The sequence below is a fragment of the Peterkaempfera bronchialis genome, assembly GCF_003258605.2.
Taxonomy (GTDB): domain Bacteria; phylum Actinomycetota; class Actinomycetes; order Streptomycetales; family Streptomycetaceae; genus Peterkaempfera; species Peterkaempfera bronchialis.
In genome coordinates, this window is the sequence record NZ_CP031264.1 from 5,009,119 (window position 1) to 5,066,789 (window position 57,671).

The window sequence follows — 57,671 nt, forward strand, 5'->3', positions numbered from 1 at the left end:
GCTCGGCGGCGGGGTCGCCGACAGCCTGCGCGGCGGCGGCTACAACGACCCGGACGCGGACTCCTCGTACGCCACCACCGTGCTCGACCGCGAGTTCCCCGGCTCCCGCCCCGACCTGGTGCTGCTGGCCGACGCTCCGCACGGCGTGGACGACCCGGCCGCCGCCCGCGACGGCCGGGCGTTCGCCGCCCGGCTCGCCCGGGAACCCGGCGTCATCGGCGTCACCTCCTACTGGGACACCCGCAGCCCGGCGCTGCGCGCCCGCGACGGCCATCAGGCGCTGGTGGTCGCCCGGCTGGCCGGCGACGAGACCGACTCCGACCGCACCCTGGCCCGGATCGCCCCCCACTACCGAGGTCCGCAGGGCTCCCTGGACGTCCGGGTCGGCGGCTCCACCGCCATCCGGCACGAACTCCAGGACTACATCAGCGAGGACCTGGTCCGTGCCGAGGCCGTGGCGCTGCCGATCACCCTGGTGATCCTGGTGCTGGTCTTCGGCAGCGCGGTCGCCGCCCTGCTGCCCATCGGCATCGGCATCATCGCCATCCTCGGTACCAATGCCGTGCTGCGCGCCCTCGCCGCCACCACCGATGTCTCCGTCTTCGCCCTCAACCTCACCACGGCGCTCGGCCTCGGCCTCGCCATCGACTACGCGCTGCTGATCGTCCGCCGCTACCGGGAGGAACTCGCGGCCGGCCGGGACACCCGCGACGCCATCGCCGCCACCCTGGACACCGCCGGGCGCACCGTGCTCTTCTCCGCCGCGACCGTGGCCGTCTCGCTGGCCGCGATGCTGGTCTTCCCGCTCTACTTCCTGCGGTCGATGGCCTATGCGGGCATCAGCGTGGTGGTGCTGGCCTGCGCCGCCGCCCTGGTGGTGCTTCCGGCGCTGCTGGCCGTGCTCGGGCGGCGGGTCGACGCCCTGGACGTACGGCGGCTGCTGCGACGCCGCCGCCCTGGAGCCGTCTCGGCGCGGCAGTCCGGTCGGCAGTCCGGTCGGGAGGCCGGTCGGGAGCCGGGCGCCGGCTGGGCCCGGCTGGCCGGGCTGGCGATGCGCCGCGCCCCGTTCTTCGCCGCCGGCACCCTGGCGGTGCTGGTGCTGGTCGGCACACCCTTCCTGCGGGTCCACTTCGGCTCCGGCGACGACCGCCAGCTGCCCGCCTCCTCGGAGGCCCACGCCGTCCAGCAGCACATCCGGGACGGCTTCGCCGGCAGCCCGGCCGGGGTGATCGAGGTGATCGCCGAGCAGCCGCAGGCGGCGGCGCTGGACCGGTATGCGCAGCAGCTCTCGGCCCTGCCCGGTGTCCTGCGGGTGGACGCCCCCGCCGGCCAGTACGCCGAAGGCCGCCGCACCGGCCCCGCACAGCCCGTACGCACCGCCGGACCGACCTCCCACCTCACCGTGGTGCCCTCGGTGGAGGACGTCTCGCGGGAGAGCGAGGACCTGGTCCGGGCCGTGCGCGGCGTCCCGGCCCCCTTCGCCACCCACACGGCGGGCACCGCCGCAGCGCTGGTCGACACCCAGTCCGCCATCGGGCGCGGCCTGCCCTGGGCGATCGGCATCATCGTGCTGGCCACCCTGGTCCTGGTCTTCCTGCTCACCGGCAGCGTCCTGGTACCGGTGCAGGCCGTGCTGCTCAACGCGCTCAGCCTCACCGCGATGCTCGGCGCCGTGGTCTGGGTCTTCCAGGACGGGCACCTCTCCGGGCTGCTCGGCTTCACCCCCACCGGCACCATCGAGACCGCCCTGCCGGTGCTGATGTTCTGCCTGGCCTTCGGCCTCTCCATGGACTACGGCGTCTTCCTGCTCTCCCGGATCAAGGAGGAGCTGCACCACGGCGGTGACCACCGGGCCGCCGTGGTGCAGGGCATCCGGCACACCGGGGGCGTGATCACCGCCGCCGCCGTCATCCTGGCCGTGGTGATGGTCGCCATCGGGACCTCGCGGATCGCCAACACCAAGATGCTGGGCCTCGGGGTGGCGCTGGCGGTGGTGATGGACGCCATGGTGGTCCGCACCCTGCTGGTGCCCGCCGTGCTGGCGCTCACCGGCCGCGCCGCCTGGTGGGCACCCGGGCCGCTGCGGCGGCTGCACCAGCGGTTCGGCCTCAGCGAGGGACCGTCCCCGGCGTATGGCTCCCCGGCGGCGGGTGGGCCGTACGCGGGGAGGGCGAGCCGCCCGCCGGGCAGGGCGAGCCGGTCGCGGCGGGCGGCCGGACCGGCTGAGCCCGGCAGACCGCGTCGGCGGGGAGGGGCACCCGGCAACTCCCCGCCGACCGGCGGACCGGCCGACCGACCGGCCGACCGGCCGACCGGTGGAACGGTGGAACGGCGGAACGGCGGGGGAGGCAGGATGGCGGTATGGCCGAGGAGACCGCCCGCTACTGGACCCACCCCGCGCTGCCCGGCGTCGACCTGCTCACCGCCCGCTACATCCGGCACTCCTTCGGGCGTCACACCCACGACACCTATGTCATCGCCGCGATCACCGAAGGGGTGGAGGAGTTCCACCACCGGGGCAGCACCGAACGCGCCGGGGCGGGCAGCGTCGCCCTGGTCAACCCCGACGTCGTACACACCGGCCACTCCGGCGCCCCCGACGGCTGGAGCTACCGGGTGCTCTACCCCGAGGCCGGGCTGGTGGCCGCCGTCGCCGAGGAGATCGGCACCCCGGGCCGGGGACTGCCGGGGTTCACCGAAGTCGTCATCCCCGACGCACGGCTCGCCGGGATGGTCGCCGAGATCCACCGCGCCGCCGAGCGCGACGACGGACTGGCCGCCGACACCCTGCTGCGCCTCACCGTCGCCCGGCTGCTGCGCGCCCACGCCGGCCCCGCCCCGACCGGCCCCGGTCCGGCCACCGGGCGGCGGACCGTACGGCAGGCCCGCGACATCCTGGAGACCCGGCTGGCGGAGCCGCCCACCCTGGAGGAGCTCGCCGCCGCCGTCGGCACCCGGCCCTTCCCGCTGCTCCGGGCCTTCCGCGACGCCCATGGGCTGCCCCCGCACACCTGGCTCAACCAGCAGCGGGTCCGCCGCGCCCGGCTGCTGCTGGACGCCGGGGTGCCGCCCGCCCACGCCGCCGCCGAGGTCGGCTTTGTCGACCAGGCCCACCTCACCCGCCACTTCCGCCGGATCGTCGGCGTCCCCCCGGGCGCCTACCGCCGCGAACGCGGCCGGGGGTAGCGGCCGGGGTGCTGGTGCTGTCGACCAGTCGCCCGTCCCCGTCGTGCCGGCGTCCGTGCCTGCCCCACTCCGCCCGTGCTCGTTCCCAGCCTGTCCAGGGCCCCGTGCGTGCCTCGTCCCTGCGCCGCCCGAGTCCCGCTCGCGCCCACCTGACCTGGCACTTCCGGGGGCGCCCACCACCGCGAGCGCGGCCGAGGCGGGCCGGCGGGGGCGTGCAGGAATGTACAAGACCCGCCCCCCGGCCTTCGGCGAGCATCGCCGCATGACCGCAGCGACACGACCACCAGCAGCCACCGCCGAGCCGCCCGCCCGCTCCGACGCCGCCGTCGTCCGGGACGCGCTGGGGGTGGGGATCGCGGTGGGCATCTCCGGGGTGGCGTTCGGTGTGGCCGGGGCGACGGCGCAGCTGACCGTCTGGCAGACCTGCGCCCTCAGCCTGCTGGTCTTCACCGGCGCCTCGCAGTTCGCCCTGGTCGGCGCGCTGGCCGCCGGGGCGGCACCGGCGGCGGCGGTCGTCGGGGCGCTCTTCCTCGGGGTGCGCAACACCTTCTACGGCCTGCGGCTCTCCGAGCGGCTGGCGCTGCCCCGGGCGGTGCGCCCGTTCGCCGCGCAGCTGATGATCGATGAGACCGCTGCGGTGACCCTGGCTCAGCCGGACCGGCGCTCGGCCCGCCTGGGGTTCACCGTCACCGGGCTCTGCCTCTTCGTCCTGTGGAACCTCACCACCCTGGCCGGAGCGCTCGGCGCCGACGCGCTGGGCGACCCCGCCGCCTACGGCCTGGACGCGGCCGGTCCGGCCGTCTTCCTGGCGCTGCTGGCACCCCGGCTGCGGGAGGGCGGCGCCGAGCGCGCGGTCGCCGTCATCGGGGCGGCGCTGGCGCTGGGCGCGACCTTTGTGGTGCCGTCCGGGGTCCCGGTGCTGCTGGCGCTGGCGGCCGTGCCGCTGGTGGCGGGGGCGCTCCGGCTCCGGGCCCGCCGCGCGGGGAGGCCCCCCGATGACCGTCTGGCTCGCGATCGGCGCCACCGCCGCCGGCTGCTACCTGATGAAGCTGCTGGGCCTGAATGTGCCGACCGGGCTGCTGGACCGCCCCGCCGTACGGCGCTTCGCCGCGCTGGCCCCGGTGGCGCTGCTGGCGGCGCTGACCGTACTCCAGACCTTCGGGGCGCAGCACGGGCACGGCCTGGTCCTGGACGCCCAGGCGGCCGGACTGGCGGCGGCGGGCACCGCGGTGCTGCTCCGGGCGCCGTTCCTGCTGGTGGTCGGGGCGGCGGTGCTGGTCACCGCGCTGGTGCGGATGGCGACCGGGTGAGCGGGTGGGCGGGCGGTCGGCTGGGCGCGGGATACTGGGTGCCATGCGGCTGACAGAGTTCTGGCGGAGGATGAACGCCCACTTCGGTGAGGCGTACGCGGACAGCTTCGCCCGCGACCATGTGATGACCGAACTCGGCGGGCGCACCGTGTACCAGGCGCTGGACGCCGGCTGGGAGGCCAAGGACGTCTGGCGCGCGGTGTGCGCGGCGATGGAGGTGCCCGCCGCGCACCGCTGAGCCGAGCCGGCGGGGCCGTACCGGGCCGGGCCCCTGCGTGACCGCATCGCGCCATCGGCGACACTGGGCCGGTGGCTCGCAGTGAAATACCCCAGCAGACCCCGACCCCGGACCCCGCCGTTCCCCCCGTTCCCCCCGCTCCCGCCGCTCCCGCGCCGGAGCGGCCCTCGCGGTGGGGCGACACCATGCCGCGCTGGCTGCCCAGGGCGCTGCTGCTGCTCTTTCTCTTCGCCGGGCTCTTCCAGTTCGCGACCTGGGCCTTCCACCAGCTGATCGGCCTCTTCACGATGGTGCTGGTCTCCTTCTTCCTGTCGCTGGCGATGGAGCCCGCGGTGGACCGGATGGCCGCCCGTGGGGTGCGGCGCGGGGTAGGCACCTTCATCGTCTTCCTGGCCGTGCTGGTCTGCATGGGCGGGTTCCTGACCGCGCTGGGCACGCTGCTGGTCGACCAGGTCGGCCAGGTGGCGCGGCAGCTGCCGCATCTGCTGAACGACCTGATCGGCTGGGTCAACAGCACCTTCCACAGCGACCTGACCCTGGACCAGTTGCAGAAGCGGGTGCTCCAGGACTCCGGCAATGCGGAGAAGTACGCGCAGCAGGCCGCCGACAACATCTGGGGGCTGTCCAGCACCCTGCTCGGCGGGCTCTTCCAGCTCTTCACCATCGCGCTGTTCACCTTCTACCTCACGGCGGACGGGCCCCGGGTGCGGCGTACGGTCTGCTCGCTGCTGCCGCCGGCCAAGCAGGCCGAGGTGCTGCGGGCCTGGGAGATCGCGCTGGCCAAGACCGGCGGTTACCTCTACTCCCGGGCGCTGCTCGCGGTCTTCTCGGCGGCCGGCCACTGGGTGGCCTTCACCCTGATCGGCATCCCCTACGCGGCGGCGCTGGCGATCTGGGTGGGGGTGGTCTCCCAGTTCGTACCGACCATCGGCACCTATCTCGCGGGGGCGCTGCCGATGCTGGTGGCGCTCACCGTGGAGCCGGTGGACGCGCTCTGGGTGCTGGCCTTCGTGGTCGTCTACCAGCAGGTGGAGAACTACCTGCTCCAGCCGAGGATCACGGCGCGGACCGTCGAGGTGCACCCGGCGGTGGCGTTCGGTTCGGTGATCGCGGGGGCCGCGCTGCTGGGCGCGGTGGGCGCGGTGATCGCCATCCCGGCGGCGGCGACCCTCCAGGGGTTCGTCTCCACCTATGTGAAGCGCTACGAGGTGGCGCAGGACCCCCGGATCGACCGGGGGGAGGCCCGGCGGCTGCGGCTCCGGCTGCGGCGGCTGGTCTCCCGGGGTGCCAGGGGCGCCCGGGACGGCGAGGACGGCTGACTTTCCGGGGCCGCGTTTCCGGGCCGCGTTTCCGAGGCGCGCGCCTGGCGGGGTGCCGTCTTCCCGCTTAATCGAACTTGTGTTCTGTATGCTGGTTCACGGCGGGTTATCCACAGGCTGGGCCCTCCCGGGGCCGATTGTCAGTGGTACGCGCTAGCGTCGATGACGATGAAGCGCACAGCACAAACCAGCAGGGTGGAATCCATGGCAGGTACCGATCGCGAGCGGGCCCTAGAGACCGCGCTCGCACAGATCGAGCGACAGTTCGGCAAGGGATCGGTGATGCGCCTCGGTGACGAGGCACGCGCACCGATCGAGGTCATCCCGACCGGCTCCATCGCCCTGGACGTCGCCCTCGGCGTCGGGGGCCTTCCACGCGGCCGCGTGGTGGAGGTCTACGGACCGGAGTCCTCCGGCAAGACGACCATCGCCCTCCATGCGGTGGCCAACGCACAGAAGGCCGGCGGCATCGTGGCGTTCGTGGACGCCGAGCACGCCCTCGACCCCGACTACGCGAAGAAGCTGGGCGTCGACACCGACGCCCTCCTGGTCTCCCAGCCGGACACCGGCGAGCAGGCCCTGGAGATCACGGACATGCTCATCCGGTCCGGGGCGATCGACCTCATCGTCATCGACTCGGTGGCGGCCCTGGTGCCGCGCGCCGAGATCGAGGGCGAGATGGGCGACTCCCACGTGGGCCTCCAGGCCCGGCTGATGAGCCAGGCGCTGCGGAAGATCACCGGTGCGCTCAACCAGTCCAAGACCACCGCGATCTTCATCAACCAGCTCCGCGAGAAGGTCGGCGTGATGTTCGGCTCCCCGGAGACCACCACCGGTGGCCGGGCGCTGAAGTTCTATGCCTCGGTCCGGCTCGACATCCGCCGTATCGAGACCCTCAAGGACGGCACCGAGGCGGTCGGCAACCGCACCCGCGTCAAGGTCGTCAAGAACAAGGTGGCCTCGCCGTTCAAGCAGGCCGAGTTCGACATCCTCTACGGCGTGGGCATCAGCCGCGAGGGCGGCCTGATCGACATGGGGGTGGAGCACGGCTTCATCCGCAAGTCGGGCGCCTGGTACACCTACGAGGGCGACCAGCTCGGCCAGGGCAAGGAGAACGCGCGGAACTTCCTGCGCGACAACCCCGACCTCGCCGACGAGATCGAGAAGAAGATCAAGGAGAAGCTGGGCGTCGGCCCGCGCGTCGACGCCCCCGCCGATGCTGCGGACCCGGCCGCTGCCGGTGCGGCGCCGGCCGCTTCGGCCGCCGCTGCGGACGGGGCCAAGCCGATCACGGCCACCACCGCAGCCAAGACGACCGCCGCCAAGAAGACCGCCAAGGCCTGAGCCGCCGATGCGGAGCAACGCAGAGTCGCCCGTCCCCGGCGGACCGCCGGAGACGGGCGACTGGGGTCCACTGGACTGGTGCGCCAGCGGCGCCGTGGGGTCCTCGTACCAGCAGCATCCGGGCGCCGGGGTGCCCCCTGCCCCTGCCCCTGCCCCGGAACCGCAGCCCGAGCCGGAGCCCGAGCCGTCACGGCCACGCCGGTCCGGCAGATGGGCCCGTGCCGACCGGCCGGGGCCGCAGCCGGAAGCAGAACCCCAGGACCCCGCAGCCCAGGCACGGGCGATCTGCCTCCGGCTGCTCACCGGCTCGCCGCGCACCCGCAAGCAGCTCGCCGACGCCCTGCGCAAGCGGTCCATCCCCGACGAGACCGCGGAGGAGGTGCTCTCCCGCTTCGAGGACGTGGGCCTGATCGACGACGCGGCCTTCGCCGACGCCTGGGTGGACTCCCGCCACACCGGCCGTGGCCTGGCCCGCCGCGCCCTCGCCCGGGAGCTGCGCTCCCGAGGGGTCTCCGGCGCGGTCGTCGACGAAGCCGTCGCCCGTCTCGACCCGGAGCAGGAGGCCGACACCGCCCGCACCCTGGTCGACCGCAAGCTCCGCTCCACCCGAGGTCTCGACCGCCAGGTACGCATCCGCCGCCTCGCCGGAATGCTCGCCCGCCGGGGCTACCCGGAGGGCCTGGCACTGCGCGTCGTCCGAGAAGCCCTCGCCGCCGAAGGCGCCCCCACCGAAGACCTGGACCACTGGCTCCCCGACACCTGACCGGGCGCTGCTTTCAGACTCCGGCCCGCCCGGTTTCAGCGACCAGGTCGCAAAGTACCCAAAGACCGAGGCACAGCGTGGAGTGCTCCTGCGGGAGGTACCGCGCGGTTGAGGTCGGCGACCGTGTGACCGTGCGCGAGGATCCGGGCGGCCGGGTGGAGCCCGGCTCGCCGCGCAGGTGCGCCCGGGCGGCGGGGATACCGCACCGGACGGTCCCCACGAGCGCGCCCGGCCTTGTGACTGCTCGGCCGGTTCAGCACGGTTCGGGGTCTGACGGCCGCAGTGGGCGTCCGGTTGCCCCGCCCAACGGCTTACGTCGGCGGGGTGACCGGGAGTCCGGCGGCGGACCATGCCTGGAAGCCGCCCTCCAGGTCGGTTGCCCGGTGCAGGCCGAGTTCCTGGAGGGAGACGGCGGCCAGTGAGGAGGCGTAGCCCTCGTTGCAGAGCACGATGATCCGCAGGTCGTGGTGGACGGCCTCCGGCAGTCGGTGGTCGCACTGCGGGTCGAGCCGCCATTCCAGCTCATTGCGTTCGACCACCAGGGCACCGGGGATGGTGCCGTCGCGGTCGCGCAGCGCGGCATAGCGGGTGTCGACCAGCAGCGCGCCCTGCCGGACGGCTTCGGCCGCCTGAGGTGGCGTCAGCCGGTCGAGGCGGGCGCGGGCCTCTGCCAGGGCCTGGTCGATGCTGCGTGGTGCGGCGGTCACGGCGCCCACTCCTCGGGTCCCTCGACAAGCTCCAGCCGGAGCACCCGGCCATGGCGGCTGTAGCGGCGCAGCAGGGGCAGCGGCGGATGGTAGACGTGCACCGACACCGCGTGCTCCTCCTGGGAGGCGTTGACCACCTGGTGGACGTGGCGGGGTCCGAAGGCCCGGCCCCGGCCCGCCGGCAGGTCGCGCTCGCGGTCGACTCCGTCCACCAGTTCCAGGGTGCGCCAGCCCTCGGTGGGCAGTTCCACGGCGATGGACTGCTCGGCCAGCCGTCCGGTCGCGGTGACGAAGGCGCCCCGGGAACCGCCGTGGTCGTGCCAGCCGGTCTCGGCGCCGGGTGGCCAGCCGATGATCCATGCCTCGCTGCCGCCCGGACCCTCCAGGGCGATCCAGGTCCGCTCCGCCGGGTCGAGCGGCAGCAGCGCCAGGGTGTCGGGGTCGGCGGCGGTGCGGTGGGCGAAGTCCAGCAGTTCGCTGAGGCCGGGGCCGTCGGGGGCCGGGTGGCCGGGGCGCGGCGGTGCGTCGGGGGTGGCCGGCGGCACGGGGGCCTCCGGGGTGGACGCGGGCGCGTCGGTGCGGGGCAAGGGGACCGTCCTGGGTGCGGCGGCGCCCGGTGGTGGGCGGCTGCGGCTGCGGGGATGCCCGGGGCCGGTCGGCTGTACCGGCGGGGCGGCGGCGCGGGGCGCGGTGGCGCGGACCGGATGCGTCGGGCGGCCGTACGGGGCCGGAGGGGTCCGCTAGCGGGGTGCTTCAGACGGCGCAGCGACAACACAGGCAGCCGACGTACCGGACCGTGTCCAGGTGCGTGCGGCGGAAGAGCCTGAGGCCGAGGTGTCCCACGGGCGGAGTGAATCATGCGGGCTGCGGCTGGTCAAGCAGGCCGCCTCCGGGCACCGGGCCACCCGCCGCCGGGGCGAGGAGCAGGGCCGGAAAGCCGCTGGTGGGAGGGGTGTGGGGGGTGTGGGGGCGCGTACTGCTGTGGGGGCGCAGGGCCGGCGGCGGGCGCGGTCTGGGCGGGTGGTGTCCGGTGGGAGGCGCGCGGGTGGGGGTGTTGAGGCACGTACTGCTGGGGTGCGCAGGGGCGGCGAGGGCCGGGCTGGGACGCCGCTGGTGGTGGGTGGCGTGCGGATGGGGCGGGGTTCAGGCGGTGGGTTCGGCGGTGGGGAGGGCGGCCGGGCCGCCTCGGGCGCGGTCGGCGAGGGCGTGCAGCTCCTCCGGTCGGCAGCCCTGCATGGTGCCGACCAGGTGCCCGTCCGGCCGGACCAGCAGCACGGTGTGGGCGGTCGCCCCGGCGTACACCTCGGCCACCACCACCTCGGCCGGTACCGGCAGCGCGGCGGCGGTCTCGGCGAGCCGGGGCATCAGCCCGGCGCCGAGCCAGTGCTCGCTGGCCCACACCCCGGTGCCCGGGGCCACCAGGACCAGCAGGAAGCCGCGCCCCAGCCGTTCGTGCAGCCGGTGGTGCGAGCCGTCGGCGGCGATCACCGGTACGTCGGGGACGAGGACCCCGGGGGCGGTGGAGTCCATGCCCTGGGAGAGCGCGGTGCCGCGCCGCTCGCCCCGGGGTCCGGACGGCCCGCCCGGGTAGGCCGGCGGGCTGCCGAACCGTCCGGTGCCCAGCGCACCGTCGGCCAGCAGCGGGGCGTGCTTGCGGAAGGAGCCCGACAGCAGGTTGCGGCGGGCCTGCTCCCACCCCTTGACCGGCCGCAGCAGCGGCATGGCCTGGTCGACGGCGCGCAGCCGGGCGCCGACCGCGCCGCGCCGCTCGGCCTGGTAGGAGTCCAGCAGGGCGTCGTCGGCGTGGCGGTGCCAGACCAGGGCGAGCTTCCAGGCGAGGTTGGCGGCGTCGCGCAGCCCGTCGTCGAGGTTCTGCATGCCGAGCGCGCCGTGCAGGTGGGCGGCGTCCCCGGCGAGGAAGCAGCGTCCGGCGCGGAACCGTCCGGCCAGCCGCTGCTGGACGGTGTGGTCGGCGGCGGCCAGCAGGTCGTAGCGGGGGACCTCGCCGCACCAGCCGGCCAGGGTGGCCCGTACCCGGGAGACCAGGGTGTCGCCGGTGACGATGCCGGGCCAGGTGGCGTGCGGATCGACGGGTGCGGCGGGCGTGGGCCGCCCGGGCGGCAGCCGCCAGTCCAGCCGCCAGAGGCCGTCCGGCAGCGGGCGGGCGAGGGCTTCGCGGTCGCCGCGCCACGGGGGGTCGCGGTGCAGCCGGGCCTCGCCGGGGAAGGGCAGGTCGACCCGGAGGGTGGCGACCGCGTAGCGGTCCACGGCGGTGCGGCCGGGGAAGCGGATCCGCAGCAGCTTGCGGACGGTGGACCGGGCGCCGTCGCAGCCCACCAGGTGGCTGCCGCGCCACCAGGTGGAGTGGCCGTTCTCGGTCTGCCGGGTGCGTACGCTCACCCCGTCGCCGTCCTGCTCCAGCTCCTCGACCCGCTGCCGGGCTACCAGCTCGATCAGCGGTTCGGCGCCGGCGGCGTCCCGCAGCCCGCGTTGCAGCCGGTGCTGGGGGAGGTGCAGCACGGGGGTGGCGGACAGGTCGAGGTGGAGCACCTCCTGGCGGCGGCGGAGTATGCGCCAGCTGTCCCAGGTGGCGCCGTCGGCGGTGGCCCGGGTGTAGCCGAGGCGGATCAGCTGGGCGGCGGTGTCGGGGCGCAGCACGGTGGTGCGGGGCGATTCGGGGGAGAGGCCGGGCCCGTCGTCCAGGACGATGCTGGGCACCTCGTGGCGGGCGAGGTCGAGCGCCAGGGCGAGGCCGACCGGGCCTGCCCCGACGATGATCACCGGGTCCACGGTGCGGCTCCGGGGAGTGCGGGGCGGGGGCGCGGAAGGCCCAGCCGACGGCGTGCCGGTCCGGTCGGTCGGGCGCTTCGCCTGCGTGCCCCGCATCGTGTCACGAAGAGCAATGCAACAGATCACCGGGGGGCGCGTCAAGCAGCGCCGGGTGTACGCCGGATCGCGTTGCACCGCCCCCGGAGCGGCGGGCGCTCCGGGGGCGGTTGACCAGGTGTCGGCTGGGCCGCCGTCACTCCTTGGTGGCGGGCGGTTCCGGCCGGGCGTCGCGCGGTACGGCGCCCAGGTCGTGCTCCGGCGCAGCCGGCGCGGGGACGGCGGCGGCGAGCGCGGCGCCCGCCGGGCCCAGCGGGTCGGCGCCCGCTGCGCCGGGGGTGCCGGCGGCCGGGGTCGGCGGGGTGCCCTTGCGGCTGCGCCGCCCGCGCGCCTCGATCCACTTGGCGAGTCCGGAGAGGGCCAGGCAGAGCCCGATGTAGACCGGCGCGATCACCATGACCACGGGCACATAAGGGTAGCCCTCGGGGGTGCTGGTGGTGCCGGCGATCAGCTTGCCGACGTACAGCAGCTCCTCATAGGTGATGATGTAGCCGAGCGAGGTGTCCTTGAGGGTCACCACCAGCTGGCTGAGCACCGAGGGCAGCATCGCGCGGAACGCCTGCGGGACCAGGACGGTGCCCATCACCTGCGTCTTGCGCATGCCGAGCGCATACGCGGCCTCGCTCTGGCCGCGCGGTACGGCGTTGATCCCGGCGCGGAAGATCTCCGCCTGCACCGAGCCGTTGTAGAGGGTCAGGCCGATCACCAGCGCCCACATCGGGGCGTCGCTGAAGAGTCCCTGGTAGAGCGCGAAGATCATGATGACCAGCGGCATCGCCCGGAAGAACTCGACGAACGCGGTGCTGAACCAGCGCACCGGCCGGTGGTCGGAGAGCCGTCCGGCCGCCAGCAGGGTGCCGAGTGCCAGCGACAGCACGGCGGCGAAGGCGAACGCCAGCAGGGTGTCCTGCAGGCCGTGCAGCAGCCGTTCCTGGGTGCGGGTGTACTGGAACGGCTCCCACATGGCGGCGGAGAACTGCCCATGGCCGGCCAGCCGGTCGATGACCAGCCAGATCAGGGCGGCGATGCCGATGGTGGCGGCCACGCCGATGACGCGGTTGCGGAGCCGGGCGCGGGGGCCGGGGGCGTCGTACAGGACGCTGACGCTGCTCATCGGGCCACCGCCAGCCGGTTCTCCAGCAGGCGGAAGAGCCCGCTGATGGCAAAGCTGACGACCAGATAGCCGAGGGCCACCCAGAAGAAGATCGCGGTGATGTCGTAGCCCCGCTCGTTCCAGGTCCGCATCACGTCATAGAGGCCGGCGACATTGAACGCCCCGGCGATGGCCGAGTTCTTGGCCAGCGCGATCAGCACCGAGCCGATCGGTGCGATGACGGTGCGTCCGGCCTGCGGCAGCACCACCAGGCGCAGCGTCTGGCCGAAGGTCATGCCCAGGCTGCGGGCGGCCTCCGCCTGCCCGAGCGGCACCGTGTTGATGCCGGAGCGCACCGCCTCGCAGACAAAGCTGGCGGTGTAGCAGCCGAGGGCCAGCACGGCGAAGGTGAAGTAGTCCAGCGAGATGCCGATCTTCGGCAGTCCGAAGACGACCGCGAAGAAGAGCAGCACCAGCGGGGTGTTGCGGAGCACATTCACCCACACGGTGCCGAAGACGCGCAGCGGCGGCACGGGCGACACCCGGAAGGCGGCCAGCAGCACCCCCAGCAGCACGGCCAGCAGGCCGCTGAGCACGGTCAGCTCGACCGTGCCCAGAAAGCCGTCACGGAAGAGCGCGAAGTTGTCGTCGCGGAACAGGAAGTTCACGGCGGCCGTCCCCCTCCCAGGTGGAGATCGGGCATGGCCGGGGCGGCGGCGTCCGCACGCCGCCGCCCCGGAGGGTCGGTCAGTAGCGGGCGAGCTGCGGCGGGGTGGCGTCGGCGCCGGACTTGCCCAGCGTGGCGTCGTACGCCTTCTTCCAGTCGCCGTTCTTCTCGTGCGCCTCAAGGGCGTTGTTGATCGCGTCGCGCAGCGCCTTGTCGTCCTTGTTGAGGCCGACGCCGTACGGCTCCTCGGAGAACGGCTTGCCGACGACCTTGAGCTTGCCCTCGTACTTGGCGCCGTAGCCCTTGAGGATGGCGTCGTCGGTGGTCACCGCGTCGACCGACTTGTCGAGCAGCTTGTCGACGCACTGCGAGTAGGTGTCGAAGGCGACGATCTCGGCGCCGTACGTCTTGATCCGGTCGATGGAGGTGGAGCCGCTCGCCGAGCAGACCTTCTTGCCCTTGGTGGACTCCGGGCCGGTGATGTCGCTGTTGTCCTGGCCCACCAGCAGGTCCTGGCCGGCCACGTAGTACGGGCCCGCGAAGGAGATGCTCTTCTTGCGCTCGTCGTTGATGGTGTAGGTGCCGACGTAGTAGTCGACCTCGCCGCCGGAGATCGCGGTCTCGCGGTTGGTGGAGGGGATCGTCTTGAACTCGATCTTGTCCGGGGAGAAGCCCAGGTCGGCGGCGACCATCTTGGCGATCTCGATGTCGAAGCCGGAGCGGGTGCCGCTGGTGACGTCCTCGAAGCCCAGGTTGGGCTGGTCGGCCTTGGCACCGACGATCAGCTTGCCGCGCTTCTTGGCGGCGTCGAAGGTGGCCGAGCCGGAGATCGAGACATCCTTCTTCACCTCGTACGAGGTGCTGGAGCCGGCGCTGTCGTCGTTCGGCGAACCGTCCTTGCCGCAGGCGGCGACGGCGGTCAGGGCGAGCACGGCCAGTACGGCTGCGGCGGTGCGACGAGTCCTCATACGGGTTCTCTCCTTGGCGGGGTTGCACCCGGTCCGGACCAGGCGGAGTCGGGCGTCGGTCTGCTCGGCGGCGGCGCCGGGGTCTCAGTGGTGCAGGATCTTCGACAGGAAGTCCTTGGCCCGGTCGCTGCGGGGCGCGGTGAAGAACGCCTCGGGCGTGTTCTGCTCGACGATGCGGCCGTCCGCCATGAAGATCACCCGGTTGGCGGCGGAGCGGGCGAAGCCCATCTCATGGGTGACCACGACCATGGTCATGCCGTCGGCGGCGAGCTGCCGCATCACCTCCAGGACCTCGTTGATCATCTCGGGGTCCAGGGCGGAGGTCGGCTCGTCGAAGAGCATCACCTTGGGGTCCATGGCCAGCGCCCGGGCGATGGCCACGCGCTGCTGCTGGCCGCCGGAGAGCTGCGCCGGGTACTTGTCGGCCTGGGCGGCCACCCCGACCCGGTCGAGCAGCGCCCGGGCCTTGGCCTCGGCCTGGTCGCGCGCCACCCGGCGCACCTTGACCTGGCCCAGCACCACGTTCTCCAGCACCGTCTTGTGCGCGAAGAGGTTGAACGACTGGAACACCATGCCGACCTCGGCGCGCAGCCGGGCCAGCTCCCTGCCCTCGGCGGGCAGCGGGCGGCCGTCCACGGTGATGGTGCCGGAGTCGACGGTCTCCAGCCGGTTGATCGTCCGGCAGAGGGTCGACTTGCCGGAGCCCGAAGGGCCGATCACCACGACCACCTCGCCGGCGGCGATGGAGAGGTCCACGTCCTGGAGCACATGCAGCGCACCGAAGTGCTTGTTGACGCCCTTCAGCACCACCAGGCCGTCGGTCCCGGCGGTGGTCTCGGTGGCGGTGGCGGCCTCGGTCATCGCACGCTGCTCCCTCATACCGGCCTGCCGGCTGCTCGTCCGGGCGGTTGCTCTCTCGGGCGGTTGCTCTCTCGGGCGGGTGCCCGTCCGGGGCGCGGACCGGTGGGGTCCGCAGCCTCGGTGGGGCGACCATAGGAGCGCCGGAGACACACCGTCAGCAGATCTGAGCGGAACTTGAGGGTCACGATCGGGACACAGCCGCGCCCCGCGCAGGTGGCGCCGGGCGTATCCGGTGCGAAGGGCCATGTTCCAGGTCAATAACGGTACGCAGAGGTTCACCTGATCGGGGTTGACCTGGGCGGGCGGCGTGGGCATGGATGCAGAGGACCGCGCAGGGCTGCCGAAGCGAGACGGGCAGGACGACCACGCACATCGGCCACAGGCCACGCACATCGGCCACAGGCCACGCACATCGGCGGCCACAGGCCACGCACACCGCGCAGAGACGACGCACATCGGGCAGAAGGGGGAGACCGGGATGCGCCTGCTCCTCGTCGAGGACGACGACCATGTGGCGACCGCCCTGGTGGCGGTGCTCAGCCGGCACGGCTTCCGGGTCCGCCATGCGCGCAGCGGCAGCGAGGCGCTGGACGCGCTGGTCCCGGACGGCGCCGAGCCCTACCGGGTGGTGCTGCTCGACCTCGGCCTGCCGGACCGGGACGGCTTCGAGGTGTGCAGCCGGATCCGGGACCGCAGCGGCGTACCGGTGATCATGGTGACCGCGCGGGCCGACACCCGTTCCCGCATCCACGGCCTCAACCTGGGCGCCGACGACTACGTCACCAAGCCGTACGACATGGGCGAGCTGCTGGCCCGTATCCATGCCGTCGCCCGCCGGGGCGCCGCCCCGACGGCGGACCGCGCCGGCGAGCCCGCCCCCGCCGGCTGGGTCGCCGAGGGCGGCCCGCTGGCCGCGCGCGGGGTCGCCCTCGACCGGGAGGGGCGCCGGGTGACCGTGGAGGGCCGCGAAGTGCCGCTCACCCGCAAGGAGTTCGACCTGCTGGCGCTGCTCGCCCAGCACCCGGGCGTGGTCTACCGGCGGGAGCAGATCTTCAGCGAGGTCTGGCGCAGCGGCTGGGAGGGCAACGGCCGCACCCTGGAGGTCCATATCGCCTCGCTGCGGGCCAAGCTGGCGCTGCCCGCCCTGGTGGAGACGGTCCGAGGCGTCGGCTACCGGCTGGTCACCGAGACCCCTGCCGAGACCCCCGCCGAGACCCCTGTCGGGCCTCCCGCCGGGCCTCCGGCCGTGTCCCCAGTCGTGCCTCCCCATGAGCCCGCCACACAGCCCCCCGCGCAGCCCGCCACGCAGCCCCCGGCGGCCGGAAGCGACCGCTGACCCGCGATGCGCACCCGCCTCCTCGGCATCCTGCTCTCCCTGATGGCCTGCGTGCTGGCCGCGCTCGGCGTACCGCTGGCCGCCGCCGAGGCCGCCGCCGAGCAGCAGCATGTGATCATCGACCGGATCGACGACGCCGCCCGCTTCGCCGGCCTCGCCCAGTACGCCCCGGCCGACGGCGACGACGTCACCCAGCTGCGCGCGCTCCGCGCCGAGGTGGTCCGCTACCACCAGGTGTACGGCATCCGGGCCGGGGTCTTCTCCCGCAGCGGCGGCACCCTCGCGGTCTCGCCCGGCGGCTGGTGGAGCCCAGCGGCCGGGCCGCACGAGGAGGCGTTCCAGGAGGCGCTGGACGGCCGCCGCAGCCACAACCCGCCGCAGGTGTGGCCATGGACCACCGACCGCACCCTGGCGGTGGCCTCCCCGGTGGTCCGGGACGGCGATGTGGTCGCCGTGGTGCTCACCGAGTCGCCCACCGGGGCGCTGCGCGCCCGCATCCTGCACCGCTGGCTGCTGCTGGGCGCCGGCGAGGCCGCCGCCATGATCGTCGCGGTGGTGGCCGCCGTCCGGCTCACCGGCTGGGTGCTGCGGCCGGTACGGGTGCTCGACAAGGCCACCCATGAGATCGCCACCGGGCGGATGAACGCCCGGGTGGCCGCCGCCGGCGGGCCGCCGGAGCTGCGCCGGCTGGCCGGGTCCTTCAATGAGATGGCCGACCATGTGGAGCTCTCCATGGAGCGCCAGCGGGCCTTTGTCGCGGACGCCTCGCACCAGCTGCGCAACCCGCTGGCCGCGCTGATGCTGCGGGTCGAGCTGCTGGGCCTGGAGCTGCCCGAGGGCCATGAGGAGGAGCTGTCCGGGGTGCGCGAGGAGGGGCGGCGGCTGGCCCGGGTGCTGGACGACCTGCTGGGGCTGGCCACCGCCGAGCACGCCCGTCCGGAGGCCCAGCACACCGACCTGGTCCGGCTGGCCCTGGAGCGGGTGCACGCCTGGCGGCCGGTCGCCGAGCAGCGCGGGGTGGCGCTGGGCTGGGAGGGGCCGCCGATGGCGCTGGGCTGGACCGACCCGGTGGGGTTCGGCAGCGCGCTGGACGCGGTGGTCGACAACGCCCTGAAGTTCACCCCCGAGGGGGAGGCGGTGCGGGTGGCGGTGGCGCTGCGCGCGGACGAGGTCGCGGTCACCGTGGCGGACGGCGGACCCGGCCTCACCGACGAGGAGCTGGAGCGGATCGGCGACCGCTTCTGGCGCTCCCCCCGCCACCAGAACGTGGACGGCTCCGGCCTCGGGCTCTCCATCGCCCGCACCCTGCTCTCCGCCACCGGCGGCGGGCTGGAGTTCGGCGCGGGGGAGTCGGCCGGGCTGCGGGTCACCCTCACCGCGCCGCGCCACATCGAGGTCTGACAATCCGTCAGCCGAGGTGCTGCCAGTCCGTGTTGGAGCAGGTGCCGGGGCTGGGACGGAGCAGGCCCAGCGGTTGCAGCCACCGCTGCCAGGAGCGGTACCACGCCCCGCTGTCCACATAGCGGTCTATCGATGCGCAGACCTGCCTCCGCAGCGCCTCCTCGCCCAGCGCCATCCCCACCCCGTACGCCTCCGACTGGAAGGGGATGCCCAGCAGCCGCAGCCGGTCCTGGTGCTGCTTCTGGTAGCCGGCCAGGATGATGTCGTCGGTGGAGACCGCGTCGACCCGGTGCTCCAGCAGATCGGTGACGCACTCGCCGTAGCTGGAACGGAAGGTGAGCTTCACCCCGTGGAACTTGGCCGGCAGATGCTCGGCCGGTGTCGACCCCCGGGCGGTGCACACCTTGCGCCCGATCAGGTCCTCCGGGCCGACCACGTCCTTCTCGTCGGTGCGCAGCAGGAAGTCCTGCCCGGCCAGGTAGTAGGGGCCCGCGAAGGTCACCCGCCGGGACCGCTCCGGGGTCATGCTGTAGCTCGCCACCACCAGGTCCACCGTGCGGTTCTGGAGCACCAGCTCCCGGCTGAACGTCTGCACGGTGGTGAACTGCACCTCGTCCGGCGCGAACCCCAGGTCCTTGGCGATATACGAGGCCAGATCCACGTCGAAGCCCTGGTAGCGGTGGGCCTGCGGGTCGGTGAGCACGCTCAGCCCCGGTTGGTCGGCCTTCACCCCGACCATCAGCGCGCCGCGTTGGTGGGCCTGCTCCAGCGTCTGCGAGACCCCCGGCCCGGTCGGCTCCGACCACCGCCGGTAGCCCAACCAGCTCCCCGCGGCGACCAGGACCAGGCTGAGCGCCAGCGCGGGCAGCCGCAGCCGGCGGTCCCGCCACCACGGCCGCCCCGGGCCCACCGGCGAGGGCGGCGAGGGCGGTTCCGCGCCGCCGCCGTCGTCGTCCCGGGTGGCACCGGTGGTGGACTCGGTCAGCGGCCAGGTCCGCAGATCCAGCCGGGAGGGCGTCACCGGGGTCTCCTGCACCACATGGCGCAGCAGTTCCTCGGCGCGGCCGGCCTCCATCCGGCGGGCCGGGTCCTTGGTCAGCAGCCCGGCCAGCACCGGCCCCAGCGGACCGGCGTGCCCCGGCGGGTCCGGTTCCTCCTCGCGCACCGCCAGCAGCACCTCGTACGGCGCCGGGCCCCGGAACGGCGGCCGTCCCTCCACCATCTCGTACAGGGTCACCCCCAGCGACCAGAGGTCACTGGCCGGGCTCGGCGGCCGTCGCCGGGCCGGGTCGCACAGCTCGGGCGCCAGATAGCTCGGCGTGCCGACCGTCTCGTGCAGCCGGGTCACCTGCGCGGCGCCCTCGAAGGTGGCGATGCCGAAGTCCATCAGCACCGCCCGGCCGTCCCGGCGGAAGAGCACATTGTGCGGCTTGACGTCCCGGTGCAGCACCCCGGCGGCGTGCACCGCGCGCAGCCCGCGCAGCACCTCCAGGCAGATCCGGGCGGCGTCCTGCACCGGCAGCCGGCCGTGGGTGCGCAGCAGGTCCGCCAGCGAGCGCGGATTGACCTCCTCCATCACGATCCACACCTGGCCGTCGGCCTCGGTGACGTCGTACACCGTCACCACATGCTCATGGCCGATCCGGGCGATGGCCTGCGCCTCGCGGCGGGCCCGCTCCACCCACTGGGCCTGCGTCTCCGGGTCCACCGCGCCCCGGAAGAGCAGCTCCTTGACCGCCACCCGGCGGTGCAGCCGGGTGTCCCGGGCCTCCCAGACGACACCCATCCCGCCGCGCCCCAGCCGGGTCCGCAGCTCATAGCGGTTGTCGATCAGCCGCCCCGGCGCGGGCTCCTCGCCCGGACCCGGGACGCCGGCCTGCGCCCGCCCCGGGGGCACGCCCCGCGCACGCGCCTCGCCGTCAGGTCCACCCCCGCTGTGCATGCCCGCCCCCTGGCTCGTATGCCCCTGGCTCGTATGCCCCTGGCTTGTCTCCCGGTCAGGGATCAGGTTAGGGATCAGGTTAGGGCGCCCGGCCGGGCGGGACCATCACCCCTCCGCACCGGCCGCCTCCGCAGTCGGGAGGAATCCGCTGAATCCGCCGCATCAGGTGGCACCGGTGCATCGCGGCCCGGCCCGCAGGTCAGGGTTTCACCGAGGCGTAGTAGCGGCGGGCGCCCTCGTGCAGCGGCAGCGGATCGGTGTAGATCGCGGTCCGCAGGTCCACCAGCTGGGCGGCGTGCACCTGCGCCCCGATCGCGTCCCGGCTGTCGATCACGGCCCGGGTCATGCCCTGCACCAGCCCGGTGTCGGTGTCGTCCCGGGTGACCATCAGATTGGCGACCGCCACCGTGGCCACCGGGGTGTCCTCGGGCAGCGCCTCCGGATAGGAGTCGGCGGGCATCACCGCGGCCCGGTACGCGTCCGCGCCGTCGCCGCCGCCCCGGTGCAGCGACTCGGCCAGCTGCCCCAGCGGCACCAGCCGGATCCGCAGCTCCCGGGAGAGCTCGTCCACGGCCGCCGTCGGCAGGCCGCCGGACCAGAAGAGCGCGTCGATCCGGCCGTCGCGCAGCGCGTCCACCGCCTCGCCGATGCCCAGCGGCGCCGGGTCGATGTCCTGCACCGGGTCAAGACCGGCCGCCGCCAGCAGCCGCCGGGTCACCAGGTTCACCCCGGACAGCGGCTGGCCCACGCTGACCCGCAGCCCCTTGAGGTCCTTGACCTGGTGGACCCGGGAGTCGGCCGGTACCACCAGCTGCATGTAGTCGTCGTAGAGCCGCCCGATGGCCCGCAGCCGCTCCTTGCCGGGCCCGGAGTAGGTGGCGACCGCGTCGGCGGTGGCGATGGCGAAGGAGTCCCGGCCGGACGCCACCCGCTGGAGGTTGTCCGGCGACCCCTCGGACGGGTCCAGCCGCAGCTCCACCCCGGGCATCGCGGTGCGCACATACGCCTGGAGCATCTGCCCGTACCGCTCGTACACCCCGCGCGGCACCCCGGTGGCGAAGCCCACCCTGCCCTTGGGGTACGGCATCGCGACGGGCGCCGACAGCCACCAGCCCAGCAGCATCGCGGCCACCAGCACCAGCGCCGTCCCGGCCCGCCAGAGCCGGGAGGAGGCACGGGCGCGCACCGCCGCCGCGAGGCGGGGGAGCGGGCGTGCGGAGGAGTCGGCCATGGCGGGATCCTGCCATCCGGAGGCTGGGAAGGGGAGGGGCGCCCGGCGCGCGGGGGCGCGTACCCTGGGCGCTGAGATGAGCGCGCGAACCTACCAAGTGGTCACCTACGGGTGTCAGATGAATGTCCACGACTCCGAGCGGCTGTCCGGGCTGCTGGAGGACGCCGGCTATGTCAAGGCCGACCAGGACGGCAGCCCGGATGTCGTCGTCTTCAACACCTGCGCGGTGCGGGAGAACGCCGACAACCGGCTCTACGGCAACCTGGGACGGCTCGCCCCGGTCAAGGCCCGGCAGGCGGGGATGCAGATCGCCGTCGGCGGCTGCCTGGCCCAGAAGGACCGGGACACCATCGTCCGCAAGGCCCCCTGGGTCGATGTGGTCTTCGGCACCCACAACATCGGGCACCTTCCGGCGCTGCTGGAGCGGGCCCGGGTGGAGTCCGAGGCCCAGGTGGAGATCCTGGAGTCGCTGGAGACCTTCCCGTCCACGCTGCCGACCCGCCGCGAGTCCGCGTACGCCGCCTGGGTCGCCATCTCGGTGGGCTGCAACAACACCTGCACCTTCTGCATCGTCCCGGCGCTGCGCGGCAAGGAGAAGGACCGGCGGCCCGGCGACATCCTCGCCGAGGTGGAGGCGCTGGTCGCCGAGGGCGTCATCGAGGTCACCCTGCTCGGCCAGAACGTCAACGCCTACGGCTCCGACATCGGCGACCGCGAGGCGTTCTCCAAGCTGCTGCGCGCCAGCGGGCGGATCGACGGCCTGGAGCGGGTCCGCTTCACCTCGCCGCACCCGCGCGACTTCACCGACGACGTGATCGCCGCCATGGCGGAGACGCCTACCGTGATGCACCAGCTGCACATGCCGCTGCAGTCCGGTTCGGACACCGTGCTCAGGGCGATGCGCCGCTCCTACCGGCAGGACCGCTACCTCGGCATCATCGAGAAGGTCCGCGCCGCGATGCCGGACGCCGCGATCTCCACCGACATCATCGTGGGCTTCCCCGGCGAGACCGAGGAGGACTTCGAGCAGACCCTGCACGTGGTCCGCGAGGCCCGCTTCGCCCAGGCGTTCACCTTCCAGTACTCCAAGCGGCCCGGCACCCCGGCGGCCGAGATGGACGGCCAGATCCCCAAGGAGGTCGTCCAAGCCCGCTATGAGCGGCTGGTCGCCCTCCAGGAGGAGATCTCCTGGGAGGAGAACAAGAAGCAGGTCGGCCGCACCCTGGAGGTGCTGGTCGCCGAGGGCGAGGGCCGCAAGGACGACCGCACCGACCGGCTCTCCGGCCGCGCTCCCGACAACCGGCTGGTCCACTTCACCCGGCCCACCGAGCCCGTCCGGCCCGGCGACATGGTCTCCGTGGAGATCAGCTACGCGGCGCCGCACCACCTGCTCGCCGAGGGGCCCGCGCTCGCGGTGCGCCGCACCCGGGCCGGTGACGCCTGGGAGAAGCGGCAGGCCGCACCCGCCGCCAAGCCCGCCGGGGTGATGCTGGGCCTGCCCGGCATCGGCGCCCCGGCACCGCTGCCCGCCGCCCCCGCCGGCGGCTGCGGCTGCGACTGACCCCGACCCGCGCCCGTCCGCCCCGGGCCCGTCCGCCCCGGGCCCGGCAGGCCCACCGCCTGCCGGGCCCGAGGTGTTGACCGACCCGGTCCGCACCTGCCCCGATAGGGTGATCGGCATGCTCGTCGCCGCCGCCGTGTGCCCCTGCCCGCCGCTGCTCCTCCCCGAGGCCGCCGCCGGTGCGGCCCCCGAGCTGGACGCGCTGCGCGCGGCCTGCGACCAGGCCGTGCAGGCCCTGCGCGCCGCCCGGCCGGACCTGCTGATCGTGGTGGGCGCCGCCGAGCCGGGCGGGCATGGCCGTGACTTCGCGGCGGGCGCCCGCGCGGACTTCCGCGCCTTCGGCGTGGACGTCGCCGTACGGCTGGGCCCGGACGGCGACCGCGCTGAGGGGCCGGAGCTGCCGCCGTCCGCCGCCGTGGGCGCCTGGCTGCTGGAGCGCGCCGACTGGTCCGGCCCGTGCGCCGCGCACTGCCCCGCCGCCGACGCCCCGGCGGCGGACTGCCTGGCCACCGGCCGGGAGCTGGCCGCCCGGGCGCCCCGCACCGCGCTGCTGGTGATGGGGGACGGCAGCGCCTGCCGCTCGCTGAAGGCGCCCGGGTACCTGGACGACCGCGCCGAGGGCTTCGACGCCTCGGTGGCCGCCGCCCTCGGCGCAGCCGACACCGCCGCGCTGGCCGGGCTTGACGTCCGGCAGGCCGCCGAACTCCAGGCGCGGGGCCGCGCTCCCTGGCAGGTGCTGGCGGGCGCCGCCGAGGGGGCGTACCTCGACGGGCGGCTGCTCCGTGAGGAGGCGCCGTACGGGGTCGGCTACTTCGTCGCCGTCTGGAGCTGAGCCGCCCCGGCTGATCCGCCCGGCCCGCCCGGCCCGCCCGGCCCGCCCGGCCCGCCCGGCCCGGCCGCCCGGCCGCCCGGCTCAGGCCGGGGGTGTGGCGCTCGGCCCGCCGTCGGCCTCCGGACCCGTTGCCGTGCCGCCGCCCGGTGTGCCCGGCGTGGTGCCCGGTGTGGTGCCCGGCGTGGTCGGGGTGCCGCCCGGCCCATGCTGCTTGGACGCCAGGTCGTCCACGGCGTGCTTGGCCTTCTCGGCGCTGTGCTCGATCTTGTCGCTGTACTTGCCCTTGGTGGCCTTGTCGATCGCCTCGCCGACCTTGTCCACCCCGTGGTCGATCCGGTCGCCGTGCTTCCCGGCGAGTTCGGTGGCCTTCTCCTTCAGCCTCTCCACCATGCCCATGGTCTCCTCCTCCGTGATGTCCTCAGGAGACTCCCCTGCCCGGGCAGGCGCCTCTTACAACCTGCCAGACTGGGGGTGTGACCAGCCAGGACCCCTCCCGCCCCGCCCCGCCCCGTGTCGTCGCCGTGGTCGGCGCGACCGCCGCCGGCAAGTCAGACCTGGCGGTGGCCCTCGCCCGCGAGCTGGGCGGGGAGGTGGTCAACACCGACTCCATGCAGCTCTACCGGGGCATGGACATCGGCACCGCCAAGCTCACCCCCGAGGAGCGCGGCGGCATCCCGCACCATCTGCTGGACGTCTGGGACGTCACCGAGGCCGCCAGCGTGGCCGAATACCAGCGGCTGGCCCGGGCCGTCATCGACCGGCTGCTCGCCCAGGGCCGTACCCCGGTGCTGGTCGGCGGTTCCGGGCTGTATGTCCGCGCCGCCGTCGACGTGATGGAGTTCCCCGGCACCGACGCGGCCGTGCGGGCCAGGCTGGAGGGCGAGCTGGAGCAGCACGGCTCCGGCGCGCTGCACGCCCGGCTGGCCGCCCTGGACCCGGCCGCCGCCGAAGCGATCCTGCCCGGCAACGGCCGCCGGATCGTCCGGGCCCTGGAGGTGGTGGAGATCACCGGCCGCCCCTTCACCGCCCACCTCCCCGGCCACACCTCGGTGTACGACACCGTCCAACTCGGCGTGGCGGTGCCCCGGCCGGAGCTGGACGCCAGGATCGCGCTGCGGGTGGACCGGATGTGGCAGGCGGGCCTGCTGGACGAGGTCCGCGCGCTGGAGAAGGCGGGGCTGCGGGAGGGCCGCACCGCTTCCCGGGCGCTCGGCTACCAGCAGGTACTGGCCCACTTCGCGGGGGAGTGCGGGGAGGACGAGGCACGGGCCGAGACGGTCCGGGCCACCCGGCGCTTCGCCCGCCGCCAGGAGTCCTGGTTCCGCCGTGACCCACGGATCCACTGGCTGCCGGGAGAGGCCGGTTTCGACCCCTCCGACCTGCTGGAACGTGCCCTGGAGCGGGTCCGCGCCGGGGGGTGAGCGCACCGTTCCGGCCAAGGGACGGTGCATACGCCTCGCGCACGTGCAGGTGCAGAGGGACACCGCGGTCACGACCCGATCACGTCATGGCCACGGATCACCCGAGGACCCCGGGTGACGCGTGGTGACCTCAGGTGGGCATGCCATCATCGAGCACGTCAGGCTGACAAACTCTTGTCGCACCATGCGTCGAATGTCCGGGGAGGCCTCGTGTCGACGGGTACCGGCCCCGAAGCCCCTGCCGAGCTCGGCGGTGCCCCCCGGCCCCCGCTCGGTCCCCAGGACGCCTATGAGGGCGGCGCTTTCGGCGGCGACGCCTTCGGTGGCACCTTCGATGGCAACGCCTTCGGCGGTGACACCTTCGAGGGGGACGGCCCGGAGGGCGTGGTCCACGAGCGCGAGATCCGCCCCCGCCGCAGACTGCGCTGGTGGCAGACGCTGCCGATCGCGGTCATCGGCATCTTCGGCTCGCTGATGTTCGCCTTCCCGCTGGCCTTCGAGTCCGGTGACGGCGGCGCCGTCGTCGGCATGCTCGGCCTGCTGCTCACCTCGGCCTCCGTCGGCTGGGGCGCCATGGCCGCCCGCCGGGTCGGCTACGCCTGGCCCGGCCTGCCGCGCCGGGGTTCGGGGGAGCGTGCGAGCTGGCGCGCGGTGGCCGCGTACACCCTGATCGGACTGGTCGCCATCGGCCTCGCCGTGTGGCGGGTGGCCCTCCTCAAGAGCTGACGGGCCGACTGCCTCCCGCTGCCCGGAGCCCCGTACGCTGGGATCCGTGAGCGACGACATCGCGGGCAGCGTCCACGGTCTGCCCTTCCTCAAGGGCCATGGCACCGAGAACGACTTTGTGATCGTGCCGGACCCGGACGGCCTGCTGGACATCGGCCCCGGAGCGGTCGCCCGGCTCTGCGACCGCCGCGCGGGCATCGGCGGCGACGGCCTGCTGCATGTGGTCCGCTCCGCCGCCCACCCCGAGTCCGCCGCCCTGGCTGGCGAGGCCGAGTGGTTCATGGACTACCGCAACGCCGACGGCTCCATCGCCGAGATGTGCGGCAATGGCGTCCGGGTCTTCGCCCGCTACCTGGTGCACGCCGGGTACGCCGAGCCCGGTGACCTGCCGGTCGCCACCCGCGCCGGGGTCCGCCGGGTGCACATCGCCAAGGACGGCCCGGACGGGCGGCCCGGCGGGATCACCGTGGACATGGGGCGCGCGGTGCTGCCCGGCCCCGACGGGATCGAGGTCGCGGTGGGCCCCCGCCGCTGGCCGGCCCGGAACGTCAACATGGGCAACCCGCACGCCGTGGCCTTTGTCGCCGACCTCGACCACGCCGGAGACCTGCTGTCCGCGCCGTCGGTAGCCCCGGCCGGGGTCTACCCCGACGGGGTGAATGTGGAGTTCGTGGTGGACCGGGGGCCCGCGCATGTGGCCATGCGGGTCCATGAGCGCGGCTCGGGCGAGACCCGCTCCTGCGGCACCGGCGCCTGCGCGGTCGCCGTCGCCGCTGCCCGCCGGGACGGCGCCGACCCCGCCGTCACGGGCCGCCCCGCCGAGTACACCGTGGACCTGCCCGGCGGACGGCTGCTGATCACCGAGCACCCCGACGGCCGGGTGGAGATGACCGGTCCGGCGGTGATCGTGGCCGAGGGCGTCATCGACCCGGGCTGGCTGACGGCAGCGGGCTGACGCGGGGTCCGGTCCGAGGCGGTGGTGCGCCCTCCCCAGGGCGCGGATCGTTGAATCCCCCCGTTCGGGTGATCCTGCTGACGCTCCGGAGGTGAGCCCTCGCCGGTCGTGGTGGTCTCGGTAGCATGGACCACCGGGGTCGGTACTCGCTCCGGTGCTCGTTGCCGGAGGTGCCCATGACCATCCACGCCGGTGATCCGTCGGCCCAAGCGCCCGCCCCGACGGCCCCCCAGCAGCCGGAGTACGCCGCCGCGCGACCGGCCCGCAGACTCGGACGCACGGCCCTGGGCAGAGCGGGGCGAGCCGCCCTGCTGGCCACCGGCCGCCCCCTGGTCCCCGATGCCATCGAACCCATCGTGCGGGCCCACCGCACCCACCACCCGCGCGCCGACCTGGCGTTGCTCGGCCGCGCCTACCAGAGCGCAGAGGCGGGCCACCGGGGCCAGATGCGCAAGAGCGGCGAACCCTTCATCACCCACCCGCTGGCGGTGACGATGATCCTCGCCCAACTGGGCGCGGAGACCACCACCCTGGTCGCCTCCCTCCTCCATGACACCGTGGAGGACACCGAGATGACGCTGGATCAGGTCCGCGCCGAGTTCGGCGAGGAGGTCGCCTACCTGGTCGACGGCGTCACCAAGCTGGCCAAGGTCGACTTCGGCGCGGCGGCGGAGGCCGAGACCTTCCGCAAGATGCTGGTCGCCACCGGCGACGACGTCCGGGTGATGGTGATCAAGCTCGCCGACCGGCTGCACAATATGCGGACTATCCGTCATATGAAGCCCGCCAGCCAGGTACGGATCGCCAAGGTCACCCGGGACGTGCTGATCCCACTCGCCGAGCGGCTCGGCATCCAGGTGGTGAAGACCGAGCTGGAGGACATCGTCTTCGCCACCCTGCACCCCGAGGAGTACGGGCGCACCAGCGTCCTGGTGGCCGCCGGGGAGACCGCCACCGGGCCGCTCGCGGAGTTCTCCGGACGGCTGCGCCGCCAGCTCGCCGAAGCCGGGGTCGCCGCCGAGGTCACCGTCCGGCCCCGGCACTGCGTCTCGGCCCACCGGGTCCTGCTCAAGCGGCTCGCCGCGCCCGGCCCCGACGGCCGCCCGCAGCGGCTGCGCCCCACCGACCTGGGCCGGGTGCTGGTCGTGGTGGAGGAGAACGCCGACTGCTATGCGGCCCTCGGCGAGCTGCACACCTGCTGGACGCCGCTGCCCGGCGAGTTCAAGGACTTTGTGGCCGCCCCCAAGTTCAACCTCTACCAGTCGCTGCACACGGCGGTGGCCGACGAGCGGGGCGATGTGGTGGAGGTGCTGGTACGCACCCGGACGATGCACCGGGTCGCCGAGTTCGGCGTGGTGGCGCTGGGCAGCCCGCGCCAGCCGGAGACCCCCGACCCCGGCCGCGACGAGCTGGACCGCACCGACCCGGCCCGCCCCGGCTGGCTCACCCGGCTGCTGGACTGGCAGCGGGACACCCCCGACCCCGATGCCTTCTGGTCCACGCTGACCGCCGACCTCTCCGACGACCGGGAGATCACCGCCGTCACCGAGGAGGGCGCCACCCTCACCCTGCGGGCCGGGGCCACCTGCGTCGATGCGGCCTATGCGCTGGGCGAGCAGGTCGGCCACCGCTGTATCGGCGCCCGGGTCAACGGGCGGCTGGCCGCGCTCTCCACCCAGCTCTCCGACGGCGATGTGGTCGGCGTCCTCACCGAGCCGGGGCCGGGCGAGCCGTCCGGCCCCTCGCCGGAGTGGCTTCGCCATGTCCGTACGCCGCGCGCCCGGCTGGCCATCGAGCACTGGCTCGCCCGCCACCCGCCGGCCGCCCGGGCAGCTACCGCCGCCGCCCCGGCGGCCGTGCCCGGGGCACCCCGGCCGGCCGGGCCGCCGCCCTCCGCCGGGATCGCCGGGATCGCCGGGACCGCCGGGACCGCCGGAGCCCCAGGGGAGGCGGCGGGGCCGGTGGAGGTCCGCGACCACCCGGACGTCCCGGTGCGGCTGGCCCGCTGCTGCACCCCGGTACCGCCGGACCGGGTCACCGGCTTCGCCGTCAGCGGCGGCGCCGTCACCGTGCACCGCCGGGACTGCCCCACCGCCCAGCAGATGCGGGCCGCCGGGCGGTCGCCGGTGGAGGTCGGCTGGACCGCCGGGCCCAGCCGCCGGGGCTACCGGGTCACCCTGCTGGCGGACGCCCTCAACCGCCCCCGCCTGCTCGCCGACCTCACCGCCGCCATCGCCGCCGAGGGCGTGGGTATCGTCTCGGCCGCCGTGGAGCCCCCGCAGGAGCTGCGGGTCCGCCACACCTACACGGTGGAGCTGACCGACCCGGGCGCGCTGCCGTCGCTGATGCGGGCGGTGCTGCGGGTCTCCGGGGTGTACGACGTCTACCGGCCGGGGCCCGGGCCGGGGGCCGCCCGCCGCCGGGCGGGCCGCCCGGCGGGGTCCGTAAATGGGGATGACCCTGCGGCATCGGCCGTGCGACCATCATCGGGAATCCGCAGCCGGTCTGCGGCGTTCACCGTAAGTACCGAGGGATAGTCCGGACGCGATACCGGGCATGATCCCGCTGTCAGACCCGTTTCGGGCCCGTTCCAGACCCTAAGGACACGATGACCTCCACGTTCGACAACCGCGACCACTCCACCGGGCGCGCGGCGCACCGCCCGGAGGACCTCCGGGCGGCAGCCCTCATGGACGAGGACCTCGCGGTGATCGACGAGGACCTCGACCACTACGACGGCGACCAGTACGACCGCAGCGACCGCGCCGCCCTGCGCCGCGTCGCCGGCCTCTCCACCGAGCTGGAGGACGTCACCGAGGTCGAGTACCGCCAGCTCCGCCTGGAGCGGGTGGTACTGGTCGGCGTATGGACCGACGGGACGGCCGAGGAGGCCGAGACCTCCCTCGCCGAGCTCGCCGCCCTCGCCGAGACGGCCGGGTCCCAGGTGCTGGACGGGGTGATCCAGCGCCGCGAGCGCCCCGACCCGGCGACCTACATCGGCTCCGGCAAGGCCAAGGAGCTGCGCGACATCGTCGCCTCGCAGGGCGCCGACACCGTCGTCTGCGACGGCGAACTCACCCCGGGCCAGCTGATCCACCTTGAGGACGTGGTGAAGGTCAAGGTCGTCGACCGGACGGCCCTGATCCTGGACATCTTCGCCCAGCACGCCAAGTCCCGGGAGGGCAAGGCCCAGGTCTCGCTCGCCCAGATGCAGTACATGCTGCCGAGGCTGCGCGGCTGGGGCCAGTCGCTCTCCCGGCAGATGGGCGGCGGCGGCTCCAGCTCCTCGGGCGGCGGCATGGCCACCCGTGGTCCCGGTGAGACCAAGATCGAGACCGACCGGCGGCGCATCCGCGAGAAGATGGCCAAGCTCCGCCGCGAGATCGCCGACATGAAGAAGGGCCGCGACACCAAGCGCCAGGAGCGCAAGCGCCACCAGGTGCCGTCCGTGGCCATCGCCGGGTACACCAACGCCGGCAAGTCCTCGCTGCTCAACCGGCTCACCGGGGCGGGCGTCCTGGTGGAGAACGCGCTGTTCGCCACCCTGGACCCGACCGTGCGCCGCGCGGTCACCCCGGGCGGCCGCGTCTACACCATCGCCGACACGGTGGGCTTCGTCCGGCATCTGCCGCACCACCTGGTCGAGGCGTTCCGCTCCACCATGGAGGAGGTCGGCGAGGCCGACCTCATCCTGCATGTGGTGGACGGCGCGCACCCCGACCCGGAGTCGCAGCTCGCCGCCGTCCGCGAGGTGGTCACCGAGGTCGGGGCGCAGAAGGTGCCGGAGATCGTGGTGATCAACAAGGCGGACGCCGCCGATCCGCTGGTGCTGCAGCGGCTGCTGCGCCGCGAGTCGCGCGCCATCGTGGTCTCGGCCCGTACCGGCGAGGGCATCGAGGAGCTGCTGCGGCTGGTGGAGGAGGAGCTGCCGAGGCCGTCCGTCGAGGTGGAGGCGCTGGTGCCGTACACCCGGGGCGACCTGGTCTCCCGGGTGCACGCCGAGGGCGAGCTCAGCGCCACCGAGCACACCGCCGACGGCACCCTGCTGCGGGCCAAGGTCTCTGCGGAGCTGGCGGCCGAGCTGGAGCGCTACGCGGTGGCCGGCGCCCGCCACTGAGTACGCACAAGGGCCGGGTCGCGATCGAACTGCTCGATCGCGACCCGGCCCTTGTGCGTTGCTACCGCTGACGGCCGGTCAGCCGCCCTTGCGGGAGAGGTAGTCGAACATCTTCTGCGCCACATCCCCCAGGTACGGGCCGGAGAGCGTGGTGTGGTCGAGCGTGCCGATGGAGTTCTCGCTGACCAGCGCGGTGGTGCCGTCCGACCGCCTGACGAACCAGCCGCCGCCGGACGAACCGCCCGTCATGGTGCAGCCGATGGAGAGCATCGGCGGGCGCGAGGTGTCGTACGAGAGCCGCACCGGGGCGATGGGGCTGTTGCAGTGGTAGAGCTCCTGGCCGTCGAACGGCGCCACGGCCGGGTAGCCCCATGCGGCGACCGGCGCCAACTGGTCGCGCGGCGCATTGAACCAGACCGGCACCGAGCCGCCGACCGTCTCCTCCAGAGAGCGCCCGCCGCCGCTCGGGTTGCGCACCTTGAGCACGGCGAAGTCGTACTGGCTGGCCTTGTCGCCGGTCTCGCCGCCCTCGGCCGTCCACTGCGGCGAGGAGATGATGTCGTCGGCCCACCACTGCCCGAGCGGGGCGAGGGCCTTGTCGGTGGACTGCTGATGCCCGCTGCCCGCGCCGGAGCTGTTGTACGCCGGCACGAACATGATGGACTTGAACCAGTCCTTGCCCTTGCCGCCGTGCACGCAGTGGCCCGCCGTCCACACCAGGTTGCTCCTGCCCGGGTGCTGCGGGTCGCTCACCACGGTGCCGGAGCAGACAGCGGCCTCCGTCGGGGAGGTCTGCATAAAGATCTTCCCGACCTTGCCGTCATAGGGGCGGGGGAGCGCGGTCGCCTTGATCGGTGCGGGCTCCGGGTCGGTGCCGCCGTCCCCGCTGCCGCTGCCGTCCCCGCTGTCGTCGCCCCCGCCGCTGTCGCCCCCGCCGGTGTCGCTCGGCGGCGCCTGGTCCTTGGGCTTGGCCGCCTTCATCTTGTCCGCGTTCCAGAGATCCTTGATCACCGGGTTGTTGAAGACATGGTCCGCGGCCCAGCTGTCCCAGTCGTCGAAGGTCCAGTCCTTCAGCTGGTCCCAACTGGTGGGCAGACCTTCGAGCAGACCGCTGGGGAGCGCACTGGCGAGTTCACTCGGCAGACCGGACGGCAGACCGCCGCCGTCGCCCGGAGTGACCTGGGCGGTGCCCCGGCCACCCGCATCCGACGAACCGTCGCTGGCGCAGGCGGTGACGGACAGCAGGGTCACGCCCGCCAGCGCGGCGGCGGCGAAAGCGGTCCGGGTGCCGGTGGTGCGGGTCGTGCGGCGACGCAGGACTCCCCGGCGTATGGGTGACATGAGCTCAGTTCCCCCAGAGGTCAGGACACGGCTCAGGCCGTGGTCGGGCGGGCACTACTGTCCCATTGCGGCAGATGACGGCGGACATCGGCCCCCCGGTTGCGTACGCTGACGAAGCGTCACCGCGCTGTGACAACCGCCCCTCTGCTCCGGATACGCGCTCTTGAATACGTACCGTCCGGCGAGGATGGTTCAGTGGTTCACCCGCATGAGTGAACTCCCTTGTCCGGATCACTACTTCGGGTGCCGGTGCGGTTGCCTGGCGCCGCCTAAGTAAGGTAAGCCTTACCCGCCACTTCGCCGAGGTGGCGGAGGCGTCCGGGCAGCGCCGCTGCCGCCCCACGCCGCCGGAACCGTGCCACCCAGCTGGAGGCGCCCGTGAACCCCGCCCTCGCCGGCCCGAGCCCCACCGTCCCGGCCCAGCAGACCGGCTTGGGTACAACCCTCGACTCCGATCCCCTGCTCCACCCCGATCCGGCGGCCGCCGCCGACCATGCCGCCCTGGAGAACCTGCTGCGCTGCTGGGTACGGGAGACCGGGGTCGCCGCGCCCGGCGACGGGGTGCTGCGCATCCCGGTCGCCGCCGGATCGGCCCGCCTCGCCGCGCCCGTCCGGCACTGGTCGGCGACCGGCTGGCACCGCTTCGGACCGGTCGTCCTGGCAGCGGAGACCGCGGCGGCGCAGGGCGGCGCAGCCCAGGGCGGCGCCACCGGGTCTCCCGTGGATGCGGTCACCGCAGCGGCCCTGCTGACCCGCGAGGCCGGTACGGCTGCCGCCGCCGACATCGCGGACCTCGCCGGGCGCGTCGCCGACTCGGTACGCCTCACCACCGAGTTCCTCGCCCACCGCCGCCGCCACCCGCGACCGGCCGCCGGGGCCGCAGCCCCGCTGCCCTTCCTCGACGGCGAGCAGGCGCTGCTGCTCGGCCACCCGATGCACCCCACCCCCAAGAGCCGCGAGGGCATCCGTGGTGCCGAGGCCGCCGCCTACTCCCCGGAGCTGCGCGGCTCCTTCCGCCTGCACTGGTTTGCCGCCGACCGCGCCCTGACGGCCGCCGACTCCGCCCTCGGGACGACGGCGCCCGAGATCACCGAGGAGCTGCTCGGCGGGGCCGTGGCCCTCCCCCCGGACACCGTCGCCCTGCCGCTGCATCCCTGGCAGGCCCGCGAACTGCTGAACCGCCCTGCCGTCCGCGCCCTCTTCGAGCAGGGGCGGCTGCACGACCTCGGCCCCCATGGGGACGCCTGGCACCCCACCTCCTCGGTGCGCACCGTCTGCCGACCTGGCACTCCCTGGATGCTCAAGCTCTCCCTCGGGCTGCGCATCACCAACTCCCGCCGGGAGAACCTGCGCAAGGAGCTGCACCGGGGGGTGGAGGTCCACCGCCTGCTGGAGAGCGGCCTCGCGGCCGAATGGCACGCCCACCACCCGCACTTCGACATCGTCCGCGACCCGGCATGGCTGGGCGTCGACCTCCCGGGTCTGGCGCCCGGTACCGCCGGCGGCCTGGACACCGTCATCCGGGCCCAGCCCTTCGGCCCCGCCGACCGGGCACTCTGCGTCGCCGGACTGGTCGCGGAGCGGCCCCTGCCCGACCCCGCAGAACCCGACCGGGCCGCCGTCCCCTCCCACCTCGCCGACCTGCTGCACGGCCTCGCCCGCCGCACCGGCCGCCCGCTGCCCGCCGTCGCCGTCGAGTGGTTTCTGCGCTACCTGGACGCCGTGGTGCTGCCCGTACTCTGGCTCGACGGCCGGGCCGGTGTCGCCCTGGAGGCCCACCAGCAGAACACCCTGGTCCTGCTCGACCAGGACGGCTGGCCGGTCGGCGGACGCTACCGCGACAACCAGGGCTACTACTTCCGCGACTCCCGGGCGGCTGCCCTGGACGCCCGACTGCCCGGCATCGGCGCGCTGAGCGACACCTTTGTGGAGGACCGGGTCGCCGACGAGCGCTTCGCCTACTACCTGGCCATCAATCACCTCCTCGGTCTGATCGGCGCGTTCGGCTCCCAGCGGCTGGCCGACGAGCAGCTGATGCTCGCCGCGCTGCGGCGCTTCCTGGCCGCCGACCGCACCGTCGCCACCGGGTCCGGCCTGCCCGCGCGGCTGCTCGACTCCCCGACCCTTCGCTGCAAGGCCAACCTGCTCACCCGCCTCCACGGCATGGACGAACTGGTCGGGCCGGTGGAGACCCAGTCCGTCTATGTCACCGTCCCCAACCCGGTGGCGGCTACCGGCCACTCCGCCCCCGCCGCAGGCGGTGCCGCGTGACCACTCCGCACCCCGGGGCCGCCCAGCCTGGGGCGGCCCCTGCCGAGACGGCGCGGCCCGAGGCTGCCGCCGGGCCCGAGGGTGGGCCCGCCGAGCTGCTGGACGGCCCCGACCGCTGGGGCGTCATAGCCACCGCCGCCGGGGCGTTCCGGCTCCGCCCGGTGCGCCTCCCGGCGGACCTTCCGCTGCTCACGGCCTGGATGAACGATCCGGCGGTGGCCGCCTTCTGGGAGCTCGACGGCCCGCCGGAGACCACCGAACGCCATCTCCGTCCCCAACTCACCGGTGACGGACGCAGCGTCCCCTGCGTCGGCACCCTCGGGGGCCGCCCCATGAGCTACTGGGAGATCTACCGGGCCGACCTCGACCCGCTGGCCCTGCACTATCCGGCCCGCCCGTATGACATCGGCATCCACCTCCTTCTCGGCCCGGCCGAGAGCCGCGGCAGAGGACTGGGCGCCGTCCTGCTGCGCGCCCTCACCGACCGCATCCTCCGGACCAGGCCCGACTGCACCCGCGTGGTCGCCGAGCCGGACGTCCGCAACGCCGCCTCCGTGGCCGCCTTCCGCCGGGCCGGCTTCCACCACGCGGCCGACCTCGACCTCCCGGACAAACGCGCCGCCCTGATGATCCGCGACCGCGACCGGCCCGCCCCGCGCTGACCCGCCCCCTCCTGCCGCCCCGCCTCCTGCCCGGCGCCCGGACGCTCCCATCCCGGACACTCCCAGCCCTGTCACCCGCAGCCCCGGCACCCCAGCCCCGGCACCCCAGCCCGGTCACCGATGCCCGGACACTCCGACCCCGGACACTCCCATCCCGGATACTCCCGGCCCGGACACCGACGCCGACGCCGACGCCCGGACCACCCGCCCCTGCCCACCCGGTCCCGTACCCCAGGAGCCCCCCGTGCAGCAGTCCCCTGCCCATGAAGCCCCCTGCACCTCCCCCCTCAGCTCACCCCCGGCCGCTGGCAGCAGGCGTGCCGGGGACTGCTGGCCAAGATGATCGCCGAGTTCAGCTACGAAGAGCTGTTCACCCCGCAGCCCCTCACCCCCGACGCCCCCGACACCGACGCCCAGCCCTACCGCCTCGCCCTCCCCGGCGGCGACTACCGCTTCCACGCCCGGCGTACCGCGTACGGCAGCTGGCAGATCGACCCGGCCACCGTCACCGCCCCCGATGGCGACCCGGACCCCCTGCGGCTGCTCCGGGTCGCCCGCCACCCGCTCGGCCTGTCCGGCGACACCACCGGCCACCTGGTACGCGAGCTGACCGCCACCCTGATGGCCGACGCCCACCATGCCGCGACCGCCCTCACCGCCGCCCAACTCGCCGACCTCGACCACGCAGACCTGGAAGGCCGGCAGACCGGCCACCCCTGGATCGTCCCCAGCAAGGGCCGCCTCGGCTTCTCCGCCACCGACACCGCCCGCTGGGCCCCCGAATCCCGCACCCCCCGGCGACTTCCCTGGATCGCCGTCCACACCCGCCTCGCCGACTACCGAGGCACCGCCGACCTCGACACCCCCCAGCGGCTCTACGACCTCGAACTCGACCCGGACACCCGCCACACATTCCAGCAGACGCTACTGACACACGGCGCCGACCCCGCCGACTACCTGCTGCTACCCGTCCACCCCTGGCAGTGGGACGAGACCGTCGTCCCCCTCTTCGCACCCTCGATCGCCGCCGGGGACATCATCCCCCTCCCCACCGACAACGACCTGCGGCTGCCCCAGCAGTCCATCCGTACCTTCCTCAACGCCAGCCACCCCGACCGGCACCACGTCAAACTGCCGCTCTCCATCCTCAACACCCTGGTCTGGCGCGGACTGCCCACCGAACGCACCCTCGCCGCCCCCGCCGTGACCGCCTGGGTGCACGCGCTGCGCGACCAGGACCCCTTCCTCCGCGACGAGTGCCGGGTCGTGCTGCTCGGTGAGGTCGCCTCCGTCACCGTGGAGCACCCGGTCTACGGCGCCCTGCCCGAGGCCCCGTACCAGTACAAGGAACTGCTCGGCGCGATCTGGCGGGAGCCGCTGAGCCGGTACCTCGCCCCGGGGGAGCGCGCCCGCACCCTCGCCGCGCTGATCCAGACCGGCTCCGACGGCCGCCCGCTCACCGCCGAACTGGTCGCCCGCTCCGGGCTCGCCCCGCGCGACTGGCTGCGCCGCCTGCTCTCCGCGATGCTGCCGCCGCTGCTGCACTTCCTCTACCGCTACGGCACCGTCTTCTCCCCGCACGGCGAGAACGCCATCGTGGTCTTCGACGACCGGGACATCCCGGTGCGGCTGGCGGTCAAGGACTTCGTCGACGACGTCAACATCAGCGACCAGCCGCTCCCCGAACTGGCGGACATACCCGCCGAGGTCTCGGCCGTACTGCTGCGCGAACGCCCGGACTTCCTCTGCCAGTTCATCCACTCGGGCCTCTTCGTCGGCGTCTACCGCTATCTGGCGCCGCTGCTGGAGGACCACCTCGGCCTACCCGAGCAGGAGTTCTGGGGCCTGGTCCGCCAGGAGATCACCGCCTACCAGCGGCGCTTCCCGGAGCTGGCCGACCGGTTCGCCCTCTTCGACCTGCTCACCCCGCGCATCGAGCGGCTCTGCCTGAACCGCAACCGGCTGCTGCTGGACGGCTACCGCGACCGCCCGCAGCGCCCGCACGCCGCCGTGCAGGGCACCGTCCCCAACCCGCTGCACCGCCCGGCGTCCGTACCGGCGCCCGCGCGCTCCGGTGAGGACCGCTCGACTGTCGGTGGCGCCCCGTAGGCTGGTCGCGCCATGACGAACGACTCCCCTCCCCAGTCAGCGGGGCCCGACGCAGCGGGCGAGACAGCCGCCCACGCCGTGCCGGATGCCGACCGCGCCCGTATCCGGGAACTCCTCCACGCCGCCGTCACCGCCGTCGGCGGCGTGGAGCGGCCCGGTCAGGTCCGGATGGCCGAGGCCGTCGCCGACGCGGTGGCCACCGGCGAGCATCTGCTGGTCCAGGCCGGTACCGGCACCGGCAAGTCCCTCGCCTACCTGGTGCCCGCCCTCGCCCACGGCGACCGGGTCGTCGTGGCCACCGCCACCCTGGCCCTCCAGCGCCAGCTGGTCGAGCGCGACCTGCCGCGCACCGTGGAGGCGCTGCACCCGGTGCTGCGGCGCAGACCGCTCTTCGCGATGCTCAAGGGGCGGTCCAACTACCTCTGCCTGCACCGGGCCAACGAGGGTGCGCCCAGCGACGAGGGCGAGGGCCTCTTCGACCCGGCGGAGGCGCTGGGCGGCCCCAGCAGCAAGCTGGGCAAGGACATCCTGCGGCTGCGCGACTGGGCCGGTGAGACCGACACCGGCGACCGGGACGACCTCACCCCGGGCGTCTCCGACAAGGCGTGGGCGCAGCTGTCGGTGACCTCCAAGGAGTGCCTGGGCGCCTCCCGCTGCCCCTATGGCCAGGACTGCTTCGCCGAGGCGGCCCGAGAGCGGGCCAAGCTGGCCGATGTGGTGGTCACCAACCACGCGCTGCTGGCCATCGACTCCATCGAGGGCGCCCCGGTCCTCCCCGAGCATGAGCTGCTGATCGTGGACGAGGCCCATGAGCTGGTCTCCCGGGTCACCGGGGTGGCCACTGCGGAGCTCACCGCGACGGCGGTCAACCGCACGGTCAAGCGGGCCGCCAAGCTCGCCAATGAGAAGGCCGTGGACGCCCTCCAGGCCGCCGCCGAGAACTACCACGGCCTGATGGAGATCGCCCAGCCGGGCCGGGTCGAGGAGCTCCCGGAGAACCTCGCCTACGCGGTCGCGGCGATCCGGGAGTCCTGCCGGGCCGTGATCACCTCGCTGGGCGAGGTGCGCGACAAGGGCGTCTCGGACGAGGACGCGGTGCGCAAGCAGGCCCTGGCGTCCGCCGAGTCCCTGCATGACACCGCCGACCGGCTGCTGGAGGAGTCGCCGTACGACGTGGTCTGGATCGAGCGCAGCGACCGCTTCGGCATGGGCGCCGCCTCGCTGCGGGTCGCCCCGCTCACCGTCTCCGGGCTGCTGCGGGAGAAGCTCTACGGCGAGCGGTCGGTGGTGCTGACCTCGGCCACCCTCAAGCTGGGCGGCGACTTCGGCGGGGTGGCGGCGTCGGTCGGCCTGCCGCCGGAGGGTCGGCTGCCGGATGAGCGGGCGGCGGACGAGCCGGAGCGCGAGCGGGGTGAGGACGCCCCGCCGGTCTGGCGCGGGCTGGACGTCGGCTCCCCGTTCTCCTATCCCAAGCAGGGCATCCTCTATGTCGCCCGGCATCTGCCGCCGCCGGGCCGGGAGCCGGACCGCCCGCAGATGCTGGACGAGCTGGCGGAACTGATCGGTGCGGCCGGCGGCCGTACGCTGGGCCTCTTCTCCTCCATGCGGGCCGCCCAGGCGGCGGCGGAGGCGCTGCGGGAGCGGCTGGAGAACACCATCCTGCTCCAGGGGGAGGACACCCTGGGCGAGCTGATCCGGGCCTTTGCCTCGGATGCCGAGACCTGCCTCTTCGGCACCCTCTCGCTCTGGCAGGGGGTGGATGTGCCCGGTTCGGCGTGCCAGCTGGTGGTGATGGACCGCATTCCCTTCCCGCGCCCGGACGACCCGCTGATGAGCGCCCGGCAGAAGGCGGTCGAGGAGGGCGGCGGCAATGGCTTCATGGCGGTGGCGGCGACCCATGCGGCGCTGCTGATGGCGCAGGGCGCCGGGCGGCTGGTGCGGGCGGCCGACGACCGGGGTGTGGTCGCCGTTCTGGACCCGAGGCTGGCGACGGCGCGGTACGGGGGATTCTTCCGCTCCTCGATGCCGGATTTCTGGTACACCACGGATCGGAATCAGGTGCGCCGTTCCCTTGCGGCCATCAATGCCTCCGCGCCCGCTCCCCGGCCGGTGGCCAAGCGCAAATAGCCCGGGTCGCAAAGCGGCGGAGCCGCCGGCCCTGCTCCGGAAGGAGCGGGCCTGCGGCTCCGCGGGTGCGCCGAGCGCCGCGCGCTCAGATGCGGCGCAGCACCGCGACCACCTTGCCGAGAATGGTGGCATTGTCGCCGGGAATGGGCTCATATGAGGCGTTGTGCGGCATCAGCCAGATATGGCCGTCCTCCCGCTTGAGCCGCTTCACGGTGGCCTCGCCGTCGATCATGGCGGCGACGATGTCGCCGTTCTCCGCGACCGGCTGGCGGCGCACGGTCACCCAGTCGCCGTCGCAGATGGCCGCCTCGATCATCGAGTCGCCGCTGACCTTGAGCGCGAACAGCTCGCCGTCGCCGACCAGCTGACGGGGCAGCGGGAAGACGTCCTCCACCGTCTGCTCGGCCAGGATGGGGCCGCCTGCGGCGATCCGGCCGACCAGCGGCACATAGGAGGTCGAGGGCCGACCGGCGGTGTCCGCGGTATTCGGCCGGGCGACCTCGACGCCGCGCACCTCATAGGCGCGGGGCCGGTGCGGGTCGCGGCGCAGGAATCCCTTGCGCTCCAGCGCCATCAGCTGGTGGGCGACGGAGGAGGTGCTGGAGAGGCCGACCGCCTGGCCGATCTCCCGCATGCTCGGCGGGTATCCCCGGCGCTGCACCGAATCCCGGATCACCTCGATCACCCGGCGCTGACGGTCGGTGAGCCCCGATTCGTCGGTGCGGATTCCGGGAGGTCGGCCGGGAAGCGACCGGGTCGGCATGTCGTGGCCGCCGTGCAGCGCCGCGTCCTGTGTCGCCGCATGTTCGACGGGCTGGTCGGGAACGAGCGCCGGGCCGGCGATCCGGCGCTCTTCCGGGCTCTGCTCCAGGGATTTCTGGGAGCGTTCCTGCACCGGGACGGTGCTGCTTTCTGCGGTGGTCACGGCGGCCCCTCTCGACGGAAGTTCTCTTCCTAATAGGCCAACGGTAGTTCCTATCGAAAGGTTGCGCCAAACACACGTTCGAGTGAATTTCCCGCGAGTCGGCTGACTTGATCAAGGTCTTGGGTGTATTGCCGAGCAAGTGTTCGACTCCCGAGTAGTCTAGTCGCCATCCCCGAACGCGGCAGCCCTCTGCCGCGACCGGTTCCGAGCCGCCGTCCGAGTGACCCTTTCGTGACGCTTCGCGGGTGCTCCGGAGGGTCCGCTTCCGCTCCTCGGCGCTGACCAGCGCCGATTGCGCGGGGTGAGCCGAGGGCTACCGACACGCCGCCGAACGGCTTGCACCGGACCCCACATCTTGTGGCTAGAGTGATGCCCGCAGCCCACAGGTTGTGGTCCCCCCGGGATCCGGCCGGCTGGGCGTCGCCTACACTTGTCGCTGCTCCCGGAGCCGTTCTCGCGCCCTCCGGGATCCCGGTGATGCCCGCTGACGAAGGAGGGAGCCTTCCATGCACTGCCCCTTCTGCCGGCACTCCGACAGCCGTGTGGTCGACAGCCGCACCACCGATGACGGCACCGCCATCCGGCGGCGCCGCCAGTGCCCCGACTGCAACCGGCGCTTCACCACCGTGGAGACCGCCACCCTGATGGTGATCAAGCGCAGCGGCGTCACCGAGCCGTTCAGCCGCGACAAGGTCATCTCCGGGGTGCGCAAGGCGTGCCAGGGCCGCCCCGTCACCGAGGACGCCCTGGCGCTGCTCGGACAGCGGGTCGAGGAGTGCGTGCGCTCCAGCGGCAGCGCCGAGCTGTCCACCCACGACGTGGGACTGGCCATACTCGGCCCGCTGCAGGAGCTGGACGTCGTCGCCTACCTGAGGTTCGCCTCGGTGTACCGGGCGTACGACTCCCTTGAGGACTTCGAGGCCGCCATCGCCGAGTTGCGCGCCGAGCGGCCTCCCGTGGCGGAGGAGGGCACCGCTGTGCCCGCCCCCGCCCCCGCGCCCTGACAGCGGGGCGCCCCGGCCCCGCGCGGGCCCATGTGATGCAAGGAGCAGTGCCCCGGGAAGCTACGGGGCACTCAGGGCGTTTGCCCAGGAGGAGGAGAAGTGACCGAGACGACGAGCGGTTCCGCACGCGGCTCACGTTCCAGGAACGGTGGCGGCAAGGGCGGCGCGAAGGCCGGCAAGGGCCTGCGGGTGGAGCGCATCTACACGACCCCCGGGGTGCACCCGTACGACGAGGTGACCTGGGAGCGCCGCGATGTCGTCATGACCAACTGGCGCGACGGCTCGATCAACTTCGAGCAGCGTGGCGTCGAGTTCCCCGACTCCTGGTCCGTCAACGCGGTCAACATCGTCACCAGCAAGTACTTCCGCGGCGCGGTGGGCACCCCGCAGCGCGAGTGGAGCCTCAAGCAGATCATCGACCGGGTGGTGAAGACCTACCGCGCCGCAGGCGAGGACCACGGGTACTTCGCCTCGCCCGCCGACGCCGAGATCTTCGAGCACGAGCTGACCTACGCCCTCCTCCACCAGGTCTTCAGCTTCAACTCGCCGGTCTGGTTCAACGTCGGCACCGCCCAGCCGCAGCAGGTCAGCGCCTGCTTCATCCTGGCCGTCGACGACTCCATGGAGTCGATCCTCGACTGGTACAAGGAAGAGGGCATGATCTTCAAGGGCGGCTCCGGCGCCGGCCTGAACCTCTCCCGCATCCGCTCCAGCAAGGAGCTGCTCACCTCCGGCGGCAACGCCTCCGGCCCGGTCTCCTTCATGCGCGGCGCCGACGCCTCGGCCGGCACCATCAAGTCCGGCGGTGCCACCCGCCGCGCCGCCAAGATGGTCGTCCTGGACGTCGACCACCCGGATGTCGAGGCATTCATCGACACCAAGGTGAAGGAGGAGGAGAAGATCCGCGCGCTGCGCGACGCGGGCTTCGACATGGACCTCGGCGGTGACGACATCACCTCGGTCCAGTACCAGAACGCCAACAACTCCGTCCGCGTCTCGGACGAGTTCATGAAGGCCGTCGAGCAGGGCGACGCGTTCGGCCTGCGGGCCCGCCTCACCGGCGAGGTCATCGAGACCGTCGACGCCAAGCAGCTCTTCCGCAAGATGGCCGAGGCCGCCTGGGCCTGCGCCGACCCGGGCATCCAGTACGACTCCACCATCAACCACTGGCACACCTGCCCGGAGTCCGGCCGCATCAACGCGTCCAACCCGTGCAGCGAGTACATGCACCTGGACAACTCCTCGTGCAACCTCGCCTCGCTCAACCTGATGAAGTTCCTGCGCCCCGACGACACCTTCGACGCGGCGACCTTCGCCAAGGTGGTCGAGCTGGTCATCACGGCGATGGACATCTCCATCTGCTTCGCCGACTTCCCCACCGAGAAGATCGGCGAGACCACCCGCGCCTTCCGTCAGCTGGGCATCGGCTACGCCAACCTCGGCGCTCTGCTGATGGCCACCGGCCACGCCTATGACTCCGAGGGCGGTCGCGCGCTGGCCGGCGCCATCTCCTCGCTGATGACCGGCACCGCCTACCGCCGCTCCGCCGAGCTGGCCGGGATCGTCGGCCCGTACGACGGCTACGCCCGCAACGCCGAGCCGCATCAGCGGGTGATGCGCCAGCACGCCGAGGCCAACACCGTCGCCCGCCGGATGGACGACCTGGACAGCCCGGTCTGGGCCGCTGCCACCGAGGCGTGGCAGGACGTGCTGCGGATCGGCGGCGAGAACGGCTTCCGCAACGCCCAGGCCTCGGTGCTCGCCCCCACCGGCACCATCGGCCTGATGATGGACTGCGACACCACCGGCGTCGAGCCCGACCTGGCCCTGGTCAAGTTCAAGAAGCTGGTCGGCGGCGGCTCGATGCAGATCGTGAACAACACGGTCCCGCGTGCCCTGGGCCGCCTCGGCTACCACGAGGAGCAGGTCGAGGCGATCGTCGCGCACATCGCCGAGCACGGCAACGTGCTCGACGCCCCCGGCCTCAAGCCGGAGCACTACGAGGTCTTCGACTGCGCCATGGGCGAGCGGACCATCTCCCCGATGGGCCATGTGCGGATGATGTCGGCCATCCAGCCCTGGATCTCCGGCGCCATCAGCAAGACCGTGAACATGCCCGAGAGCGCCACCGTCGAAGAGGTCGAGGAGATCTACTTCGAGGCGTGGAAGCTCGGCGTCAAGGCGCTCGCCATCTACCGCGACAACTGCAAGGTCGGCCAGCCGCTCTCCGCCAAGGGCAAGAGCACCGAGCCCAAGGCCGCCGAGCAGCCCGCCGCCGCGGTCGAGAAGGTCGTCGAGTACCGCCCGGTCCGCAAGCGCCTCCCCAAGGGCCGCCCGGGGATCACCACCTCCTTCACGGTGGGCGGCGCCGAGGGCTACATGACCGCCAACTCCTACCCGGACGACGGCCTCGGCGAGGTCTTCCTCAAGATGTCCAAGCAGGGCTCGACCCTCGCGGGCATGATGGACGCCTTCTCCATCGCCGTCTCGGTCGGCATGCAGTACGGGGTGCCGCTGGAGACCTATGTCTCCAAGTTCACCAATATGCGGTTCGAGCCGGCCGGGCTGACCGACGACCCGGACGTGCGGATGGCGCAGTCGATCGTCGACTACATCTTCCGCCGCCTGGCGCTGGACTTCCTGCCCTTCGAGACCCGCTCCGCACTCGGCATCCACTCCGCCGACGAGCGCCAGCGCCACCTGGAGACCGGCTCCTACGAGCCGGCCGACGACGAGGACCTGGACGTCGAGGGCCTGGCCCAGTCCGCCCCCCGCGAACACACCAGGCTCGCCGAGCTGCCCGCCGCCCCCCAGCCGGCCGCCCAGCCCACCCCGGTCGAGGTCCACTCCTCCACCGAGCTGGTCGAGGCCCAGCAGGGCCTCAACGCCGACGCGCCGCTCTGCTTCTCCTGCGGCACCAAGATGCGCCGCGCCGGCAGCTGCTACCTCTGCGAGGGCTGCGGCTCCACCAGCGGCTGCAGCTGATCCGCACCCACGAGAGGGAGCCGGCCATCGGTCGGCTCCCTCTCTGCCGTCCTCCGCCTGCCGTCCTCCTCCTGCCGCCCTTGCGGCCTACCGCTTGCGTGTGGCCTGTGTGTGCGGTGTGAGGGCTATGGACAGAAGCGGAGCGGGCCGGTACACCGGTAGCCGACGTTTCGTCACGCGGGGCGGGAGCCGGGGGGTTCGGCGTGGGACGCACGAAGAGGCTGGCCGCTGTGATGGCGGCCGTGCTGGCGATGGTGACCGGTGGTGCGGTGGGGGCCGGGCAGGGCGCGGCGGCGGCCGACACGGCCGAGACGGCGGTGCTGGGCGGTACGGCCCCCGGGGCGCAGCAGGACACCGGCGACGCCAACTACATGAACGCGACCCGCTATGTCACCGGGGCCGCAGGCGGCACCGTGACCAGCATGAGCGTGTACGTCGGCGCGGTGAGCCCCGCGCCGAACAACCAGTTCCAGGTCGCGGTCTACGGCGACAACGCCAACGCCCCGGGATCGCTCATCGCCAAGAGCGCCACCGGCACACTCACCGCCAACCGCTGGAACACCGTGGCGCTCTCCGCGCCGCTGCGCGCCAACACCGCGTACTGGCTGGCGTACAACACCAATGCGACCGGCTCGTCCACCAACAACCTCACCTATGGCAGCGGTGGCCGCAGTGCCTACGGCGTCGGCGGGACGGCCTTCGGCTCCTGGCCGAGCAGCTTCGGCACGGCGGCGTACCAGTCGGTGTCCTTCGCCATCCACGCCACCTACACCGTGGACACCGCCCCGCCCGCCGACCCGGGGCCGGGGTCGGGCAGCGGGGGGCCGGTGCTGGTGATCGCCAGCGCGGCCAACGCCTACTCGCGCTACTACGCGGAGATCCTCACCGCCGAGGGCGTCCCGTACTTCAAGGTGCTGGACATCTCGCAGGTGACCGCCTCGACCCTGGCCGGGTATGACGTCGCCATCCTCGGTGAGATGCCGCTGACCTCGGCGCAGTCCGCCATGCTCGGCGACTGGACCACCGGCGGCGGCAGGCTGATCGCGATGCGGCCCGACAAGAAGCTGGCCCCGCTGCTGGGGCTCAGCGACTCCGGCGCGGTGCGCTCCGACGCCTATCTGAAGATCAATACCGCTTCGGGGCCGGGCGCGGGCATCACCGCCGACACCATGCAGTACCACGGCGCGGCCGACCGCTATGCGCTGAACGGCGCGACCGCCGTGGCGACCCTCTACAGCGACGCCACCACGGCGACCTCCGACCCGGCGGTGACGCTGCGCGCCGTCGGCTCCTCGGGCGGGCAGGCGGCGGCGTTCACCTACGACCTGGCCAAGTCGGTGGTGCAGACCCGGCAGGGCAACATCGCCTGGGCCGGTCAGCAGCGCGACTCCACCGACGCCTACGAGGCCAGCGAGATGTTCTTCGGCACCGGGGGCGACCCCGACTGGAACAACCTCGACAAGGCCATCATCCCGATCGCCGACGAGCAGCAGCGGCTGCTGGTCAACCTGATCACGCAGCTGGACCGGTCGAGGAAGCCGCTGCCGCGCTTCTGGTACTTCCCGCGCGACGCCAAGGCCGTGGTCATCATGACCGGTGACGACCACGGCGTCGGCGGCACGGCCGGCCGCTGGGACGGCTATGTCGCGCAGAGCCCGCCCGGCTGCGATGTGGCCGCCTGGGAGTGCATCCGGGGGTCGTCGTACCTCTACACCGGCGGCCCGATGACCGCCGACCAGGCCAAGGCGTACTCCGACCAGGGCTTCGAGGTGGGGGTGCATATCACCACCGACTGCCGGCCCTGGGGCAGCGCGGGCCTGGCCGGCGTGTACCAGAGCCAGCTGGGCCCCTGGAAGGCCAAGTACGCCAACCTGCCGACCCCGTCCAGCAGCCGCACCCACTGCGTGGAGTGGGACGACTGGGCCACCCAGCCCAAGGTGAAGAACGCCAATGGCATCCGGCTGGACGCGGACTACTACTACTATCCGGCGTCCTTCACCAAGAACCGCCCCGGGTTCTTCAATGGCACCGGTGAGATCATGCGCTTTGCCGACCAGGACGGCAGCATCATCGACACCTACCAGGCCACCACGCAGATGACCGACGAGTCGGGCCAGACCTACCCGTACACCGTCGACACGCTGCTGGACGCCGCCTACGGTTCCCGGGGCTACTACGCGGCGCTCACCGCGAACATCCACACCGACTACGCGGCCTCCGCCGCCTCCGACGCCATCGTCGCGGCGGCCAAGGCGCGCGGCGTACCGGTGGTCTCCGGCCGCCAGATGCTCACCTGGCTGGACACCCGCAACAACTCGACCTTCACCGACCTGGCCTGGCAGGGCAACAAGCTGACCTTCGCCGTGGCGGGCGGCGCCAATGGGCTGCGCGGCATGGTGCCGGTCTCCTCCACCGGCGGCAGCCTGGCCGGGATCAGCTACGGCGGCAGCGGCATCCCCTACCGCATCGAGACGGTCAAGGGCGTGCCGTACGCCTTCTTCGACGCCAAGGTCGGCTCCTACATGGCGACCTACGGCCAGGACACCACCCCGCCGACGGTGACCGCCACGGTGCCGGCCGACGGCGCCCAGGACGTGGCGCTGACCAGTGCCGTCCGGGTCGGCTTCAGCGAGCCGGTCGACCCCGCCACCGTCACCGGCGCCAATGTCGCCCTGCGCAGCGCGGCGGGGACCTCGGTGCCCGCCACGGTCACCCTGGACAGCGCCGCCAACGCGGCGGTGCTCACCCCCTCCCAGCAACTGGCGGCCAACACCGCCTACACCCTGACGGTCCAGCAGATCAAGGACACCGCGGGGAACGTCCTGGCCGCGCCCTACCGCTCCACCTTCACCACCGGCGGGGTGCCCTTGCAGACCCTGGGCAACACCCAGCCGGGCAGCCTGCTGGACGACGGCAATGCCAACCATATGAACGGCAGCCGGATCACCACCGGCTCGGCTGCGGCGGCCCTCAAGTCGATGTCGGTCTATGTCGGCAGCGTCAGCGCCGCGCCCAACGACAAGTACCAGCTGGCGGTCTACACCGACAGCGGCGGGTCGCCCGGCACCCTGGTCGCCGCGACCGCCACCGGTACCCTCACCGCCAACTCCTGGAACACCCTGCCGATCACCGCCACGCTCAGCCCCGGCACCGGCTACTGGCTGATGTACAACACCAATGGCACCGACGGCCTCTCCAACAACATGCGCTACAGCGCGGGCAGCACCGGCCAGGGCGCCTACAGCGCAGGCGGAGTGCCCTTCGGCAGTTGGCCGTCCAGCTTCGGCACCTCCGTGAAGGACCCGGTGGCCTACTCCCTCTACGCCTCCTACTGACGCCCCCGTCCCCCGACGGCGGTCAGGGCGCCGACCAGGGTGGCGGCGAGCTGCTGGGCGCCGTCCGGGTCGAGGTCGCCGTCGGGGCGGAGCGGAGTGGCCATGGCGACGGCGATGCGGCCGAAGGGACGGCGGGCGGCCGGGGGCGGAGGTCCGCTGCTGCCGCCCCCGGCCGGACCGCTCAGTGCAGGGCGCCGGCCACGGGCTCCGACGGCAGGGGTGATCCCTTGGGCTTGATCACCACGAGCGCCGTCACCAGCGCCACCACCGCCAGGGAGGCTCCGACCACGAACGCCTGCGACATGCCGTGCGCCAGCACCTCATTGCCCCAGCTGCCGGGCATCTGCTGGGTCTGGGCGAACTCGGCCTTCTGCGCCGGGGAGGCATGTGCCATGAAGGACGGCAGCTGGATCTTGAACTCCTCCTTTGCCGCAGTGCCGAAGACCGTGGTCAGGATGGACAGGCCCAGCGCACCGCCGATCTGCTGGGTCGCATTGAGCAGACCGGAGGCAGCTCCGGTCTCCCGTGCGGAGACCCCGGAGACGGCTATCAGCATCATCGGGACGAAGATGCAGCCCATGCCCGCGCCGAAGATCATGGTGGGGCCGAGCACACCCTCCGGATAGCCGCTGCTCGCGGTGGTCCGGGTCAGCCAGAGCAGCCCGGCCGTGACCAGCAGCGCGCCGCCCGCCATAAAGGGCTTGGGGCCGGTCCTCGCCTGGAAGCGGGAGGAGATCTGCGCCGCCACGATGATGCAGGCACTGATCGGCAGGAACGCCACGCCCGCCTTGAGCGGGCTGTATCCCAGCGTCCGCTGGACGAAGAGGGTGACATAGAAGAAGATCCCGAACATCGCCGCCGACAGGCAGAGCATCATCACATAGCTGCCGCTGCGGTTGCGGTCGGCGAACATCCGCAGCGGGGTGATGGGCTGCGCGGTGCGCCGCTCGGTGACCACGAAGAGGGCCAGCAGCACGGCGGCGGCCAGGAAGGCGGTCACCGACCAGGTGTCGCTCCAGCCGTCCGAGGCGGCCCGGATGAAGCCGTAGACCAGGGAGACCAGGCCCAGCGTGGAGGTCAGCGCACCGGTCAGGTCGAAGCGGCCGGGGTGGCGCTCGGACTCATTGATGTACAGCGGTGCGGCCAGCGCGATGGCGACGGCGATCGGGACGTTGACGAACAGCACCCAGCGCCAGTTGAGGTACTCGGTGAGCAGACCACCGGCCAGCAGGCCGATGGCGGCGCCGGAACCAGCGACGGCGGAGAAGACGCCGAAGGCGCGGTTGCGCTCGGGACCCTCCTTGAAGTTGGTCGCGATCAGCGCAAAGGCGGTGGGGGAGCAGATGGCGCCGCCCATGCCCTGGAGCGCTCGGGCGATCAGCAGCATGGTGGAGTCCTGCGCGAACCCGCCGAGCAGCGAGGCGAAGCCGAAGAGCAGCACACCGGCCACGAAGACCCGGCGGCGGCCCAGGATGTCGCCGATCCGGCCGCCCAGCAGCAGCAGGCCGCCGAAGGTCAGGGTGTAGGCGTTGATGACCCAGGAGAGGTCGGTGGTGGTGAAGTGCAGCGCGTCCTGGATGTGCGGCAGTGCGATGTTCACGATCGTCGCGTCGAGCACCACCATGAGCTGGGTGGCGGCGATGACCGTGAGGGTGAGCCCCGGGCGCTGGCCCTTCCGGGCCTGGGATGGGGAGTGCTTGGTAAGGATGTCCGAGACAGCCACAATATGCCCCCTGTTGGCTCTGTCCGTCAGACGGTGGATGGTGGTGGAGGGAACCGGAACAAGAACTGGTGCTCGATGCGCTGGAGTCCAGCCTGCCATCCGCCACTGACATTCCCGACGCTGGGGCGGCCCGCGAGGAGTTCCGGCAGCTGAGGGACCGCGTGCGCGCCGCCGCGCCCGACCGGCGTAATCTGGGGAAGTGCCGTATGAACCCCCGACCCACAGCGTGGAGCGCTCGCTCCGCTACGCGGGCGCGACGGTGGTGGCCGGCGTCGACGAGGTGGGGCGCGGCGCCTGGGCGGGACCGGTCACGGTGTGCGCCGCCGTCACCGGGCTGCGCCGCCCGCCCGAGGGCCTGACCGACTCCAAGCTGCTCACCCCGCGCCGCCGCGCGGAGCTGTGCGCCGTACTGGCCGACTGGGTCACCGCCCACGCGCTGGGCCACGCCTCCGCCGAGGAGTGCGACGAGTTGGGCATGACGGCGGCGCTCCGGCTGGCGGCCGTCCGCGCCCTGGAGGCGCTTCCGGTACGCCCCGACGCGGTGATCCTGGACGGCAAGCACAACTACCTGGGCGGCCCGTGGCGGGTGCGCACGGTGATCAAGGGCGACCAGAAGTGTGTGCCGGTGGCCGCCGCCTCGGTGCTGGCCAAGGTGCAGCGGGACGGTTTCATGGCGCAGCTCGGGGCGGACCACCCGGCGTACGCCTTCGCGGACAACGCCGGCTACCCCTCACCGGTGCACCGGGCGGCGCTGGCCGAGTTCGGCCCCAGCCCGTACCACCGGCTCTCCTGGGCCTACCTGGACGATCTGCCCGCCTGGCGCCACCTCAAGAAGGTCCGGCTCCCGGGACCGGCCACCGAGCAGCTGACGCTGGAGATCTGACGCCCCATGAGCCCGGTCCGGGGGGCGGCGGCACTGCCGGATGCCCGCCGTACCACCACCGCCGGAACCGTCAAAGGGGAGGGGGCACTGCTGCGCGTCGTACAGGCATTTGATAGACATCGCGGTATGCCTGTCTTCCCCGAGGAGCCGGAGATTCACGAGAGCATCCCGGGCCCCGGCGTTCCCTTCCCCCGCGAGTCGGACGCAGTAGCCCCCCGTACGCCCGCAGCGGCTGTCGCCGCCGAGGCGTCCCCCACCCGCCCGGTTCCGGCCCCCGCGCCGGTTCCCCGACCTGCCCCGCCCCGTCCCGCGCCGTCGCGCGGCGATCGGCCGGGCCCGCGTACCGCCCGCATTCCCAAGCCCGGACCGGCCGCGCGGCGCGCAGCCGCGCCGTCGGCGCCGGAGATCCAGCTGGTGTCCGCCACCGCGCAGACCGCGCTGGAGCGCGCCGACGAGACCGTGGACCTGCTGCTGGAGTCCGGCCGCGCGCCGGGCGACGTGCTGGTCCTCACCACCGGTGACGCCCACCCCTGGCAGCAGCATGAGACGTCGTTCGGCGAGGAGCACTACTGGGCGCAGTTGGAGGAAGGCGGCGACGTCTTCTACGCCGACGCCCTGACCGCCCGTCCGACCGGTCGCGAGATCGTGGTGCTCGCCGTCAACGGCGCCACCGAGTCCGCAGCGAAGGCCCTGGCGGGCGCGCTGGACCGGGCTCGGTCGCTGCTGGTGGTCTGCGGTGACACCGAGCAGCTGAGCGCCCTGCTGGACGGTGTCCGGCAGCCCGCGCCCGCGCACGCCTGAGGCCCGCCGCACGGCGCATCGGAGAAGCGGACGCCCCGGCCGCCCCTTGCGGCCGGGCCCGTCGGCGTGCCGGTGCGCCCTGCAGCGCGCGCCGTCCAGCGTGCGCCGTGCAGGGTGCGTCGTGTGGCGGCCTCGGCGGGCCGGGATGGCTCAGCGGGCGGCGGTACGGCGCACCGGCTCGACCGGTCCGCCCGCCCAGCCCGGATCGCCGTCGCGGCCCGCAAGCGCGGTCACGGCGGGTGGCTCACCGTCCGCCCAGGAACCGGCGTGCGGGGTGCGGCCGTGGCGGCCGTCGCCCAGCACCTGCCAACCCTGCGGGGTCAGCGTGACATAGGCGCCGCAGCGCAGGCCGTGCAGTCCGGCGGCATCGCGCAGGCCCCACATCCAGGCGCCGTCCCGCGCGGTCCACCCGGAGCCGCCGTCGCGGCAGAGCAGCAGCACGGCGGTCCGCGACGGGGTGGCCCGGCGCAGGTCGTGCGGCACGATGCGGCGCAGGTGCGCCAGGATCGCGTTGCGGTGCTGCCAGCCGTCGGTGCTGCTGGGCCGGGGGGTGAAGGACGCCGAGCCGACCAGGCGGTGCAGCGGGTCGAGGACCGCGACCACGGCCGTCCCCGGTGAGGGCAGGTGCCGCTGGTGCAGGTCGGCGACAAAGGTACGGGGGTCCCGCAGCAGCGGGACGCCCAAGGCCGCCCACTCCTCAAGGTCCAGCGTGCGGTTCATCGCGGAGGTGGTGAGGCCGTGGTCGATGCTGTTGATCACGTTCCTCCTTCCGCGTGCCCTCGCCGTCCGTGGGCGCGTGCGCGCACGCCGAGAGCCGGGCCGGTGAGGCCGGGATCGGGGGGCGCACACCAATTCTCACGCCCCACCGGTACAGGCGGCAACGATGCGTTGGCGGCTGCCGCCCGTTAGTCCTCGATCTGCCGGATATATTCCGTCACCAGCCCGCCGTCGACCTGCCGCCGACCCGTCGCCGTGCCCACCCCGCCGGGCTCCGGCTACGCCTGGACGGCCAGGACCAGCGGCAGCACACCCGGGGCGCCCGCCCGCCGCAGCAGCCTGGACACCACGGTGACCGTCCAGCCGGTGTCGACCAGGTCGTCCACCAGCAGCACCGGGCCGCCGCAGGAGGCCAGCGCGGCGGCCAGCTCGGGCGGCACCGTGAAGGCGTCGTGCAGGGCCCGCAGCCGCTGGGCGCTGTTGCTGCGCGCCCCGCGCGGCGGGCCCCCGGGACCGTACTCGACCCGGCCCAGCAGCGGCAGCCGGCCGATCGCGGCGATGCGCGCCCCCAGGCTGTCCACCAGCGCGGGCCGGGTGGCGGAGGCGATCGTCACCACGCCCACCGGCCGGTCGCTGCCCCCACCGCCCGGGGCGGCCCAGCCGCCCGGGCCGCGCGCCCAGTCGGCGAGCACGGTCACCATGGCGTCCACCACCTCGCCGGAGACCGCGCCGTCCGGAGCGCCGGGCGCCAGCATCGCCCGCAGCCGGGTGCCCCAGCCGATGTCCGAGAGCCTGCCGAGCGCCCGGCCGGTGGCGGCCTGCTCGCCGGGCGCGATGCGGCCCTTGAGGGCGATTCCGGCCGCCTCCATCCCGGTGGGCCACATCCGGCGGGGCTCGACCTCCACCCCGGGTCGGCCGAGCGCCGCCCGGGCCGCCTCCAGGGCCTCCGGTGAGACCTCGGCGCTGTGCCCGGCCCCGGCACAGGTGTCGCAGCGGCCGCACGGCCAGGCCTGGTCGTCATCGAGCCGCCGGCGCAGGAACTCCATCCGGCAGCCGTCGGTCGCCGCGTACTCGCGCATCGCCCGCTGCTCGCTCTCCCGGGCCTCCGCGACCCGGGCGTACCGCTCGGCGTCATAGGTCCAGCTCCGGCCGGTCGCCGTCCAGCCGCCGCGCACCCGGCGCACCGCGCCGTCCACGTCCAGCACCTTGAGCATGGTCTCCAGCCGGGTGCGGCGCAGGTCGACCCGGGCCTCCAGCGCGGCGGTGGAGAGCGGCCGGTCGGCCTCGGCCAGGACATCCAGGGTCCGCCGGACCTGCTCCTCGGCGGGGAAGGCCAGCGAGGCGAAGTAGCGCCAGATGGCCTCGTCCTCCCGGCCGGGCAGCAGCAGCGCCTCGGCGCGGTCCACGCCGCGCCCGGCCCGCCCGACCTGCTGGTAGTAGGCGATCGGCGAGTTGGGCGAGCCCAGGTGCACCACAAAGCCGAGGTCGGGCTTGTCGAACCCCATGCCCAGCGCGGAGGTGGCGACCAGCGCCTTGACCCGGTTGGCGAGCAGGTCGGCCTCGGCCGCGCGGCGCTCGGCGTCCTCGGTACGGCCGGAGTAGGAGGCCACCGTGTGACCGCGCTGCCGCAGAAAGGCGGTGACCTCCTCGGCTGCGGCCACCGTGAGGGTGTAGACGATCCCGGAGCCGGGCAGCTCGTCCAGGTGCTCCGCCAGCCAGGCCAGCCGGTGCGCCGGGTCGGGCAGTCGGAGCACGCCCAGGGTGAGGCTCTCCCGCTCCAGCGGGCCGCGCAGCACCAGTGCGCCGCCGCCCTCCCCGTCGTCCCCGGTACCGGTGCCCAGCTGCTCCGCCACGTCATTGGTCACCCGGGCGTTGGCCGTGGCCGTGGTGGCCAGCACCGGCACGCCCGGCGCCAGCTCGGCCAGCATGGTGCGCAGCCGGCGGTAGTCGGGGCGGAAGTCATGGCCCCAGTCGGAGATGCAGTGCGCCTCGTCCACCACCAGCAGGCCGGTGGAGGCGGCCAGCTTGGGCAGCACCTGGTCGCGGAAGTCGGGGTTGTTCAGCCGCTCGGGGCTGACCAGCAGGACGTCCACCTCGCCGGCCGCGACCTCGGCCTGCACCGCGTCCCACTCGTCGATGTTGGCGGAGTTGATGGTGCGGGCGCGGATGCCCGCCCGGGCGGCGGAGTCGATCTGATTGCGCATCAGGGCGAGCAGCGGTGAGACGATCACCGTCGGTCCGGCGCCGCGCTCGCGCAGCAGGGCGGTCGCCACGAAGTACACCGCCGACTTGCCCCAGCCGGTGCGCTGCACCACCAGGGCCCGCCGGTGGTCGACCACCAGGGCCTCGATGGCCCGCCACTGGTCCTCGCGCAGCCGCGCCCGATCGCCGGCGAGCAGCCGCAGCACCTCGTCGGCGCGCTCACGGACGGCTGCCCGGTCGACGGCCGGGCCGGCTGCCAGGCCAGGTGCCAGGCCGGCTGCCCGGTCGGCGCTCGTCCGGTCGGCGCTCGTCCGGTCGGCGGCGGTGGCGGGGGAGGGGGTCGGCTGGTGCTGGTCCATGGCTCCATACAACCCCGCCGCGCCGACATCCCGCCAATGGCGTCCGGCGGCCCTGTGCAGAATCGATCCGGCGGAGCCTCCTGGACAGATCGGTTCACTCGTACGGGAAGGGGGTTATCCACACCCCGCGTGTCGTCCACAGACAAATCGGACACGCCCCGGACGGGTCCGGCCCCCCGGCACAGTGCTCGCCATGAACGACGACCGTGGCGCACAGCCGCCCTCCCCGCCCGCCGACCAGCCCCTGGTGAAGATGCGCGGCCCGGCCGACATGGCCGAGATGCTGCCGTACCTGCTGGGCTTCCACCCCGACGACAGCATCGTCGTCCTGGGACTCCAGGGCCCCGGCCTGCACCAGGGCGGCACGGTGCGGGTCGACATCCCCATCGAGCCGCGCTGGAAGCAGACCGCCGCCGACACCGCCCGCCTCCTGGTCCGGCTCTCCGAGGAGCGGGACTGCAAGCCCACGGCCGTGGTGCTGTACCTGTGCCGTGACCCCGGGCCCGACCAGGACGGCCGCGCGGTCGCCGCCCAGCTCCGGCCGCTGGCCGAGCGGCTGGCCGCCGAGTTCCGGGACCACGGCCTGGCGGTCAAGGAGTCGCTGTGCGTCTCGGACGGCCGCTGGTGGTCCTACGCCTGCCGGCAGCCGGAGTGCTGCGACCCGGCCGGCACCCCGCTGCGGCGCGACGACGACGTGGGCCCGGTCGCCGCCGCCGCGACCTACGCGGGTCTCGCCGTGCGGGGCAGCCGCAGGGAGATCGCCGCCGCCATGGAGCCCATCGGCCCGCCCGACGACGAGGCGCAGCGGCAGGCATTCGACCGGATCGTGCCCCGGCTGGCCCGGGTGCTCGCCCGCTCGGGCGGCACCGACGAGGTCCGGGAGCGGACCGGAGAGCTGCTGGACGCCGCCATGGAGCGGTTCCGCGCCGGCGCCGACCGGCTGGAGGACGAGGAGGCCGCCCGGCTGCTGCTCGGCCTGCGGGACAGACGGGCCCGCGACCGCGCCGCCGAGTTCGCCGAGCCGTCCGACCTGGTCCCGGCCCAGCGTTTGTGGCGGTTCCTGGCCCGCCGCTGTGTCGCGCCCTACCGCGTCCACGCGGCGGCCCCGCTGACCCTCCTCGCCTGGACCGCGTGGCTGGCCGACGACACCCCGACCACCCGGGTGGCCCTCTCCCGGGCTCTGGAAGCCGACCCGGGCTACACCCTGGCGCAGCTGATCTATGACTCCCTCAACGGCGGCCTGCGCCCCGACGGGCTGCTGGCGACCGTGCGGGAGGAGCGGGCCAAGCGCCTGGCCGGCCGGGGCGGCCCCGCACCCGGCCGACCGCGCGGCGGGTCCGGCAGCCGCTCCGACAGCCGGTCGGGCCCGGCGGAGCGCGGAGGCCGTCCGGCGGCAGGAGCGGTGTGATGCCCGCAGTGGTGAACGGTGCCCGGCCCGGCCGGACGGGGGACGGCCGGGCCGGGCACCCGCCCCGCAGCAGCCCGCTCACGGGGCGGGCAGCGCCCTCACAGCTCGCCGCGCGCCATCCGGATCAGCCGGTCCAGCACCTGGCCGCCGCTCGCCCGCAGGCCGTCGTGCTCCCACTCGTTGGTCACCCAGGTGCGCAGGCCGCGAACCGTCCGGGCGGTCTCCAGCGAGTCGGCGGTGTCCACGTACATGTCGTCGTGGTAGACCGCCGCCGTCACCGGCACCTCGTTGGCCGCCAGCCGGACCGGGTCGTACAGGTCGGGCCAGCCCTCCCGCTCGGCAAGCAGGTCGGCGGCCTCCTTCAGCGGCCGGAGGGCGGGGTCGGTGTCGAACATCCAGGGGTAGATCATCTCGCCGGTGAAGAGCACCGGGCCGTCCCCGGCGAGCGCCCGGTCCACGTCGAACTCCGGGAACTCCGCGCGCACCCGCTGCGCCGCCCAGCGGGTGCCGGACGGATCGACCGAGCGCTGCCCGTAGATCGACTCATGCAGTACCGCATAGAGCGGGTTGCCCGCGAAGGAGAGCTGCGCCTGCGCCCCCGCCAGGAAGGTGTCCGACAGCTCGGGGCCGGTCACCCCGGTCACCCATGCCTCCTCCAGCAGGTAGTGCAGGGTGTGCGAGCCGGTTCCGGTGCCCAGCAGCATCCCCAGGTGCTGGAACGCCTCGGCCGTCAGCACCCCGCCGTCCGGCAGCCGCGCCGGGGCCGACCGCAGGTGCTCGGCGATCCGCCGGACCGCCGCCACATCCTGCGGGTAGCGCGCATAGTGGCCGTGGTTCTTCCGTGCGACCCGAGGATAGGCCGCCCGGTAGACCGCGTCCGCGCTGCTGCCCAGCCCCGCCAGACCGCCGGTGACCAGCGCCTCCCGCAGCCCCTCCGGAGCCAGCGACAGATAGCTGAGGGTGCAGAAGCCGCCGAAGCTCTGGCCCAGCAGGCTCCACCGGCCCTCGTCGCCCAGCAGCCGGCGGCGGACGGCCTCCGCGTCCCGCACGATGGCGTCCGCCCGGAAGTGCGCCAGGTACCGCGCCTGCTCCTGCGGGCCGCCCCGCAGCGGCAGCGTCTGCCGGTTGGCCGGGGTGGAGCGCCCGGTGCCGCGCTGGTCGAGCAGCAGGACCCGGTAGTCGTCCAGCGCACGCACCAGCCAGCCGTCGCGGCCCAGCGGCCGTCCCGCCTTGTGGCCCGGGCCGCCTTGGAGGAAGAGCAGCCACGGCAGGTCGTCGCCCTCGCGTCCGGCCGCCACCACCTCCCGCGCATAGACCTCGATCTGCTCCCCGGACGGGGCGGCGTGGTCCAGCGGCACCTGGAGGACATGGTCGGTCGAGACGACCCCGGGCTGCCGGATGACGGTCATGGAACTCCTCGGAATGCACTGGTCGCGGCGTTGCCCAGGCACCGTATCCCGGGGTGCGGACCCCCGGCGGCGCCGGTCGCGCGGGGAGATCCGTTCCGCTGTTTATCGTCAGGGAGACGACTAGGATCTGCGTCATGTCGCGCTACGATCCGTCGGCCTTCCCCCCGTTCGCTGTCACGGTCGACCTGGTGGTCCTCACGGTGCGCGAGCACGCCCTGTGCGCGCTTGTGGTCAGGCGAGGAGAGCCGCCTTTCCAGGGCTACTGGGCGCTGCCCGGCGGATTCGTCCGCCCCGACGAGGGGCTGGCCGAGGCGGCGGCCCGGGAACTGGCCGAGGAGACCGGGCTGCGCGCCCACACCGCCCATGGCCAGGCCGCCGCCGGGGCGCACCTGGAGCAGCTCGCGACCTATGGCCATCCGCAGCGCGACCCGAGGTTGCGCGTGGTGAGCGTCGCCCACCTCGCCCTCGCCCCCGACCTGCCGACCCCCCGGCCCGGCGGAGACGCCCGCAGCGCCCGCTGGGCCCCGGTGGGCGAGCTGCTGGGCC

At 73.6% G+C, this 57,671-nt stretch carries 42 protein-coding genes and 2 pseudogenes (2 of these 44 only partly in view); 28 read left to right on the top strand and 16 right to left on the bottom strand.

All coding sequences use genetic code 11. From position 1 onward, the window contains the following. From C7M71_RS22250 to recX, 8 genes and pseudogenes are all read left to right on the top strand, one after another. Positions 1 to 2,233: pseudogene (locus C7M71_RS22250) on the top strand (MMPL family transporter) (its annotated part extends 125 nt beyond the left edge of the window); the annotation flags it as partial. Positions 2,234 to 2,361: 128 nt separating this feature from the next. Then, positions 2,362 to 3,186 carry an AraC family transcriptional regulator gene (locus C7M71_RS22255; protein ID WP_111493936.1) on the top strand — a complete coding sequence of 275 codons (825 nt, stop codon included), beginning with the start codon at positions 2,362 to 2,364 and terminating at the stop codon, positions 3,184 to 3,186. Between the two features lie 358 nt (positions 3,187 to 3,544). Then, positions 3,545 to 3,928, top strand: a pseudogene (locus C7M71_RS32030) (AzlC family ABC transporter permease); the annotation flags it as partial. A 253-nt stretch (positions 3,929 to 4,181) separates the two neighbouring features. Then, the gene (locus C7M71_RS31155; protein WP_111493938.1) at positions 4,182 to 4,496 is read left to right on the top strand and encodes an AzlD domain-containing protein; all 315 of its coding nucleotides are present in this window, start codon (positions 4,182 to 4,184) and stop codon (positions 4,494 to 4,496) included. A 43-nt stretch (positions 4,497 to 4,539) separates the two neighbouring features. Next, positions 4,540 to 4,734 (top strand): DUF3046 domain-containing protein, encoded by a 195-nt coding sequence (locus C7M71_RS22270; protein ID WP_111493940.1) that lies wholly within the window; start codon positions 4,540 to 4,542, stop codon positions 4,732 to 4,734. Positions 4,735 to 4,919: 185 nt separating this feature from the next. Further along, the gene (locus C7M71_RS22275; protein WP_111493942.1) at positions 4,920 to 6,053 is read left to right on the top strand and encodes an AI-2E family transporter; all 1,134 of its coding nucleotides are present in this window, start codon (positions 4,920 to 4,922) and stop codon (positions 6,051 to 6,053) included. A 204-nt stretch (positions 6,054 to 6,257) separates the two neighbouring features. Next, positions 6,258 to 7,397 (top strand): recombinase RecA, encoded by a 1,140-nt coding sequence (recA, locus tag C7M71_RS22280; protein ID WP_111493944.1) that lies wholly within the window; start codon positions 6,258 to 6,260, stop codon positions 7,395 to 7,397. Between the two features lie 7 nt (positions 7,398 to 7,404). Then, the gene (gene recX, locus C7M71_RS22285) at positions 7,405 to 8,160 is read left to right on the top strand and encodes a recombination regulator RecX (protein ID WP_229758851.1); all 756 of its coding nucleotides are present in this window, start codon (positions 7,405 to 7,407) and stop codon (positions 8,158 to 8,160) included. A 311-nt stretch (positions 8,161 to 8,471) separates the two neighbouring features. On the opposite strand, the gene C7M71_RS22290 is transcribed toward recX, so the two are convergent. The 7 genes from C7M71_RS22290 to C7M71_RS22320 form a co-directional block, all read right to left on the bottom strand. Continuing rightward, positions 8,472 to 8,876 carry a rhodanese-like domain-containing protein gene (locus C7M71_RS22290; RefSeq protein WP_111493946.1) on the bottom strand — a complete coding sequence of 135 codons (405 nt, stop codon included), beginning with the start codon at positions 8,874 to 8,876 and terminating at the stop codon, positions 8,472 to 8,474. Then, positions 8,864 to 9,454: a cupin domain-containing protein gene (locus C7M71_RS22295; protein ID WP_407675934.1), complete on the bottom strand. Its 591-nt coding sequence runs from the start codon at positions 9,452 to 9,454 to the stop codon at positions 8,864 to 8,866. The genes C7M71_RS22290 and C7M71_RS22295 overlap by 13 nt, the downstream gene beginning before the upstream one ends. Before the next feature lie 556 nt (positions 9,455 to 10,010). Then, entirely contained in the window at positions 10,011 to 11,657 is a 1,647-nt protein-coding gene (locus C7M71_RS22300; RefSeq protein ID WP_114914497.1) for an FAD-dependent monooxygenase, read from the bottom strand. Positions 11,658 to 11,889: 232 nt separating this feature from the next. Then, positions 11,890 to 12,867, bottom strand: coding sequence for an amino acid ABC transporter permease (locus C7M71_RS22305; protein WP_114914498.1), 978 nt, complete (start codon positions 12,865 to 12,867; stop codon positions 11,890 to 11,892). Continuing rightward, positions 12,864 to 13,514, bottom strand: a complete 651-nt coding sequence (locus C7M71_RS22310) for an amino acid ABC transporter permease (protein ID WP_111494936.1) — start codon at positions 13,512 to 13,514, stop codon at positions 12,864 to 12,866. The genes C7M71_RS22305 and C7M71_RS22310 overlap by 4 nt, the downstream gene beginning before the upstream one ends. A 79-nt stretch (positions 13,515 to 13,593) precedes the next feature. Further along, complete coding sequence (locus C7M71_RS22315; protein ID WP_111494938.1) at positions 13,594 to 14,481, bottom strand: glutamate ABC transporter substrate-binding protein; 888 nt, start codon at positions 14,479 to 14,481, stop codon at positions 13,594 to 13,596. An 84-nt stretch (positions 14,482 to 14,565) separates the two neighbouring features. Then, positions 14,566 to 15,342, bottom strand: coding sequence for an amino acid ABC transporter ATP-binding protein (locus C7M71_RS22320; RefSeq protein WP_111494940.1), 777 nt, complete (start codon positions 15,340 to 15,342; stop codon positions 14,566 to 14,568). A 478-nt stretch (positions 15,343 to 15,820) separates the two neighbouring features. Here C7M71_RS22320 and C7M71_RS22325 point away from each other — a divergent pair, with 478 nt between their 5' ends. Next, entirely contained in the window at positions 15,821 to 16,678 is an 858-nt protein-coding gene (locus C7M71_RS22325) for a response regulator transcription factor (RefSeq protein ID WP_114914499.1), read from the top strand. A 6-nt stretch (positions 16,679 to 16,684) separates the two neighbouring features. Next, entirely contained in the window at positions 16,685 to 18,079 is a 1,395-nt protein-coding gene (locus C7M71_RS22330) for a sensor histidine kinase (protein ID WP_111494161.1), read from the top strand. 7 nt (positions 18,080 to 18,086) lie between these two features. Here C7M71_RS22330 and C7M71_RS22335 read toward each other — a convergent pair whose 3' ends face one another. Both C7M71_RS22335 and C7M71_RS22340 read right to left on the bottom strand, forming a co-directional pair. After that, positions 18,087 to 20,021, bottom strand: coding sequence for a bifunctional serine/threonine-protein kinase/glutamate ABC transporter substrate-binding protein (locus C7M71_RS22335; RefSeq protein WP_111494163.1), 1,935 nt, complete (start codon positions 20,019 to 20,021; stop codon positions 18,087 to 18,089). Positions 20,022 to 20,220: 199 nt separating this feature from the next. After that, entirely contained in the window at positions 20,221 to 21,252 is a 1,032-nt protein-coding gene (locus C7M71_RS22340; RefSeq protein ID WP_111494165.1) for a TAXI family TRAP transporter solute-binding subunit, read from the bottom strand. A gap of 76 nt (positions 21,253 to 21,328) precedes the next feature. Between C7M71_RS22340 and miaB the strand changes: the two genes are divergently transcribed. Both miaB and C7M71_RS22350 read left to right on the top strand, forming a co-directional pair. Next, positions 21,329 to 22,813 (top strand): tRNA (N6-isopentenyl adenosine(37)-C2)-methylthiotransferase MiaB, encoded by a 1,485-nt coding sequence (gene miaB / locus C7M71_RS22345; protein ID WP_114914500.1) that lies wholly within the window; start codon positions 21,329 to 21,331, stop codon positions 22,811 to 22,813. 118 nt (positions 22,814 to 22,931) lie between these two features. Then, on the top strand, positions 22,932 to 23,645 hold the full coding sequence (locus C7M71_RS22350) for a class III extradiol ring-cleavage dioxygenase family protein (protein ID WP_114914501.1): 714 nt from the start codon (positions 22,932 to 22,934) through the stop codon (positions 23,643 to 23,645). 81 nt (positions 23,646 to 23,726) lie between these two features. On the opposite strand, the gene C7M71_RS22360 is transcribed toward C7M71_RS22350, so the two are convergent. Next, complete coding sequence (locus C7M71_RS22360; protein ID WP_229758853.1) at positions 23,727 to 24,035, bottom strand: antitoxin; 309 nt, start codon at positions 24,033 to 24,035, stop codon at positions 23,727 to 23,729. A gap of 83 nt (positions 24,036 to 24,118) precedes the next feature. On the opposite strand from C7M71_RS22360, the gene miaA reads away from it, so the two are divergent. The 5 genes from miaA (at position 24,119) to hflX (ending at position 30,864) form a co-directional block, all read left to right on the top strand. After that, positions 24,119 to 25,066 (top strand): tRNA (adenosine(37)-N6)-dimethylallyltransferase MiaA, encoded by a 948-nt coding sequence (gene miaA, locus C7M71_RS22365; RefSeq protein WP_111494781.1) that lies wholly within the window; start codon positions 24,119 to 24,121, stop codon positions 25,064 to 25,066. Between the two features lie 210 nt (positions 25,067 to 25,276). Next, complete coding sequence (locus tag C7M71_RS22370) at positions 25,277 to 25,792, top strand: DUF1129 domain-containing protein (RefSeq protein WP_111494783.1); 516 nt, start codon at positions 25,277 to 25,279, stop codon at positions 25,790 to 25,792. Between the two features lie 46 nt (positions 25,793 to 25,838). Beyond that, positions 25,839 to 26,747 carry a diaminopimelate epimerase gene (gene dapF, locus C7M71_RS22375; RefSeq protein ID WP_229758854.1) on the top strand — a complete coding sequence of 303 codons (909 nt, stop codon included), beginning with the start codon at positions 25,839 to 25,841 and terminating at the stop codon, positions 26,745 to 26,747. A 176-nt stretch (positions 26,748 to 26,923) separates the two neighbouring features. After that, a complete protein-coding gene (locus tag C7M71_RS22380) occupies positions 26,924 to 29,284 on the top strand; it encodes a RelA/SpoT family protein (protein ID WP_114914502.1) in 2,361 nt (786 codons plus the stop codon). Between the two features lie 71 nt (positions 29,285 to 29,355). Next, a complete protein-coding gene (gene hflX / locus C7M71_RS22385; protein WP_111494958.1) occupies positions 29,356 to 30,864 on the top strand; it encodes a GTPase HflX in 1,509 nt (502 codons plus the stop codon). Positions 30,865 to 30,942: 78 nt separating this feature from the next. On the opposite strand, the gene C7M71_RS22390 is transcribed toward hflX, so the two are convergent. Next, positions 30,943 to 32,205 carry a trypsin-like serine peptidase gene (locus C7M71_RS22390; protein ID WP_111494956.1) on the bottom strand — a complete coding sequence of 421 codons (1,263 nt, stop codon included), beginning with the start codon at positions 32,203 to 32,205 and terminating at the stop codon, positions 30,943 to 30,945. 366 nt (positions 32,206 to 32,571) lie between these two features. Here C7M71_RS22390 and C7M71_RS22395 point away from each other — a divergent pair, with 366 nt between their 5' ends. From C7M71_RS22395 to C7M71_RS22410, 4 genes are all read left to right on the top strand, one after another. After that, positions 32,572 to 34,476, top strand: coding sequence for an IucA/IucC family protein (locus tag C7M71_RS22395; protein ID WP_114914503.1), 1,905 nt, complete (start codon positions 32,572 to 32,574; stop codon positions 34,474 to 34,476). Beyond that, positions 34,473 to 35,138, top strand: a complete 666-nt coding sequence (locus C7M71_RS22400) for a GNAT family N-acetyltransferase (protein ID WP_175607724.1) — start codon at positions 34,473 to 34,475, stop codon at positions 35,136 to 35,138. Before C7M71_RS22395 ends, C7M71_RS22400 begins: the two co-directional genes overlap by 4 nt. Before the next feature lie 339 nt (positions 35,139 to 35,477). After that, the gene (locus C7M71_RS22405) at positions 35,478 to 37,247 is read left to right on the top strand and encodes an IucA/IucC family protein (protein WP_111492122.1); all 1,770 of its coding nucleotides are present in this window, start codon (positions 35,478 to 35,480) and stop codon (positions 37,245 to 37,247) included. A gap of 12 nt (positions 37,248 to 37,259) precedes the next feature. Continuing rightward, positions 37,260 to 39,374, top strand: coding sequence for an ATP-dependent DNA helicase (locus C7M71_RS22410; RefSeq protein WP_111492115.1), 2,115 nt, complete (start codon positions 37,260 to 37,262; stop codon positions 39,372 to 39,374). Positions 39,375 to 39,459: 85 nt separating this feature from the next. On the opposite strand, the gene lexA is transcribed toward C7M71_RS22410, so the two are convergent. Next, on the bottom strand, positions 39,460 to 40,299 hold the full coding sequence (gene lexA / locus C7M71_RS22415) for a transcriptional repressor LexA (RefSeq protein ID WP_111492116.1): 840 nt from the start codon (positions 40,297 to 40,299) through the stop codon (positions 39,460 to 39,462). Between the two features lie 506 nt (positions 40,300 to 40,805). On the opposite strand from lexA, the gene nrdR reads away from it, so the two are divergent. The 3 genes from nrdR (at position 40,806) to C7M71_RS22430 (ending at position 47,623) form a co-directional block, all read left to right on the top strand. Beyond that, a complete protein-coding gene (gene nrdR, locus C7M71_RS22420; RefSeq protein ID WP_111492117.1) occupies positions 40,806 to 41,303 on the top strand; it encodes a transcriptional regulator NrdR in 498 nt (165 codons plus the stop codon). Positions 41,304 to 41,402: 99 nt separating this feature from the next. Continuing rightward, the gene (locus C7M71_RS22425) at positions 41,403 to 44,288 is read left to right on the top strand and encodes a vitamin B12-dependent ribonucleotide reductase (protein WP_111492118.1); all 2,886 of its coding nucleotides are present in this window, start codon (positions 41,403 to 41,405) and stop codon (positions 44,286 to 44,288) included. 203 nt (positions 44,289 to 44,491) lie between these two features. After that, complete coding sequence (locus tag C7M71_RS22430; protein WP_111492119.1) at positions 44,492 to 47,623, top strand: Ig-like domain-containing protein; 3,132 nt, start codon at positions 44,492 to 44,494, stop codon at positions 47,621 to 47,623. A 181-nt stretch (positions 47,624 to 47,804) separates the two neighbouring features. On the opposite strand, the gene C7M71_RS22435 is transcribed toward C7M71_RS22430, so the two are convergent. Then, complete coding sequence (locus C7M71_RS22435; RefSeq protein ID WP_265737672.1) at positions 47,805 to 49,346, bottom strand: MFS transporter; 1,542 nt, start codon at positions 49,344 to 49,346, stop codon at positions 47,805 to 47,807. 199 nt (positions 49,347 to 49,545) lie between these two features. On the opposite strand from C7M71_RS22435, the gene C7M71_RS22440 reads away from it, so the two are divergent. Continuing rightward, positions 49,546 to 50,229, top strand: a complete 684-nt coding sequence (locus C7M71_RS22440) for a ribonuclease HII (RefSeq protein WP_111492121.1) — start codon at positions 49,546 to 49,548, stop codon at positions 50,227 to 50,229. A gap of 414 nt (positions 50,230 to 50,643) precedes the next feature. Continuing rightward, the gene (locus tag C7M71_RS32970) at positions 50,644 to 51,030 is read left to right on the top strand and encodes a hypothetical protein (RefSeq protein WP_322975185.1); all 387 of its coding nucleotides are present in this window, start codon (positions 50,644 to 50,646) and stop codon (positions 51,028 to 51,030) included. A 150-nt stretch (positions 51,031 to 51,180) separates the two neighbouring features. Here C7M71_RS32970 and C7M71_RS22450 read toward each other — a convergent pair whose 3' ends face one another. Both C7M71_RS22450 and C7M71_RS22455 read right to left on the bottom strand, forming a co-directional pair. Next, positions 51,181 to 51,750, bottom strand: a complete 570-nt coding sequence (locus C7M71_RS22450; protein ID WP_229759201.1) for a hypothetical protein — start codon at positions 51,748 to 51,750, stop codon at positions 51,181 to 51,183. Between the two features lie 275 nt (positions 51,751 to 52,025). Beyond that, positions 52,026 to 54,308 carry a RecQ family ATP-dependent DNA helicase gene (locus C7M71_RS22455; protein ID WP_111494709.1) on the bottom strand — a complete coding sequence of 761 codons (2,283 nt, stop codon included), beginning with the start codon at positions 54,306 to 54,308 and terminating at the stop codon, positions 52,026 to 52,028. 193 nt (positions 54,309 to 54,501) lie between these two features. Between C7M71_RS22455 and C7M71_RS22460 the strand changes: the two genes are divergently transcribed. Next, on the top strand, positions 54,502 to 55,716 hold the full coding sequence (locus C7M71_RS22460; RefSeq protein WP_162824331.1) for a DUF4192 domain-containing protein: 1,215 nt from the start codon (positions 54,502 to 54,504) through the stop codon (positions 55,714 to 55,716). Between the two features lie 98 nt (positions 55,717 to 55,814). On the opposite strand, the gene C7M71_RS22465 is transcribed toward C7M71_RS22460, so the two are convergent. Next, a complete protein-coding gene (locus tag C7M71_RS22465; protein WP_111492018.1) occupies positions 55,815 to 57,125 on the bottom strand; it encodes an alpha/beta fold hydrolase in 1,311 nt (436 codons plus the stop codon). Positions 57,126 to 57,259: 134 nt separating this feature from the next. Here C7M71_RS22465 and C7M71_RS22470 point away from each other — a divergent pair, with 134 nt between their 5' ends. Then, positions 57,260 to 57,671, top strand: the 5' portion of a protein-coding gene (locus C7M71_RS22470) for an NUDIX hydrolase (RefSeq protein ID WP_111492017.1). Its footprint extends 332 nt past the window's final position; only the first 412 of its 744 coding nucleotides appear in the window; the start codon lies at positions 57,260 to 57,262; the stop codon falls past the right edge of the window.

Coding starts and splice junctions, on each gene's coding strand:
- C7M71_RS22380 (WP_114914502.1), top strand. CDS start 26,924: ATGACCATCCACGCCGGTGATCCGTCGGCCCAAGCGCCCGCCCCGACG.
- recX (WP_229758851.1), top strand. CDS start 7,405: ATGCGGAGCAACGCAGAGTCGCCCGTCCCCGGCGGACCGCCGGAGACG.
- C7M71_RS22330 (WP_111494161.1), top strand. CDS start 16,685: ATGCGCACCCGCCTCCTCGGCATCCTGCTCTCCCTGATGGCCTGCGTG.
- C7M71_RS22325 (WP_114914499.1), top strand. CDS start 15,821: ATGCGCCTGCTCCTCGTCGAGGACGACGACCATGTGGCGACCGCCCTG.
- C7M71_RS22410 (WP_111492115.1), top strand. CDS start 37,260: ATGACGAACGACTCCCCTCCCCAGTCAGCGGGGCCCGACGCAGCGGGC.
- C7M71_RS22305 (WP_114914498.1), bottom strand. CDS start 12,867: ATGAGCAGCGTCAGCGTCCTGTACGACGCCCCCGGCCCCCGCGCCCGG.
- C7M71_RS22275 (WP_111493942.1), top strand. CDS start 4,920: ATGCCGCGCTGGCTGCCCAGGGCGCTGCTGCTGCTCTTTCTCTTCGCC.
- C7M71_RS22255 (WP_111493936.1), top strand. CDS start 2,362: ATGGCCGAGGAGACCGCCCGCTACTGGACCCACCCCGCGCTGCCCGGC.
- C7M71_RS22460 (WP_162824331.1), top strand. CDS start 54,502: ATGAACGACGACCGTGGCGCACAGCCGCCCTCCCCGCCCGCCGACCAG.
- C7M71_RS22450 (WP_229759201.1), bottom strand. CDS start 51,750: ATGAACCGCACGCTGGACCTTGAGGAGTGGGCGGCCTTGGGCGTCCCG.
- C7M71_RS22340 (WP_111494165.1), bottom strand. CDS start 21,252: ATGGCCGACTCCTCCGCACGCCCGCTCCCCCGCCTCGCGGCGGCGGTG.
- C7M71_RS22360 (WP_229758853.1), bottom strand. CDS start 24,035: ATGGTGGAGAGGCTGAAGGAGAAGGCCACCGAACTCGCCGGGAAGCAC.
- C7M71_RS22315 (WP_111494938.1), bottom strand. CDS start 14,481: ATGAGGACTCGTCGCACCGCCGCAGCCGTACTGGCCGTGCTCGCCCTG.
- C7M71_RS22455 (WP_111494709.1), bottom strand. CDS start 54,308: ATGGACCAGCACCAGCCGACCCCCTCCCCCGCCACCGCCGCCGACCGG.
- C7M71_RS22405 (WP_111492122.1), top strand. CDS start 35,478: ATGATCGCCGAGTTCAGCTACGAAGAGCTGTTCACCCCGCAGCCCCTC.
- recA (WP_111493944.1), top strand. CDS start 6,258: ATGGCAGGTACCGATCGCGAGCGGGCCCTAGAGACCGCGCTCGCACAG.
- nrdR (WP_111492117.1), top strand. CDS start 40,806: ATGCACTGCCCCTTCTGCCGGCACTCCGACAGCCGTGTGGTCGACAGC.
- C7M71_RS22270 (WP_111493940.1), top strand. CDS start 4,540: ATGCGGCTGACAGAGTTCTGGCGGAGGATGAACGCCCACTTCGGTGAG.
- C7M71_RS22390 (WP_111494956.1), bottom strand. CDS start 32,205: ATGTCACCCATACGCCGGGGAGTCCTGCGTCGCCGCACGACCCGCACC.
- C7M71_RS31155 (WP_111493938.1), top strand. CDS start 4,182: ATGACCGTCTGGCTCGCGATCGGCGCCACCGCCGCCGGCTGCTACCTG.
- miaB (WP_114914500.1), top strand. CDS start 21,329: ATGAGCGCGCGAACCTACCAAGTGGTCACCTACGGGTGTCAGATGAAT.
- C7M71_RS22465 (WP_111492018.1), bottom strand. CDS start 57,125: ATGACCGTCATCCGGCAGCCCGGGGTCGTCTCGACCGACCATGTCCTC.
- C7M71_RS22320 (WP_111494940.1), bottom strand. CDS start 15,342: ATGACCGAGGCCGCCACCGCCACCGAGACCACCGCCGGGACCGACGGC.
- hflX (WP_111494958.1), top strand. CDS start 29,356: ATGACCTCCACGTTCGACAACCGCGACCACTCCACCGGGCGCGCGGCG.
- C7M71_RS22350 (WP_114914501.1), top strand. CDS start 22,932: ATGCTCGTCGCCGCCGCCGTGTGCCCCTGCCCGCCGCTGCTCCTCCCC.
- C7M71_RS22335 (WP_111494163.1), bottom strand. CDS start 20,021: ATGCACAGCGGGGGTGGACCTGACGGCGAGGCGCGTGCGCGGGGCGTG.